This is a genomic window from Lelliottia sp. 489, from assembly GCF_050435885.1.
Classification (GTDB): Bacteria; Pseudomonadota; Gammaproteobacteria; order Enterobacterales; family Enterobacteriaceae; genus Enterobacter; species Enterobacter nimipressuralis.
Genome location: NZ_JBNDLC010000004.1, coordinates 115,343 through 173,013 on the forward strand (window position 1 = coordinate 115,343; position 57,671 = coordinate 173,013).

Genomic DNA, 57,671 nt, shown 5'->3' on the forward strand with positions numbered 1-57,671 from the left:
ATCACTTTGGTGGCAATTTTTGCCAGCCATTTGTTGGTCAGCCCGGCGATACCGTTCTGCTCATGGAGCACAACTGGGATCCCAAGCGACCAGGCCGCCAGCCCACCCGGGCCGGAAACATATCCGCCCATACCCAGCACCGCATCAGGCTTAAAGCGCTTCATGATTGCGCGCGCCTGACGCCAGGCGTTGAAGATACGCACCGGAGCCAGCAGCTGCGCTTTGATGCCTTTGCCACGTAAGCCTGAAATCCGAATAAAGTCGATCTCGATACCGTGCTTCGGCACCAGATCGGCTTCCATGCGATCGGCGGTTCCCAGCCAGCGCACTTGCCAGCCTTGATCCATTAAATGGTGCGCAACCGCAAGCCCCGGGAAAACATGTCCGCCGGTACCGCCTGCCATCACCATTAACCGCTTCGGTTGATTCATCGTGAACCTCGTGTAAACGCCTGGGCTTTTTCCAGACGCGTCTCATAATCTATGCGTAACAAGAACATAATCGCCGTCGACATAATCAACAGACTCGAACCACCGTAACTGATCAACGGCAACGTCAGGCCCTTCGTCGGCAGCATACCTGCTGCGGCGCCAACGTTGACCAATGCCTGGAAGCTAAACCAGATACCAATTGAGCAGGCCAGGAAACCTGAGAAACGGTGATCGATTTCCAGCGCTTTTCGGCCAATCGACATAGCACGGAAAGCGACGAAGAATACCATTAAAAGTGCCAGTACCACACCGATATAACCCAGTTCTTCCCCAATAATGGAGAAGATGAAGTCCGTATGCGCCTCGGGCAGATACTCCAGTTTTTGAACTGAATTGCCTAAACCCTGGCCCCACACTTCGCCGCGACCAAAGGCCATCAGAGACTGAGTCAGCTGATAACCGCTGCCAAACGGATCTTCCCAGGGGTTCCAGAAAGAGGTCACACGGCGGATACGATACGGCTCGGCAAGGATCAGCAGGACCACGGCCGAGATGCCCATGCCGATAATCGCAATGAACTGCCACAGCTTGGCACCCGCCAGGAACAGCATCGCCAGCGTGGTGACGAACAGCACCACCACCGTACCGAGGTCCGGCTGCGCCAGCAGAAGCACTGCGAGAACCAGAATCACACCCATCGGTTTTAAGAAGCCGCGCAGGTTATTTCGCACTTCATCAACCTTGCGCACAAGGTAGTTAGCGAGATAACAAAATAGCGACAGCTTGGTGAATTCCGCAGGCTGAATACGCAGCGGGCCAAAGGCGATCCAGCGCGATGCACCGTTAACGGAGCTACCCACCACCAGCACGATCAACAGCATAATAATGGAGGCGATCAGCATCGCGGTACTGTGGCGCTGCCAGAACTCCATCGGCAGACGCAGCGTAATCAGCGCCAGGCAGAATGCCAGGATGATGTACAAACCGTCACGCTTGGCGAACAGGAAAGGATCGTTCGCCAGACGCTGCCCAACGGGCATCGAAGCCGAGGTCACCATGATGAAGCCCACAGCCGCCAGACCCAGCGTAAACCACAGGAGCGCACGGTCGTACATGACCAGGCTATCGGAATCTTTCGTCCGCGAGCCCATCACCCAGCCTTTCAGCGCCGCAAACAGCCAGCCCAGGATTCGGGACCCCGGCATGCGCGGCATTCTCAGGCGAGGGAGAGATAAACGCATCAGCCTAACTCCCTCGCGAGGCGGGTAAACAGATCACCACGCTGTTCGAAATTCTTAAACTGGTCGAGGCTGGCACATGCCGGAGAGAGTAGCACCATATCACCCGGTTTAACCTGAGGCGCGATGAGGCGGATAGCCTGTTCCATCGTTTCAGTTTGTTCAGCAATTTCCGGGCGCAGCTCCGCCAGCTCAGCGCCGTCACGGCCAAAGCAGTACAGGCGGATGTTATCGCTCATCAGATACGGTTTCAGGGACGAGAAATCCGCCGATTTTCCATCGCCCCCCAGCAACAGATACAGCGTGCCATCGACGCGTAATCCTTTCAGTGCGGCTTCGGTGCTGCCCACGTTGGTTGCTTTTGAGTCGTTAATCCAGCGCACGCCGTTGTGCTCCAGCGCCAGCTGGAAGCGGTGCGCCAGACCGGTAAAGGTTGTCAGCGCTTTGAGGCTGGAGGCACGCGGTAAACCTGCGGCATCGGCCAGCGCCAGCGCCGCGAGCGCATTGGTGTAGTTGTGCTGCCCGGAAAGAGTCATCTCTTTCACGTTCAATACTTTTTCGCCCTTCACACGCAGCCAGGTTTCGCCCTGCTGGTGATTCAGGTGGTAGTCACCCATATTCACGCCAAAGCTGATGCAACGTTCGTCTGCACCACGCACCGGCATGGTCAGCGCATCGTCTGCGTTCACCACACAGACTTTCGCATTTTCATAGACGCGCAGTTTGGCCGCGCGGTACTGCTGCAGGCCAAACGGATAGCGATCCATATGATCTTCAGTCACGTTCAGGATCGTGGCTGCCACGGCCTGCAGACTAGAGGTGGTTTCCAGCTGGAAGCTGGACAGTTCAAGCACATACAGCTCGCGAGCCGGATCGAGCAGCATCAGCGCAGGCAGGCCAATATTGCCGCCGACGCCGACGTTAACGCCCGCCGCTTTCGCCATATCGCCGACCAGCGTCGTAACCGTACTTTTGCCGTTAGAGCCGGTAATCGCCACAATCGGCGCCTGGGCTTCACGGCAAAACAGTTCAATATCGCCGACAATTTCAACGCCCGCATCTGCTGCCGCGCTTAATGACGGATGCGCCAACGCCATCCCAGGGCTGGCGACAATCAGATCGGCATCGAGCAGCCAGGTATCATTCAGACCACCAAGGTGGCGTTCAACCTGTTCTGGCAGCTTGTCCAGACCAGGCGGAGAAACACGCGTATCCATCACACGCGGCGTAACGCCGCGCCCGAGGAAAAAGTCCACGCAGGAAAGGCCCGTTAGGCCTAACCCGATGATAACGACTTTTTTACCCTGGTAATCTGCCATGATTAACGTACCTTCAGCGTCGCCAGGCCAATCAGGACCAGCATCAGCGAAATAATCCAGAAGCGCACAATCACGCGCGGTTCCGGCCAGCCTTTCAGTTCATAGTGGTGGTGAATCGGCGCCATACGGAAGATGCGCTGACCGCGCAGCTTGAAGGAGCCGACCTGCAAAATTACCGAGAGGGTTTCAACCACAAACACGCCGCCCATAATCACCAGCAGGAACTCCTGACGCAGCAGTACGGCGATAATGCCGAGCGCGCCGCCCAGGGCCAGCGAACCGACGTCGCCCATAAAAACCTGCGCCGGATAGGTGTTGAACCATAAGAAACCGAGGCCCGCGCCGACAATTGCCGTGCAGACAATCACCAACTCACCGGCGTGGCGCAGATAAGGAATGTGCAGGTAGCTGGCAAAGTTCATGTTACCGCTCGCCCATGCCACCAGCGCAAAACCACCGGCGACAAACACGGTTGGCATAATCGCCAGGCCATCGAGACCGTCGGTCAGGTTAACGGCGTTACCCGTTCCGACAATCACGAAGTAGGCCAGCAGGATGTAGAACAGGCCCAGCTGCGGCATCACATCTTTAAAGAACGGCACCACCAGCTCGGTCGCCGGCGTGTCTTTCCCTGCCAGATAGAGCGCAAACGCCACGCCGAGGGCAATGACCGACATCCAGAAGTATTTCCAGCGAGCAATCAGGCCTTTGGTGTCTTTGCGCACCACTTTGCGATAGTCATCGACAAAACCGATAATGCCGTAGCCGATAAGAACGGTCAGCACGCACCAGACGTAAGGGTTTGACGGATAAGCCCACAGCAGAACAGAAACGACAATAGCGGTGAGGATCATGATCCCACCCATAGTCGGCGTGCCGCGTTTGCTGAAGTGTGATTCCGGACCGTCGTTACGCACGACCTGGCCAAAGGAGAGTTTTTGCAGACGGGCGATCATGCGCGGGCCCATCCACAAAGAGATGAACAGCGCGGTCAGCAGGCTGACGATGGCGCGAAACGTCAGATAGGAAAAGACGTTAAAGCCTGAATAATATTTGACCAAATGTTCGGCCAGCCAAACTAACATGTTCCGTTCTCCTGTAATGCGTGCACGACCTCTTCCATGGCGGCACTACGTGAACCTTTCACTAAAACCGTCACAATTTGGTGTTCTTTAACAAGCGTTTTAAGGCGCTCAATCAGCGCTGTTTTTTCTGCGAAATGCTCACCGACACCGCTCGCCTGGCTAATTGCCTGGCTCAGCGTCCCTGCGCTCAACACCCGATCGATGCCAGACGCTTTCGCCGCTTCACCGACCTGGATGTGACAGGCTTCGCTCTCAACACCAAGCTCAGCCATGTCGCCCACCACCATCACGCGGTAGCCGGGCATTTCTGCCAACACCTGCACAGCGGCAGTCATGGAACCGACGTTAGCGTTGTAGGAGTCATCCAGCAGCAGTTTGTTTTCTGCGAGCTGAACCGGGAACAGACGCCCCGGCACCGCTTTCAGATTCGCAAGACCCGCTTTAATCGCCTCATGCGTGGCACCCACCGCCATCGACAGCGCGGCAGCCGCCAGTGCGTTGGCGATGTTGTGGCGTCCAGGCAGTGGCAGTAAAACGTCCACGCCACCTGTCGGGGTCTGCAGCGTAAATTCAGTCCCGTGAGAGGTCACGTGGATGTTGGTCGCGGTGAAATCGCTGTTGGCCGCATTTGGCGAGAAACGCCAGGTTTTGCGAGAACCAATCACGCTTTTCCAGTTCAGCCAGTCGTTGTTATCTGCATTCATAATGGCGATGCCGTCTTTCGGCAGACCGGTGTAGATCTCACCTTTGGCTTTTGCCACGCCTTCCAGCGAGCCGAAGCCTTCAAGATGTGCGGCGGCGAGGTTATTCACTAACGCCGCTTCAGGACGCGTCAGGCCGACGGTCCAGGCAATTTCGCCCTGGTGGTTGGCGCCTAATTCGATCACGGCGTAATCGTATTCTTTCGTCAGACGCAGGAGCGTCATCGGTACGCCGATATCATTGTTCAGATTGCCTGCGGTGTAGAGCGTGTTGCCGCACTGGCTCAGAATGGCCGCCGTCATCTCTTTTACGGAGGTTTTACCGGAAGAGCCGGTCAGTGCCACAACGCGTGCCGGAACCTGCTGACGCACCCAGGCAGCCAGCTCGCCAAACGCCAGACGGGTGTCTTTCACTACAATCTGCGGCAGGTCGATATCCAGCTTACGGCTGACCAGCAGCGCGCCGGCCCCGTTTTCTTTCGCCTGATCGGCAAAATCATGGGCGTCGAAGCGCTCGCCTTTCAGCGCCACAAACAGACAGCCCGCAGTGATTTTGCGGGTGTCGGTAGTTACGGCATCAATAGTCAGATCCTGGCCAAGTAGCTCGCCCTTGAGTAAAGAAGCGGCCTGGCTTAGCGTTAAGCTAATCATGCCACCACTCCCAGCAGGCGTGCCGCTGTGACGCGATCCGAGTAATCCAGCCGACGTGCGCCGACGATCTGATAATCTTCGTGGCCTTTACCGGCCAGCAGCACAACGTCGTTCTCTTTAGCCTGCATGATGGTATTCGTCACCGCTTCAGCACGGCCTTCCATCACACGTGCACGCCCGGCATCGAGCATACCCGCGAGAATATCGTTGATAATCGCGCGCGGCTCTTCGGTGCGCGGGTTGTCATCTGTTACCACCGGAATATCCGCGAACTGCTCGGCAATCGCCCCCATCAGTGGGCGCTTACCTTTGTCTCGATCGCCGCCACAGCCAAACACGCACCACAGTTTACCGGTGCAGTGCAGACGGGCCGCCTGCAGCGCTTTTTCCAGCGCATCCGGGGTGTGAGCGTAATCGACGACAACCGTGGGTTTGCCCGGTGCGCTAAACACTTCCATGCGGCCACAAACGGGTTGCAGACGCGCGGCGGTTTTCAGCAGATCGGCCAGCGGATAACCCAGCGCCAGCAGCGTCGCCAGCGCCAGCAGCAGATTGCTGACGTTAAACGCGCCCATCAGGCGGCTTTCGATTTCGCCTTCGCCCCAGGTGGAGTCAAAGCGAATCGTTGCGCCGCTATCGTGATACTTCACGTCCGTCGCTTTCAGCCAGCGGCCATGACAGTTCGGATTAATGTGGTCTTCCATCGACACAGCCACCGCATCCGGCAGCTTAGCCAGCCAGCGGCGGCCCACTTCATCGTCAGCGTTAACAATTGCCTGACCGCAGTGGTGCGTGGAATAAAGCAGCCATTTCGCGGCTTCGTAGCTTTCCATGTCGCCGTGATAATCAAGGTGATCGCGGCTCAGGTTGGTAAAGACCGATGCCGCAAATTTCAGGGCGGCCACGCGGTGCTGGACCAGACCGTGAGAAGAGACTTCCATCGCAGCGAAGGTCGCGCCCTGCCCTGCCAGACCGGCAAGCACATGCTGCACGTCTACCGCAGAACCGGTGGTGTTTTCCGTCGGGTTCACTTTTCCCAACAGACCGTTGCCGACGGTACCCATCACTGCACTGGTTTCACCCAGCAGCTCGGCCCACTGCGCCATCAGCTGCGTGGTGGTGGTTTTACCGTTGGTGCCCGTGACGCCAACCAGACGCAGCCGATCGGACGGCTCATCATAAAAACGTCCTGCAAGGGCCGAGAGACGCTCGTTTAACTGGCTGAGATAGATGACCGGTACGCCGTGCATTTCACGGACTTCGCCGTCGGTTGCCTCATCTTTTGCCTCAGCAATAATGGCAGCTACACCTTGCGCTATCGCCTGCGGGATATACCGACGCCCGTCCGCCTGATGACCGACTACTGCTACAAAAAGATCGCCCGACGCAGCCATACGGCTGTCGAGTACCATCTCCCGCAGTTCTCGCGCGGGCAGCGTTTGCACCCACGGAGCAAGAAGGTCGCGCAAATTACGATCTGCCACCTGTTCCCTCGCCTTGATTAGTTACAAATTCATTTTTATCGCCCGTGGCCAGCGCATCAGGCTCGATGTTCATGGTGCGTAACACACCGCCCATGATGGCACCGAACACTGGCGCGGAGACGGCGCCGCCGTAGTATTTACCCGCCTGTGGATCGTTAATGACGACCACCAGCGCAAAACGCGGATTGCTGGCAGGCGCGACGCCTGCGGTGTAAGCAATGTATTTGTTGATGTAGCGGCCGTCCGGCCCCACTTTTTTCGCGGTACCGGTTTTAATCGCGATGCGATAGCCTTTGATGGCGGCTTTTACGCCACCGCCGCCTGGCAGGGCGACGCTCTCCATCATGTGCACGACGGTACGCACGGTGGCTTCCGGGAAGATACGCTCGCCGGGAACCGGTGGATCAACTTTGGTAATCGACAGCGGGCGATAGACCCCGTAGCTGCCAATCGTTGCGTAGACTCGCGCTAACTGTAACGGCGTTACCATTAGCCCGTAGCCGAAAGAGAAGGTGGCCCTCTCTATGTCAGACCACCGTTGTTTTTGAGGATATAAGCCACTGCGTTCTCCGACCAACCCCAAATTGGTCGCCTTTCCTAGCCCAAAACGTGAGTAAGTCTCTACTAACGCTGAGGACGGCATCGCTAACGCCAGCTTTGAAACACCGACGTTACTCGACTTCTGCAAAACCCCGGTCAGGGTCAATTCGCTGTAACGCGCCACGTCTTTGATTTCGTGACCGTTAATTCGGTAAGGGATCGTATTCAGAACGGTATTTTCGTTGACGATGCCACGCTGAAGCGCAGTCATCACCACCATCGGTTTGACGGTCGAACCAGGCTCGAAGACGTCAGTGATGGTACGGTTACGCATCACATCTTTTTGCGTCCCCGTCAGGTTATTTGGGTTATAGGACGGGCTATTGGCCATCGCCAGCACTTCACCGGTGCTGACATCCACCAGCACAGCGCTGCCGGATTCGGCTTTGTTGAACGCCACGGCGTTGTTCAGCTCGCGGTAAACCAGCGCCTGCAGACGTTCATCGATACTCAGGGCCAGGTTGTGCGCGGCCTGGCTGTCGGTTGAGGAGATATCCTCAATCACGCGGCCATAGCGGTCTTTACGCACCACGCGCTCACCCGGCTGACCCGTCAGCCATTTATCAAAGCTCTTTTCGACCCCTTCGATCCCCTGGCTATCAACGTTGGTGAAGCCAATGAGGTGAGCGGTCACTTCTCCTGACGGGTAATAACGGCGTGATTCTTCACGCAGATGGATGCCCGGCAGTTTCAGTTTCTTGATGTAATCGGCCATATCAGGGTTCACCTGACGCGCCAGATAGATAAAGCGCCCTTTAGGGTTTGCGTTAACGCGGGCCGCCATCTGATCGAGCGGCATTTTCAACGCATCGGCCAGCGCCTTCCAGCGGTTATCGAGGGTCACGCCCCCGGCGTCATGCAGCTCTTTCGGATCGGCCCAGATCGCTTTCACCGGCACACTCACCGCCAGCGGGCGACCGGAACGGTCAGTGATCAGCCCGCGCGAAGTGGAGACCTCCTGCACGCGTAGGGATCGCATGTCGCCCTGACGCACCAGCATGTCCGGTGCAATAATTTGCAACCACGCCGCACGGCCCAGCAGGAACACCAGCGCCAGTAAAATACAGCCACAAAGCAACGCAAAACGCCAACTCACAAAGTTGGCCTGTTCTTCCTGACGTTTCGGTTTTTGCGTTTTCGCCGCTGCTCTCATGCGTCGCGTGTTCCCTTATTTTTGTACTACGATATTTTCCTGCGAAGGATCAACATGCTGCAGCTGCAGCTTTTCCGTTGCGATCCGTTCAACCCGGCTGTGATCGCCGAGCGCGTTTTCTTCAAGAATCAGGTTTCGCCATTCGATATCCAGCGCATCGCGTTCCAGCACCATCTGCTCGCGTTGCGCGGTCAATAAACGGGTATGGTGCGCGGTGGTCACCACCGTCACAGCCGTCACAATGATGCAAATGAACAGGCAGAGTGGCAGCTTCCCAAACCGCAAGAGATCGTCGCCGATCACGCCAGGCAAGGCATGGCGCTCGTTGCTTCCTAACGATCCTTTAACCTTGCTTAAGGTCTCTGTCACTCTGCTGATCATGCGTTCGTCCTCTCTGCAATGCGCAGCACTGAACTACGGGCACGTGGATTCTCTGCCACCTCTTCTTCGCCCGGCATCAACTTGCCTACTACTCGCAACTGACGGCCACCCAGCTTCCTGAGTTGCTCTTCCGTCATCGGCAGTCCAGCGGGCACCTGAGGACCGCGGCTTTGTTCACGCATAAAGCGCTTCACAATACGGTCTTCCAGCGAGTGGAAGCTGATGATGGATAGCCGCCCACCTGGGGCCAGCACGCCGAGCGAGCTTTTTAGCGCCTGCTCTATCTCCTCCAGTTCACTGTTTACCCAGATGCGCACCGCCTGGAAGGTGCGGGTCGCGGGATGTTTGAATTTGTCTTTGACCGGCGTTGCCGCGGTCACAACTTCTGCCAGCTCTTTGGTACGCGTCATCGGCTCGATGCGGTTACGCTCCACGATGCCGCGCGCGATACGCTTGCCGAAACGCTCTTCGCCGAAGGTTTTGATCACCCAGGCGATGTCAGCTTCGTCAGCCGTTTGCAGCCATTCTGCCGCAGACTGACCGCGAGTCGGGTCCATACGCATATCCAGCGGCCCGTCACGCATAAAGGAAAAACCGCGTTCTGCATCATCAAGCTGTGGTGAAGAGACGCCAAGATCAAGAAGAATACCGTCGATCTTGCCCGTCAGGCCGCGCTCGGCGACATAGTCCGCCAGCGCAGAGAAAGGTCCATGGACGATGGAAAAGCGTGGATCATCGATGGTCTTCGCCACGGCAATTGCCTGCGGATCGCGATCGATTGCCAGTAAGCGGCCTTCCGCTCCCAATTGGGAGAGGATCAGACGCGAGTGACCACCGCGACCAAAGGTTCCATCGATATAGATGCCATCAGGACGAATATTCAGGCCGTTAACAGCCTCATCCAGTAGCACCGTTGTATGTTTATAATTTTCCATCATATTTATAGAGACAAGTCCTGCAATCGATCCGACAACACTGCGGAATCAGACTGCTCAGCGTCGATATCTTCCTTGACCTGTTGATACCAGGTCGTTTCATCCCACAGTTCAAACTTGTTGAACTGCCCGACCAGCATCACTTCTTTTGTCAGACCCGCATGCTGGCGCAACACAGGCGCTATCAATAATCGCCCTGCGTTATCCATCTGACATTCACTGGCATGTCCCAATAACAACCGCTGTACGCGGCGTTCCTGCGGATTCATGCTCGACAGTCGCGACAGCTTTTGCTCAATAATTTCCCATTCGGGCAAGGTGTAAAGCAGCAGGCAGGGGTGGTTGATGTCAATGGTGCAAACCATTTGACCAGACGCGTTTTCGATCAGCTGATCGCGATATCGGGTTGGTACCGATAAACGCCCTTTGCTGTCGAGATTGACCAACGCCGCCCCACGGAACATGCCAGCCTCACCCCTTATCACCACTTTAACCCACAAATTCCCACATAAAGGAGTTTACGGAGCGAAGGAAAAGCTTGTCAAGCCAGGACTACCGCGATACAGGACGGAAAGCCCCCTATTTACGGACATAACCCAACTTGATTAATTACTGCACAACTGGCGAGGCAAAATTAACGTCATGAATATTTGTAAGAAAAAAAACAGATATGCATTCGAATGTTAAAAATCACTCCATACCACCACAGGCAAATATAAAGTGTCAGTTTGCGACGCGGGCGGCATTTTAAGACATTACGCACGGGGATAACAGCGCCAGATTCACCGGAGAAGCGTGAATACACAAGACCTGGCACGCAGGTGGGCATCAAAGAAGAAAAAATGGCTGATAATTCAGCATGAGAGGAGGCTTTGTAACAAAACAATACAAAAAAGAGTGCTTACTGTTGCCGAAATAACCTTAAAAAGGCTCCGATGAAAGCAATATGAATTAATAAGAATAGCAGGCTATGGATCTTAGAGAATTATCCTAATTTTAGTCCGGATATTATTTGCCGTGATAATGAGAAACAATCAGGGCAGTTGACCTGCCCTAAAATGATAATTAACGACGATTCAATACACCGCGTCGATAGAGATTACGTTTGATACGCGTTAGCCCCGGTTTTGGCTTGCGCGGTTCATCCAGACTCGCCAGAACAATCTCCAGTACGCGCTCAGCCACGTCACGATGACGCTGGGCTACGGCCAGCACCGGACACTGCAGGAAATCGAGCAGTTCGTTATCCCCAAATGTCGCAATAGCCAGCTCAGAAGGGAGTTTCCCTTCGCGGCGTAGCGTCACGTCCATCACGCCCTGTAACAGCGCGAAAGAGGTGGTGAACAGCGCCTGCGGCATCGGGTGCGTCTCCAGCCATTTCTCAAACAGCTGCGCCGCGGCTTCGCGCTCGTAGCTGTTAGCGTAGAGGTAGTGCACTTCACGCGGATCGTCTTTCCAGGCAGTACGGAACCCCTGCTCTCGCAGGAAGCTGACGGACAGCTCCGGCAGCGCGCCAAGGTAGAGCACGGTTTCTGCCGGGAAGGTACGCAGCTCGGCGGCCAGCATCTCGGCATCATCCTGATCGGCGCCCACGACGCTGGTGAAGTGCTCGCGATCCAGCGCACGATCCAGCGCGACGATCGGGAACGAGCCATTCGCCCAGCGTTGATAGAAAGGGTGCTCTGGTGGCAGAGAGGTGGAAACAATGATCGCGTCGACCTGGCGCTGAAGCAGATGCTCAATGCAGCGCATCTCGTTATCGGGCTGATCTTCCGAGCAGGCGATCAGCAGCTGATAGCCGCGCTGGCGCGCCTGACGTTCGAGATAGTTCGCAATACGGGTGTAGCTGGTGTTTTCCAGATCCGGAATAACCAGACCAATAGATCGGGTGCGCCCGGCACGTAGCCCGGCCGCAACAGCATTCGGATGGTAGTTATGCTCACGAACCACCGCCATGACTTTTTCAACGGTTTTGTCGCTAACACGGTACTGCTTTGCTTTACCGTTAATCACATAGCTCGCCGTAGTTCGTGACACGCCGGCTAGCCGGGCGATTTCATCCAGTTTCACAATTGCCCCTTAAACGAAATAAAAGAGTCCATGGCCTTGTCAGGTTTATGGTTATATCTTTTAACATCTAAACGCAGAATAGAAGTTGCGGCAACCGCTTTTCTCTCCCTTAGGGTCCGTTTAGGCAAAAAAAAACCCGGCTTTGCAGACCGGGTCGAAAGAGGCGAACTTTTTTGACGACTAACGCATAATTTTATCGCCGCGAGACAAGCCCACGACACCCGAGCGCGCCACCTCAACAATTTTGGCGACATCACGCACGGAGGCCAGAAACGCATCGAGTTTATCGCTGGTTCCGGCAAGCTGAACAGTATAGATAGAAGGCGTTACGTCGATGATCTGCCCACGGAAGATATCCGCGTTGCGTTTGACCTCTTCGCGTCCATATCCGCTGGCCTGAATTTTGACCAACATCACTTCGCGCTCAACGTACGCCCCCTGCCCTAATTCACTCACTCGCAGCACATCCACTAATTTATGCAGCTGCTTTTCAATTTGCTCAAGGACTTTCGCATCACCCACGGTCTGAATAGTCATCCGCGACAGCGTCGGATCGTCCGTCGGTGCCACGGTCAGGCTTTCAATGTTGTAACCGCGCTGGGCGAAAAGCCCAATGACGCGCGATAACGCGCCCGATTCGTTTTCCAGAAGAACAGATAATATCCGGCGCATCAGGTTCTCTCCGTTTTGCTCAACCACATTTCATCCATACCGCCCCCGCGAATATGCATCGGGTAGACGTGCTCCGTCCCATCGACGATCACATCCACAAAGACCAGGCGGTTGTTCCTGACGTGCTCCAGCGCTTCGCCGAGCTTCGCTTCCAGTTCATTCGGATCGCTGACACGCATGCCGACGTGGCCATAGGCCTCCGCCACGCGCACAAAGTCCGGCAGCGATTTCATGTACGACTGGGAGTGACGACCGGAATAGATCATGTCCTGCCACTGCTTCACCATGCCCAGGTAGCCGTTATTCAGATTCAGGACCAGCACCGGGAGATCGTACTGCAACGCGGTAGAAAGCTCCTGAATGTTCATCTGGATACTGCCATCGCCGGTCACGCACACGACGATCTCATCCGGGAGCGCCAGTTTGACGCCCAATGCAGCAGGCAGACCAAACCCCATGGTGCCCAGACCGCCGGAGTTAATCCAGTGGCGCGGTTTATCAAACGGGTAGTAGAGGGCGGCAAACATCTGATGCTGGCCCACATCCGAGGTGACGTAGGCATCCCCTTTTGTCAGTCGCCATATCGTTTCGATCACCGCCTGCGGCTTAATGTGTTCGCTTTGCGTGTCATATTTCAGACATTGACGTCCGCGCCACTGCTCAATCTGCTGCCACCAGTCGCGAATATCATCCAGCGGCTGCACGGCAGGCTCTTGCGCCAGCAGATCCAGCATCTGTTCCAGCACCTGCAGCGCATCGCCGACAATCGGCACATCGGCAGGAACCGTTTTGGAAATAGAGGTCGGGTCGATATCAATGTGCAGCACCGTCGCATTCGGACAGTACTTCGCCAGATTGTTGGTGGTGCGATCGTCAAAGCGCACGCCGACGGCAAAAATCACATCGGAGTTGTGCATGGTCATATTGGCTTCATAGGTGCCATGCATACCCAACATACCCAGCGCCTGACGATGTGTGGCCGGAAAAGCACCCAGCCCCATCAACGATGAAGCCACAGGCAAGTTTAATTTTTCGATTAATTCGCGCAGCTGCGTGTGACAGTGGGCATTCACAGCACCACCGCCGACATAGACCACCGGTTTTTTCGCCGCAATCAGCGTTTGCAGCGCGCGTTTGATTTGGCCTTTATGCCCCTGGGTCGTTGGATTATAGGAGCGCATGCTCACGGAATCGGGCCAGACGTAAGGCAGTTTATTGGCCGGATTCAAAATATCTTTTGGTAGATCGACCACCACCGGACCAGGACGCCCGCTGGCCGCCAGCCAGAAGGCTTTTTTCAGCACCCCTGGAATGTCTTCCGTTTGTTTGACCAGGAAGCTGTGCTTCACCACCGGGCGGGAGATCCCCACCATGTCGCACTCCTGAAAGGCGTCGTAACCAATCAGCGAAGTGGCAACCTGTCCGGATAAAATGACCAGTGGGATGGAATCCATGTAGGCGGTGGCAATGCCGGTAATGGCGTTGGTTGCCCCAGGCCCTGAGGTGACGAGCACCACGCCCACCTCTCCGGTGGCACGTGCCAGACCATCAGCCATATGCACAGCGGCTTGCTCATGACGCACCAGCACATGATCGATACCGCCGACGGTGTGTAACGCATCGTAAATATCGAGGACCGCGCCTCCGGGATAACCGAATACTTGCTTGACGCCCTGATCGATAAGTGACCGGACGACCATTTCGGCGCCAGACAACATCTCCATGGTTTGCCTCCAGGCTTCTTGTTATAGACGAACAGAGGAATTCATTTCCTCGCCGTCTTGCTTTCCAGGGTTTCCCCTGTCTTTCATTTTTGCAGAGTGACCTTCACCTTAACCGCTCCCCATGAGGCAGGCAATCAGCAAACGGAGGCACGAAAAGAGGCGTAAAAGCAGAATGCACAGGCATTATGACAAGATATGGTGAATTCCACTGGAATACACTTTTGTGATGATGGTTCATCGCTTAAATAGGCGGGGAATCAGTAATTCATCTATTTTTGCATGGAAAAAAGCGAAAGGAAAAATTCAATTCAGAATAAAATACTACGCATTAAAAAAATAACAGGATAAACCGGATGCATTGCACCGATTTATCCTGATGTGGATTAGCGCCGACAAACACTGACTAACAGCTCTTCCATCCACTGATGGCCTTTATCTCGCCCGGCCGCTTCGTGCCACGAAAGATAACACGTTCGGCTATTGAGCTTCAGCGGCAGCGATAATATTTGCAGATTAAGCTGGGCAGAGAATTCTTCCGCCAGCCAGCGCGGAGCAATAGCAACAAGTTGAGTCTGCGAAACAATATTTAATACGCTCACCATGGCCATCCCCTGATACGCCACGCAGGCTTGTTTATCCGGTGTGTCATACCACGGCTGGCTAAATGACGCATATCTGTCGAGTGCCACAACCGCGTGCTGCTCATTATAAACATCATTTTCCAGTAATGGCCCGTTGATGCGCGGGTGAGATTTACTGGCGACTAACACCATTTCATCGTTAAACAGCGGTACACAAGAAAACTCCGGACGGCGAAACTCTTCGTAACCCAGAACAAATTCCGTTTCCTGATAACGTAACTGATGTTCAGTATTGTGGTTTAAGGAGGACTTAAATATAAGATGAATATTTGGGGCTATTTCTTCCACTTTATTATAGATAACGGAGGTCAGATAATTATCCAGCGGACTGCACACGCAGAGATGAAAAACACGCTCGCTGCTTAAAGGTTCGAAACCGGACCCCGGCAGCTCATTCTGCACCAGTTGCAACGCCTGGCGAACAGACGCAAAAAGCTGATAAGCCCTTGCCGTAGGCTGGATGCCACGGCCATATCGCACGAATAGCTCGTCGTTAAACATTATCTTCAGCCTGGCGACGGCATTACTCACTGCAGGCTGGGACATTCCCAACGCCTGTGCGGCTCTGGTAATATTTTGTTCCTGCATAACAGCATCAAAAACGGTTAATAAGTTAAGATCCACCGTACGTAGCTGAGGCCTGTTTGCTTCAATGGCGTGAGGCCGTTCATTTGTTTTTTCTAACATATCTAACTCCACTGTCACGCTAAACTCCCTTTGACTTGGCGCAATAATAACTTTTAAAAATATTATTTATCATGCAGATAAAACCAGACAAAGAGAAAAGTTTAAAATTCGGAATATATAAACACTCACGCCAAATAACAGGTGCAGGTATACACAAGCTCAAGCGTTAAAAATTTAAAAGTAATAACTAAAACATTAGGAATGGAATGAAACCATAAATCCAATGAATAAACAACAAGCCTACAGGTAAACAATTATTTAAGTTTTCTTAAACTAATCCATCCTATCAACGATTGTCCGTTAACATGTCATTATCATTGCTTGATCTTCATTCACCATTACCGCAACCAGACAGAATCCAACCTAATGATTTCAATGGATTTAATAACCACGCCCTTTAAATTTCAGAAAATAATTAATTGAAACCAATTATATTAAATTTATTCCGGAAACGGTTTTAAAGTCCAAAATTAGACAATTTAAATAACGCCCTTGGGAAAACCTAGCACAATACGCTAAAGAACCAGGACCACAGGTATCATGGATCGCGGGCGTTTTTCGCCGCAGGGGTTGACTTGATTCCGCATATCCAGTACCACTAAAAGCATAACGCATTCATCTGGAGCCTGATTCATGATTCGTACCGTTCGTTTCCTCAGCCTACTACTACTAAACGCATCCACTGTGCGCGGTAGGCTGGCGGGCGAAATTCAACGTTGAATCGTCTCCGGTAAACAAAAAACCCGCGCCATTGCGCGGGTTTTTTTATGCTCGTAGCAAGGCGCCCCAGGACAGACAAGGACCAAACCCATGAGCCAGCAAGTCGTTATTTTCGATACAACTTTACGTGACGGTGAACAGGCGTTACAGGCAAGCCTGAGTGTGAAAGAGAAACTGCAGATTGCGCTGGCCCTGGAACGTATGGGTGTCGACGTAATGGAAGTGGGCTTCCCGGTCTCTTCACCGGGTGATTTTGAATCCGTCCAGACCATTGCGCGCACCATCAAAAACAGCCGCGTGTGTGGTCTGGCCCGCTGTGTCGAGAAAGATATCGACGTGGCCGCCGAATCCTTGAAAGTGGCTGAAGCCTTCCGAATTCACACCTTTATCGCCACCTCCCCGATGCACATCGCAACCAAACTGCGTAGCACCCTGGATGAAGTGATCGAACGCGCGGTATACATGGTGAAACGCGCCCGTAACTACACTGACGACGTCGAATTCTCCTGTGAAGATGCTGGCCGCACGCCGATTGCCGATCTGGCCCGCGTAGTAGAAGCCGCGATTAACGCGGGTGCCACTACTATCAACATCCCGGACACCGTCGGCTACACCATGCCGTTCGAGTTCTCCAACATCATCACCGGGCTGTATGAACACGTGCCAAACATTGATAAAGCCATTATTTCTGTCCATACCCACGACGATTTGGGCCTGGCCGTGGGCAACGCCATTGCCGCAGTCCACGCCGGGGCTCGCCAGGTGGAAGGCGCCATGAACGGCATCGGCGAACGTGCCGGTAACTGTTCACTGGAAGAGGTGATCATGGCGATCAAAGTGCGCAAAGACATCATGAATGTGCAGACCCGCATTAATCACAACGAAATCTGGCGCACCAGCCAGACCGTCAGCCAGATTTGCAACATGCCTATCCCGGCGAACAAAGCGATTGTCGGCACCGGCGCCTTCGCCCACTCCTCCGGTATTCATCAGGACGGTGTGCTGAAGAACCGCGAAAACTACGAAATCATGACCCCGGAATCCATCGGTCTGAATCAGGTGCAGTTGAATCTCACCTCCCGCTCTGGCCGTGCGGCGGTGAAACACCGCATGGAAGAGATGGGTTACAAGGAAAGCGACTACAACATGGATCACCTGTACGACGCGTTCCTGAAACTGGCCGATAAAAAAGGCCAGGTCTTTGACTACGACCTGGAAGCATTAGCCTTCATTAATAAACAGCAGGAAGAGCCAGAGCACTTCCGTCTGGACTACTTCAGCGTGCAGTCCGGCTCCAGCGATATCGCGACCGCCTCGGTCAAACTGGCCTGCGGCGATGAAGTTAAAGCCGAAGCCGCCAACGGTAACGGCCCGGTAGATGCGATTTATCAGGCGATCAACCGCATCACCGACTACAACATCGAGCTGGTCAAATACGATTTGAGCGCCAAAGGTCACGGCAAAGATGCGCTGGGTCAGGTCGATATTGTTGTCACTTATAACGGCCGTCGTTTCCACGGCGTTGGCCTGGCGACAGATATCGTCGAATCCTCAGCCAAAGCCATGGTGCACGTCCTGAACAACATCTGGCGCGCCGCAGAAGTCGAGAAAGAGTTACAACGCAAAGCTCAGAATAAAGAGAACAATAAGGAAACCGTGTAATGTCGAAGAATTACCATATTGCTGTGTTGCCGGGCGATGGCATTGGCCCGGAAGTGATGACACAAGCCCTGAAAGTCCTGGAAGCAATCCGCGCCCGTTTCGCGATGAAAATCACCACCAGCCACTACGATGTGGGCGGTATTGCGATTGATAACCACGGCACACCACTGCCGAAAGCCACCGTTGAAGGCTGCGAAAACGCCGATGCGGTCCTGTTTGGCTCCGTCGGCGGCCCGAAATGGGAACATCTGCCACCCGCAGAGCAACCTGAGCGCGGCGCGCTGCTGCCGCTGCGTAAGCATTTCAAACTGTTCAGCAACCTGCGTCCGGCGAAGCTGTATCAGGGGCTGGAAGAGTTTTGCCCGCTGCGTGCCGATATTGCCGCCAACGGCTTCGACATTCTGTGCGTGCGTGAATTAACCGGCGGGATCTACTTCGGCCAGCCGAAGGGCCGCGAAGGCAGCGGTCAACACGAGAAAGCATTCGATACCGAGGTTTATCACCGTTTTGAAATCGAACGTATTGCCCGCATCGCTTTCGAATCTGCGCGCAAACGTCGTCACAAAGTGACCTCTATTGATAAAGCCAACGTCCTGCAATCCTCGATTCTGTGGCGCGAAATCGTCAACGAAATCGCCAAAGAGTACCCGGACGTTGAGCTGGCGCACATGTACATCGACAACGCCACCATGCAGCTGATCAAAGACCCGTCGCAGTTCGACGTGCTGCTGTGTTCCAACCTGTTCGGCGATATTTTGTCCGATGAATGCGCGATGATCACCGGCTCCATGGGCATGCTGCCCTCCGCCAGCCTGAACGAAGAGGGCTTTGGCCTGTACGAGCCTGCGGGCGGTTCCGCGCCGGATATCGCCGGTAAAAATATCGCTAACCCGATTGCACAGATCCTCTCCCTGGCCCTGCTGCTGCGCTACAGCCTGGACGCGAACGACGCGGCCGATGCAATCGAAAGCGCCATTAACCGCGCATTAGAAGAAGGTATCCGCACGGGCGATTTAGCGCGCGGCGCGGCGGCCGTCAGTACCGATGAAATGGGCGATATCATTGCCCGCTATGTCGCTGAAGGGGTGTAATCATGGCGAAGACGTTATACGAAAAATTGTTTGATGCGCACGTAGTCTACTCGGCACCAAACGAAACCCCGCTGCTGTACATTGACCGTCATCTGGTGCACGAAGTGACGTCACCGCAGGCCTTTGACGGTCTGCGCGCGCACAATCGTCCCGTTCGCCAGCCGGGTAAAACCTTCGCCACGATGGATCACAACGTGTCGACTCAGACCAAAGACATCAACGCGTCGGGCGAGATGGCGCGTATCCAGATGCAGGAGCTGATTAAGAACTGCAACGCCTTCGGCGTTGAGCTGTACGATTTGAACCACCCGTATCAGGGCATCGTCCACGTAATGGGTCCTGAGCAGGGCATCACCCTGCCGGGAATGACCATCGTCTGCGGCGACTCCCACACCGCCACGCATGGCGCGTTCGGTGCGCTGGCGTTTGGTATAGGAACCTCCGAAGTCGAGCACGTTCTGGCGACGCAAACCTTGAAACAGGGCCGCGCGAAAACCATGAAAATCGAAGTTAACGGTCAGGCGGCAGCAGGTATCACCGCGAAAGACATCGTGCTGGCGATTATCGGTAAAACCGGCAGCGCAGGCGGAACCGGTCACGTGGTGGAGTTTTGCGGCGATGCTATCCGTGCATTGAGCATGGAAGGCCGTATGACCCTGTGCAACATGGCGATCGAGATGGGTGCTAAAGCCGGTCTGGTCGCACCGGACGAGACCACGTTCAACTATGTGAAAGGCCGTCTGCACGCGCCGAAAGGCAAAGATTTTGACGAGGCGGTGGAATACTGGAAAACCCTGCAAACCGACGACGGCGCGACATTCGATACCGTTGTCACCCTGCAGGCAGAAGATATCGCACCGCAGGTCACCTGGGGCACCAACCCAGGCCAGGTGATTTCCGTTAACGACAACATTCCCGATCCGGCCTCGTTTGCCGATCCGGTGGAACGCGCAAGCGCCGAAAAAGCGCTGGCGTACATGGGCCTGAAACCGGGCATTCCGCTGACCGACGTGGCAATCGACAAAGTGTTTATCGGCTCCTGCACCAACTCTCGCATCGAAGATTTGCGTGCAGCAGCAGAAATTGCCAAAGGCCGTAAAGTCGCGCCCGGCGTGCAGGCGCTGGTCGTGCCAGGCTCTGGCCCGGTAAAAGCCCAGGCTGAAGCTGAAGGGCTGGACAAGATCTTTATCGAAGCCGGTTTTGAGTGGCGCTTACCGGGCTGCTCCATGTGTCTGGCCATGAACAACGACCGTCTGAACCCGGGCGAGCGCTGCGCCTCCACCAGCAACCGTAACTTTGAAGGCCGTCAGGGCCGCGGTGGACGTACCCATCTGGTCAGCCCGGCAATGGCAGCGGCTGCCGCAGTGACCGGCCATTTTGCTGATATTCGTGGTTTGAAATAAGGAGACAATCATGGCAGAGAAATTTACCCAACATACGGGTCTGGTTGTCCCGCTGGATGCGGCTAACGTTGATACGGACGCCATCATTCCCAAGCAGTTCTTACAGAAAGTGACCCGCACAGGCTTTGGCGCGCACCTGTTCAACGACTGGCGTTTTCTCGACGATCAGGGCCAGCAGCCGAATCCCGAGTTCGTTCTGAACTTCCCGGAATTTAAAGGCGCATCGATCCTGTTAGCCCGCGAAAACTTTGGCTGTGGCTCATCCCGCGAACACGCCCCGTGGGCGCTGACGGACTACGGTTTTAAAGTGGTGATCGCCCCGAGCTTTGCCGACATCTTTTACGGCAACAGCTTCAACAACCAGCTGCTGCCGGTGACGCTGACCGACGAACAGGTCGATGAGCTGTTCGCGCTGGTGAAGGCGAATCCGGGCATTTCGTTCGAAGTGGATCTGGAAGCGCAGGTGGTGAAAGCGGGTGACAAAACTTACAGCTTTAAAATCGACGACTTCCGCCGTCACTGCATGATCAACGGCCTCGACAGCATTGGTTTGACCCTGCAGCACGAAGCCTCCATTGCAGCCTACGAAAACAAACAACCGGCGTTTATGCGCTAACGAAAAAGGCCCGCGCAAGCGGGCCTTTTTGTTTAACTCTCTTTGACGCGAAGCGTCAGCGCCAGCGTCACCAGCGAGATCCCCGCAATCACCCAATACACGGCAAAGTGACCATAGCTTTGCGCCAGCGCCCCCTGAATCACCCCCGCCAGAATCACCCCGGTCGAAATACTGTTGGTGAATAACGTCGTGGCTGAGCCCGCCCGTCCGGGCATCAGATCCTGGAACCACAGCATCCCAATCCCGGCGACAATGCCGATAAAAATGGCGTTAAACAGCTGCAACGCCAGCAGCGCTTCGCGACTGTGAAACAGGATCAATCCCAGGTAAAACAGGACGCCAGCCGCCACCGCAACCACCATCATCCGACGTTTGCCAAAGCGCTTCACGTAGAAGCCCGCGAGGATCATCGCCGGGATTTCCAGCCCGGCGGCGGTGCCCATTAAGATCCCGGCGAGCTTATCCGGCAGCCCCAGATCGCTGCTGATCCACAGGGGCATATCGATGATATACATGGTGTTGCAGGTCCACATCAGCGTCGAGGCAATAAACAGCATGCGCACGTTTTTATTATGCCAGCCGCTCACCTGGGTGACGGGCGTATCCGCCGCCTGCTCCACCCGGGCGACCGACGGCAGCACAAAGGCGATCAGCGCCAGGCTGATGGCAAAAATCCCGGCCGCAATGGAGAACATCACCGTAAAACCGTAATTCAGCGCCAGCATAAAGGCCAGCGGCGGGCCGATCACCCACGCCAGGGAGAGCTGTGCACGCATCACCGAGCTGAACATCACCACTTCCCGCGCCGAGCTGTCCGCGTACTCACGGGCGAGCGCAAAAAGCTGCGGCATGGCGGTATTGGCAAGCGAGGCCAGCAGCACCCCGCAGGTGAGCAGCGTCAGATAGTGGCGGTTGAAGGCAAACAGCAGAGCGTTGCCGATGGCCATCGCGCAACAGAACAGAATTAATTTGCGGCGATCGCCCTGGCTGTCGGATCGTTTTGCCAGCCACAGGCTAACCAGGATCCCGGCAATGGCGTTGACCGTGTAAAACAGGCCCACCCAGAAAGGCTGTGCGCCCACCTCACGACTCAGGAACAGGCTCAGGGTCGGCGCCTGTAGCGCCCCCGCGACGCCCATCATAAAGGCCACCAGCATAAAAGCGGCATACACGCCGTTCAGGCGGCGGCCCATCGTCATCAACCAGAGCATGCGCAGTTCCTTGTCAAAGAGGAGCGAAATGGAGAGGCAGTGTAAACGAAAAAAGCCAGCAAAAACATTTTGCTGGCGGGTGATAAGCACCAATACTCAGTCACACATGGTCGAGGCGAGTCAGCGGTCAGAGGTCAATTTCGTAACGTCCCACTGCATCAGATCTTCAAGCATTTTCAGGCGCTGTTCTGCGCACTGGCGGGCCAGCCAGGACACTCCTTTTGTCGCTGAAAAGTAGTGCTGATAAAACTGACGTGCGGTTGACCTCTTCATATTTACCTCCTCACTTCAACAAGGAGGATTATTGGCTTAATATGAGGATTAATAAATTGCTGATTTTTTGTCAGGAGTTCCCCTTTTATGCCGTCTGGTCGTCTGCAACAACAATTTATCCGCCTCTGGCAGTGCTGCGAAGGCCAGTCAAAAGAGACCACGCTGAACGAGCTGGCGGAACTGCTGAACTGCTCGCGCCGCCACATGCGCACGCTGCTGAACACCATGCAGCAGCAGGGCTGGCTGAACTGGGAGGCGGAAGCAGGGCGCGGAAAGCGTTCGCGCTTAACCTTCCTGTATACCGGTCTGGCCTTACAACAGCAGCGCGCTGAAGACCTGCTGGAGCAGGACCGCATCGATCAGCTGGTGCAGCTGGTGGGCGATAAAGCCGCCGTCCGCCAGATGCTGGTCTCCCATCTGGGCCGCAGCTTCCGCCAGGGAAAGCACATCTTGCGCGTGCTCTACTACCGTCCGATGAAAAACCTGCTGCCGGGCACGGCGCTACGCCGCTCCGAAACGCACATGGCGCGACAAATCTTTAGCGGCCTGACGCGCATAAATGAGGAAAACGGGGAACTGGAAGCTGACATCGCGCACCACTGGCAGCAACTTTCTCCGCTGCACTGGCGCTTTTTTTTGCGTCCTGGCATCCATTTTCACCATGGCCGCGAGCTGGAGATGAACGATGTGATCGCTTCTCTGCAGCGCGCTCGCGGGCTGCCCCTCTACTCCCATATCGCACACATACACTCTCCCACCGCCTGGACGCTGGATATCGAGCTTTCCGAGCCTGACCAGTGGCTGCCGTGGCTGATGGGTTATGTCCCGTCGATGATTTTGCCTCATGAATGGGAGAGCATGCCCAGTTTCGCCAGCCAGCCCGTCGGCACCGGGCCTTACGCCGTGATGCGTAATAACAGTAACCAGTTGAAAATCCGCGCCTTCGATGACTACTTTGGCTACCGCGCGCTGATTGACGAGGTGAATGTCTGGGTGCTGCCGGACATCAGTGAAGAGTTCAGCCCCGGCCTGACGCTGGAAGGCCCGACCGAAGGCGAAAAAGCCGTCGAAAGTCGCCTCGAAGAGGGCTGCTACTATCTGCTGTTTGACGCCCGCACCCACCGGGGTGCCAGCAGCGAGGTGCGCCAGTGGATAAGCCAGATCCTCGCCCCCGCCAATCTGATCTATCAGGCGGAAGACCAGCACCAGACCTACTGGTTCCCGGCCTACGGGCTGCTGCCTCGCTGGCACCACGCCCGTCCTGGGCGCGGCGAAAAGCCCGCCGGGCTGGAAACCATTACCCTCACCTATTATCGCGAACACGTTGAGCACCGCTTTATTGCGCGCATTATGAGCAAACTGCTGGCCGCGGAAGGCGTGACGCTGGAAATTCAGGAGGTGGATTACGATGAATGGCATCGCGGCGAAGCGGTGAGCGATATCTGGCTCAACAGCGCGAACTTCACTCTGCCGCTCGATTTCTCGCTCTTCTCGCACCTGTATGAGATCCCGCTGATCCAGCACTGCATTGCCCACGACTGGCAGCAGGACGCCGCTCAGTGGCGCGCCGGAGAGATGAATCTGGCGGTCTGGTGCCAGCAGTTGCTGTCCCAGCAGGCGATGGTACCGCTGATCCACCACTGGCTGATGATTCAGGGACAGCGCAGTATGCGCGGCTTACGCATGAATACGCTCGGCTGGTTTGACTTTAAATCCGCCTGGTTTGCGCCACCGGAACCATAACACTTTCGTAATATTCACCAAATCATTACAATACCGCCGTTCTCAACGGGGTGCTGCATCGATGATGTGCGCTGAGATAATACCCGTCGAACCTGATCCGGATAACGCCGGCGAAGGGATTTGAGGCTGTCGCTCAAAATCCTTTGCCACTCAACTTTGAGGTGCAAAGTGTTAAAAAAAGTTCTCCCCCTGCTGGCGCTCTTCGCGCTGCCTGCATTTGCCAAGCCCGTTTTAACGGTCTACACCTACGACTCCTTTGCCGCCGACTGGGGCCCAGGCCCGGTGGTCAAAAAAGCCTTTGAAGCCGACTGTCACTGCGAACTGAAATTCGTGGCGCTGGAAGATGGCGTTTCGCTGCTCAACCGTCTGCGGATGGAGGGTAAAAACAGCAAGGCCGACGTGGTGCTGGGCCTGGATAACAACCTGCTGGAAGCGGCCTCACAAACCAAACTCTTTGCCAAAAGCGGTATCGCCGCCGATGCGGTGAACGTTCCGGGCGGCTGGAAAAACGACACCTTTGTCCCCTTCGATTACGGTTACTTTGCCTTCGTCTACGATAAAAACAAGCTGAAGAATCCGCCGAAAAGCCTGAAAGAGCTGGTCGAGAGCGACCAGAAATGGCGCGTGATTTATCAGGACCCACGCACCAGCACACCGGGCCTTGGCCTGTTGCTGTGGATGCAAAAAGTGTACGGCGACAAAGCGCCGGAAGCCTGGCAAAAACTGGCGGCGAAAACCGTCACCGTCACCAAAGGCTGGAGTGAAGCCTACGGCCTGTTCCTGAAAGGCGAAAGCGATCTGGTCCTGAGCTACACCACCTCGCCGGCCTACCACATTATCGAAGAGAAAAAAGACAACTACGCCGCCGCTAACTTTGCCGAAGGCCACTATCTGCAGGTGGAAGTCGCCGCCCGCACCGCGGCCAGCAAAGAGCCGGAACTGGCCGAGAAGTTCCTGAAATTTATGGTCTCGCCTGCGTTCCAGAACGCCATCCCGACGGGCAACTGGATGTATCCGGTGACCGACGTGAAACTGCCTGCGGGCTTCGATCAGTTGAGCAAACCGCAAACCACGCTGGAATTCACCCCGCAGCAGGTTTCCACTCAACGCGCCGCCTGGATCAGTGAATGGCAACGCGCCGTCAGCCGCTAATTCCCGGCTGGCTGCTCCCTGGGCTGACTGCCGCCACGCTGATGGTGGTGGTGAGCCTGGGGGCTTTTCTTGCCCTGTGGCTGAACGCACCGCAAAGCGATATCGCCGCGCTGTGGCACGATAGCTATCTCTGGCACGTAGTGCGGTTCTCCTTCTGGCAGGCATTTCTCTCAGCCCTGCTCTCGGTCGTCCCGGCGATCTTTTTGGCGCGGGCGCTGTATCGCCGCCGTTTCCCCGGAAGACAAGCGCTGCTGCGCCTGTGCGCGATGACGCTGATCCTGCCCGTACTGGTCGCCGTCTTCGGTATTCTGAGCGTGTATGGGCGCCAGGGGTGGATTGCCACGCTGTTGAATGCGTTTGGCATCGAATGGACATTTTCGCCTTACGGCCTGCAGGGTATTCTGCTGGCCCACGTCTTTTTCAATATGCCCATGGCGACGCGACTGTTCTTACAGGCGCTGGAAAATATCCCTGGCGAACAGCGACAGCTGGCCGCCCAGCTCGGAATGCGCGGATTTGCCTTCTTTCGCTTTGTTGAGTGGCCGTGGCTGCGGCGGCAGATCCCGCCCGTTGCAGCATTAATTTTTATGCTCTGCTTCGCCAGTTTTGCCACGGTGCTGTCGCTGGGCGGCGGCCCGCAGGCCACCACCATTGAGCTGGCGATCTATCAGGCCCTGAGTTACGACTACGATCCGGGTCGTGCGGCGCTGCTGGCGATGATCCAGATGTTCTGCTGCCTGGGGCTGGTCCTGCTCAGCCAGCGACTCAGTAAAGCCATTGCAGTGGGGAGCCATCAGGTAAACGGCTGGCGCGATCCGCAGGACAGCCTGCGCAGCCGCCTGAGCGATCTCCTGCTTATCGTACTTGCGCTGCTGTTACTCCTCCCGCCGCTGCTGGCAGTGGTGGTGGATGGTCTCAATCTGAATCTGATCTCGGTGCTGCAACAGCCGGTGCTGTGGCAGGCGTTGTGGACGTCGCTGCGGATCGCCCTCGGCGCCGGGTTGCTGTGCGTCCTGCTGACCATGATGCTGCTCTGGAGCAGCCGCGAACTTTACGCCCGCCACTCCCGAATCGCCGGGCAAGCGCTGGAGCTGAGCGGGATGTTGATTCTGGCGATGCCGGGCATCGTACTGGCGACCGGGTTCTTTTTGCTGTTTAACAGCACCATCGGATTACCCGAGCACGCCGACGGGATCGTCATTTTCACCAACGCGCTGATGGCGATTCCCTATGCCCTGAAAGTGCTGGAAAACCCGATGCGCGACCTGAGCGCCCGCTACACTCTGCTCTGTCAGTCGCTGGGGATGCGCGGCTGGCAGCGAGTGAGGGTCGTTGAACTCCGCGCCCTGAAACGCCCTCTGGCGCAGGCGCTGGCCTTTGCCAGCGTGCTGTCGATTGGCGATTTCGGCGTAGTGGCGCTGTTTGGTAATGACGATTTCCGCACGCTACCGTTCTGGCTGTATCAGCAAATCGGCTCGTATCGCAGTCAGGATGGTGCCGTGACGGCCCTGCTCCTGCTGCTGCTGTGCTTTACCCTCTTCACCGTTATCGAAAAACTTCCGGGGCACGATGCTAAAACTGACTGATGTAACCTGGCTTTATCAGCACCTGCCAATGCGCTTTACGCTCTGTGTCGAACGCGGAGAGATGATTGCCATTCTCGGCCCAAGCGGTGCCGGGAAAAGCACGCTGCTCAATCTGATTGCCGGTTTCCTGCCCCCGGCGCGTGGCGAGATGTTGATCGACGGGCAAACGCACACCCATACGCCGCCGTCCCAGCGCCCAGTGTCGATGCTGTTCCAGGAAAATAATCTGTTTACCCATCTGACGGTGCGACAGAATATCGGCCTTGGAATGGACCCCGGCCTCAAGCTGACGGCGCTTCAGCGTGAGAAACTCGAAGCGATTGCCCAGCAGATGGGGCTGAATGAATTTCTCGAACGTTTGCCTGGCGAGCTTTCTGGCGGGCAGCGTCAGCGCGTCGCGCTGGCTCGCTGTCTGGTGCGGGAACAGCCAATTTTGCTCCTCGACGAGCCGTTCTCGGCCCTCGACCCAGCCCTGCGTCAGGAGATGCTGTTGCTGGTAAAAGAGGTGTGCCAGCAGAAAAATCTCACCATGCTGATGGTCTCGCACAGCGTGGAAGACGCCGCCAGAATCGCGGCGCGCTCCGTCGTGATTGCCGACGGGCGAATCGCCTGGGATGGGGAAACGCAGGAGCTGATAAGCGGGAAGGCAAGTGCCTCAGCGTTGTTGGGAATAATGCAACCGCAGTAAGCCCGGCAAACAATGCGCCACCGGGCAATCTCAGGCCTGGTGGCGGCTGAAAATCGCCTATCGGCTCACCACCTTCAACAAAATCTCGCCATACACCGGCATCAGCGGATGACGAATCAACGCCACCAGCGCCACCACGGCTACCCCGAGCGTCAAAGGTGCCAGCCACAACAGGCGGCCACGCGGCAGATACTGGGTGAGGCGATCCGTACCGGCTTTCGCACTGCGCCACAGGCGCCAGCACAGCCACACCGCGACCCACAGCAGCAGTGCGGTGGCTAACAGCAGCCATTTAAAATGGCCGCTTTGCGCATCGGCGGGGATATCAATCGCCGCACCGGCCAGAATGCCCGGCAGGAAATAGAACGGCGGCCAGAAGACGCAGCCAATGATATTGGGCAGAATAAATTTTGAAACGGGCAGATCCAGCATCCCGGCAACCATCGGCACCAGCGGACGCGTCGGGCCGACAAAACGCCCGACCAGAATGGTAAACATACTGTGCTGATGGAGGGCATGCTCGGTTTTGTCGAGCAGCGCTTTGTTCTTTTTCATGAACGACCAGCGGTGCAACGGCTTTTTGAAGCGCCAGCCTAACCAGAAAGAGATCCAGTCGCCCAGCAGACAGCCAACGATACCGGCCAACCACGCCTGCCAGAAGTTCACCTCGCCGCTGCCAATCAGCGCACCGAGGCCCGCCATCATGACAGTGCCAGGTAAAATCAGCCCCACCAGCGCCAGCGATTCCAGAAAGGCGACCAGCGCGACAGCGATCAGCGAGTAGGCCACGGACTGCGTAATAAAATGTTCCAGCAATGCCTGCATAACGATTCCGGTCAGATAACAGAGCAGGGATTCTGCGAAGTGCTTCCTGCCTCGTCAAGACAACAATTGTCTGAATAGTTTACCGGGTGCCGCCAGACTTCACCTGTTTGTTTCGTTTTATTTACGTTTTACTCACATCCGGCGCGGAATTCGCTCGGGCTGGCGCCGGTGCATTTCTTGAAGACGCGGGAAAAATAGAGCTGATCCTCAAAGCCGACGTTACGCCCCACGGTGGCAATCGGCATACGCGTGGTGCTGAGAAGCAGTTTGGCCTGACTGATGCGCTGATCCTCGCGCCAGCTCAGAACGCTCACCCCCAACTGCTGACGGAAGAGGTGCGACAGGCGCGACGGCGACAGGCAGACGTGCTGCGCGACCCCCGCGATATCAAACTGGCTGTCCGACAGATGATCGCTGATGTACTGGCAGGCGTCGCGCACGCGATTGTCCAGCGGCGGATTAAGGGAGGCGTTAATCGCCTCCATGCGCCGCAGCAACAACTGTTCGAGCAGATTAATCGCCAGCAGCTCGGCGTAACGCCCGCCAGCCTGGGCTTCGATGATCTGGGCAAAAAGCTCGCGGAACTGCGCCTGATGCGCTTCGTCGGGCCGGTAAAAACCGGTGTGGGCGAAAATCGACGGCCAGGCCAGCCACTCCTGCCAGTAAGCGCGCGGGCGGAAATAGACCCACTGGTGATACCACTCTTTTGCATCGGGGTGGCGGCCGTAGTGGTGAATTTCTCCCGGCGGGAACAGCAAAATATCGCCAGGGCGACAGACAAATTGCCGATCGTTATTTTTGATCACCCCCTCACCGCGCACAGTGATATTCAGGATATAGCCTTTCATGCCCAGCGGGCGGTCGACGAAAAAGTCGAGGTAACCCTCGGCTTCGATAGGGGTCAGCCCCGCCACCAGATGGGCGTTGAAGGAGTACCCCGGCAACAGGGGATCGTTTTGTGTTTCGGCCATAAACAGGTCACTCCCGACGGTCAATAAGGAAACAAATTGTCCATATCTATAAAAGCGGTATAAAAACGGGTCGTTAAGAGAATCACATCGCCTGCCCTCTCTTTTAACTCCGCTTTGTCTCGGCCTTTACCCCAGATTCATCCACGATCTCGTGCAAATCAGCAGTAACAAAAGTGTCTATAACTGCGGCAGAAATGTCCACATTGAATATTTGCACAACGTCACACTTTCCACCTCAACAGCAATTTAATCCATAAGATTAGCGGATCCTGCCTGACGATTTTCTCCCTCAATCTCTAATGTTGATCCATACCCGTTTTTTGATGGAGCAACATAAATGGCAATTGCGATTGGCCTCGATTTTGGCAGTGACTCAGTACGCGCTCTGGCGGTGGAGTGTCGTACGGGCCAGGAGATAGCGACCAGCGTTGAGTGGTATCCGCGCTGGCAAGAGGGGCGTTATTGCGATGCGCCAAATAATCAGTTCCGCCATCATCCGCGCGATTACATCGAATCGATGGAAGCGGCGATCAAAACCGTTCTGGCCGAATTGAGCGAAGATCAGCGCGCACAGATCGTCGGTATTGGCGTGGACAGCACCGGCTCAACGCCTGCTCCCGTCGATGCCGAAGGCCGCGTGCTGGCGCTGCGCTCTGAGTTTGCCGACAACCCGAACGCTATGTTTGTGTTGTGGAAAGACCATACTGCGGTTGAAGAAGCGGAAGCCATCACCCGTTTGTGCCATCAGCCTGGAAAAGCGGACTACTCCCGCTACATTGGCGGCATTTATTCCAGCGAATGGTTCTGGGCCAAGATTTTGCACGTCACCCGTGCCGACCGTGACGTGGCGCAGGCCGCCGTGTCATGGATTGAGCTGTGCGACTGGGTACCGGCCCTGCTGTCGGGCACCACCCGCCCGCAGGATATTCGCCGTGGACGCTGCAGCGCCGGGCATAAATCCCTGTGGCATGAGAGCTGGGGCGGGCTGCCTCCTGCCGCGTTCTTTGATGAACTTGATCCGATTATCAATCAAAGCCTGAAATATCCGCTGTTTACCGACACTTATACCGCCGACATTCCGGTCGGAACCCTGAGCGCAGAGTGGGCGCAGCGTCTGGGCTTGCCGCAAAACGTGGCGATTTCCGGCGGCGCGTTCGACTGCCATATGGGTGCCGTCGGCGCGGGCGCACAGCCTAATACGCTGGTAAAAGTGATTGGCACTTCCACCTGCGACATCCTCACCGCTGATAAAGCCAGCGTAGGCGACCGCGCCGTGAAAGGTATTTGCGGCCAGGTGGACGGTAGCGTGGTCCCTGATTTTATCGGGCTGGAGGCCGGACAATCCGCTTTCGGCGATATCTACGCCTGGTTTGGCCGCGTGCTCGGCTGGCCGCTGGATCAGCTGGCGGAAACGCATCCGGAGCTGAAAGCGCAGATCGCGGCCAGCAAAAAACAGCTTCTCCCGCAACTGACGGAAGCCTGGGCGAAAAACCCGTCCCTCGATCATCTCCCGGTGGTGCTCGACTGGTTCAACGGTCGTCGTACGCCGTTTGCCAATCAGCGTCTTAAAGGCGTGATTACCGATCTCAACCTGGCAACCGATGCCCCTGCGCTGTTTGGCGGTCTGATTGCGGCCACCGCCTTTGGCGCGCGCGCCATCATGGAGTGTTTCACCGAGCAGGGCATCGCCGTGAACGAAGTGATGGCGCTCGGCGGCATCGCGCGTAAAAACCCGGTGATCATGCAGGCCTGCTGCGACGTGCTGAACCGTCCGCTGCAGATCGTCGCCTCCGATCAGTGCTGTGCCCTGGGGGCCGCCATTTTCGCGGCAGTCGCGGCGGGTGTGCACGCAGATATTCCGACCGCTCAACAGCACATGGCGAGCGCCGTCGAGAGCACGCTCCAGCCGCGCCCTCAGCAGGCCCAACGCTTCGAGCAGCTTTATCAGCGCTACCTGCAATGGTCGAAAAGCGCCGAACAACACTATCTCCCTGTCGCCGCCCCGGCCAAAAACACCGCGGAAAAACCGGCAACCCTGACACATTAAGGACACGATAATGAGCATTTTTAACAATTATGAAGTGTGGTTTGTCATTGGCAGCCAGCATTTATACGGCCCGGAAGCGCTGCAACAGGTGACGAAACACGCGGAACATGTGGTTAACGCTCTCAATGCTGAGGCCAAACTGCCGTGCAAACTGGTGCTGAAACCGCTCGGGACTACGCCAGACGAAATCACCCACATCTGCCGCGACGCGAACTACGACGACAAATGCGCCGGGATGGTGGTATGGCTGCACACCTTCTCTCCGGCCAAGATGTGGATCAACGGCCTGACCATCCTCAACAAACCGCTGCTGCAGTTCCATACCCAGTTCAACGCTTCCCTGCCATGGGACAGCATCGATATGGACTTTATGAACCTGAACCAGACCGCGCACGGCGGCCGCGAGTTTGGCTTTATCGGCGCGCGTATGCGTCAGCAGCACGGGGTAGTGACCGGCCACTGGCAGGATCAACACGCGCAGCAGCGCATCGGCTCGTGGATGCGCCAGGCGGTCTCCAAACAGGATACTCGTCATCTGAAAGTGGTGCGTTTTGGCGACAACATGCGCGAAGTCGCAGTGACGGACGGCGATAAAGTCGCTGCACAGATTAAATTTGGTTTCTCCGTTAACACCTGGGCCGTGGGCGATCTGGTGCAGGTGGTGAACGAAATCAGCGACGGCGATATCAGCGCGCTGGTGGACGAATACGAAAGCAGCTACCGCCTGACCGCTGCGGCGCAGATCAACGGCGATAAACGGCAGAACGTCATCGATGCGGCGCGCATTGAACTGGGGATGAAACGCTTCCTGGAACAGGGCGGCTTCCACGCCTTTACCACCACATTTGAAGACCTGCACGGCCTGAAACAACTGCCAGGCCTGGCGGTACAACGTCTGATGCAGCAAGGCTACGGCTTTGCGGGCGAAGGCGACTGGAAAACCGCCGCCCTCCTTCGCATCATGAAGGTGATGTCGACCGGTCTGCAGGGCGGCACCTCATTTATGGAGGATTACACCTACCACTTCGAGAACGGCAACGATCTGGTGCTCGGCTCGCACATGCTGGAAGTGTGTCCATCCATCGCCGTCGAAGAGAAACCGATCCTCGACGTGCAGTACCTGGGGATTGGCGGCAAGGCCGATCCGGCCCGTCTGATCTTCAACACCCGCACCGGCCCGGCGATAAATGCCAGCCTGATCGATCTGGGCGATCGTTTCCGCCTGCTGGTGAACTGCGTGGATGCCGTGGAGACCCCGCATTCATTGCCGAAACTGCCCGTCGCGAACGCCCTGTGGAAAGCGCAGCCGGACCTGCCGACCGCGTCTGAAGCCTGGATCGTGGCCGGTGGCGCGCACCACACGGTCTTCAGCCACTCGCTGGATCTGAACGATATGCGCCAGTTCGCGGAGCTGCACGACATCGAGCTGACCGTCATCGATAACGACACCCGTCTGCCAGCGTTTAAAGACGCACTGCGCTGGAACGAAGTCTATTACGGTTCAAAACGTTAAGCACGTGCCCGGCGGCACGTCGTCTGCCGGGCTTATAAACCCAGGCCGGATAAGCAAAGTGCCATCCGGCAAGGAGAACAGAATGCTTGAAGCATTAAAGCAACAGGTGCTGGAAGCCAACCTGGCCCTGCCGAAACACCATCTCGTCACCCTCACCTGGGGCAACGTCAGCGCTGTCGATCGGGAGAAAGGGGTGTTTGTGATTAAGCCGTCCGGCGTGGATTACAGCGTGATGACCGCCGAGGATATGGTGGTGGTGAGCATCGCAACCGGCGAAGTGGTCGAAGGGAAGAAAAAGCCCTCTTCCGATACGCCAACCCATCGCCTGCTCTATCAGTCGTTCCCGTCGATTGGCGGTATCGTGCATACCCACTCGCGCCACGCCACCATCTGGGCGCAGGCCGGACAATCCATTCCGGCGACGGGCACGACCCATGCCGACTATTTTTACGGCACCATCCCCTGCACCCGTAAAATGACCGATGCGGAAATTGACGGTGAGTATGAGTGGGAAACGGGCAACGTGATCGTCGAAACCTTTGAAAAAGCGGGAATCGATGCGGCGCAAATGCCGGGCGTGCTGGTGCACTCTCACGGGCCATTTGCGTGGGGCAAAAACGCCGAAGATGCGGTGCATAACGCCATCGTGCTGGAAGAGGTCGCCTATATGGGGATCTTCTGCCGCCAGCTGGCGCCACAGCTTCCGGATATGCAGCAAACCCTGCTGGATAAACACTATCTGCGCAAGCACGGTGCGAAGGCGTATTACGGGCAGTAAATCGGGAACAGGGACATTATTGGCCGGATAAGCTCAGCGCCATCCGGCAAAATCACACCTGTATATAAACCCAGCAAAAAATCCGTAACCAGGCTATAATCACGCCTGGTTTTGTTTTTTGGGATGACGGTGTGTGACGCAGGCGCGAGAAGGCTTTTTACTGACCCGACACTGGCGGGATACGCCGCAGGGTACTGAAGTGGAATTCTGGCTGGCGACGGACGAGGGTCCGCTGAACGTCACGCTGCCGCCACAGGAGTCCGTGGCGTTTATCCCGGAACAGCACGTCGAAAAAACGCGCGAGGTGTTACGCGGGGAAAACGGCTGGCGTATTACGCCGCTTGAGCTGAACGATTTCCACCGCCAGCCCGTTTACGGGCTTTACTGCCGCGCCCATCGCCAGCTGATGCGCTTTGAAAAGCTGCTGCGAGAAGCCGGAGTAACGCTGTACGAAGCGGATATTCGCCCGCCGGAACGTTTCCTGATGGAGCGTTTTATTACCGCTCCCGTCTGGGTCGACGGCACGCCGCAGGGCGGCAAACTGCTCAACGCCCGCCTCAAACCCAATCCCCACTACCGACCGCCCCTGAAATGGGTGTCGCTGGATATCGAAACCACGCGCCACGGCGAACTGTATTGCATCGGCCTTGAAGGCTGCGGGCAGCGAATTGTCTATATGCTCGGGCCGCCAAACGGTGATGCGTCAGCCCTCGATTTTGAGCTGGAGTACGTCACCAGCCGCCCACAGTTGATTGAAAAGCTAAACCAGTGGTTTGCCATTCACGATCCTGATGTCCTGATTGGCTGGAATGTGGTGCAGTTTGACCTGCGCGTGCTGCAAAAGCATGCCGAGCGTTACCGTATTCCGCTGATGCTGGGCCGCGGCAACAGCGAGCTGGAGTGGCGCGAGCACGGTTTTAAGAATGGCGTGTTCTTCGCGCAGGCTAACGGGCGGGTGATTATCGACGGTATCGACGCGCTTAAATCCGCCTTCTGGAGTTTCTCCTCGTTTTCGCTGGAAGCCGTCTCTCAGGAGCTGCTCGGCGAAGGGAAATCCATCGACAATCCCTGGGATCGGATGGATGAGATTGACCGGCGCTTCAATGAAGACAAACCGGCGCTGGCCACTTATAACCTGAAGGACTGCGAGCTGGTGACGCGGATTTTCCACAAAACGGAGATCATGCCGTTCCTGCTGGAGCGCGCGACCGTCAACGGCCTGGCGATCGATCGTCACGGCGGTTCCGTCGCTGCGTTCGGCCATCTGTATATTCCACGCATGCACCGCGCGGGCTATGTCGCGCCAAATCTTGGCGAGGTCCCGCCTCAGGCTAGCCCTGGCGGCTATGTGATGGACTCCAGGCCTGGCCTGTATGACTCGGTCCTGGTGCTGGATTATAAAAGCCTCTATCCGTCGATCATTCGCACCTTTCTGATCGATCCCGTCGGCCTGGTCGAGGGGATGGCCCAGCCGGATGAGGCGCACAGCACCGAAGGATTTCTCGGCGCGCGTTTCTCGCGGGAAAAGCACTGCCTGCCTGAAATCGTCGGCCAAATCTGGCACGGGCGTGAGGAGGCCAAGCGTCAGCACAATAAACCGCTTTCTCAGGCGCTGAAGATCATCATGAACGCCTTTTATGGCGTGCTCGGCACCAGCGCCTGTCGGTTCTTCGATCCCCGTCTCGCCTCGTCGATCACCATGCGCGGGCATGAAATCATGCGCCAGACCAAAGCGCTGGTGGAATCCCAGGGCTATGACGTGATTTACGGCGACACGGACTCAACGTTCGTCTGGCTGAAAGGCGCTCACAGCGAAGAGGACGCCGCGCAAATCGGCCAAAATCTGGTGGCGTTCGTCAACGACTGGTGGCGCAATCATTTGCAAAAAGAGCGGTTAACCAGCGCGTTAGAGCTGGAATTTGAAACCCATTTCAGCCGCTTTTTGATGCCGACAATTCGCGGTACCGAGCAGGGCAGCAAGAAGCGTTACGCCGGTTTGATTCAGGAGGGCGAGAGCCAGCGCATGGTGTTTAAAGGGCTGGAAACGGTGCGAACCGACTGGACGCCACTGGCGCAACAGTTCCAGCAAACGCTCTATCTGCGCGTGTTCCGCAACGAGCCGTATCAGGATTATGTCCGCGAGACTATCGCTAGCCTGCTGGCCGGTGAGCTGGACAGCCAGCTGGTCTATCGCAAGCGCCTGCGCCGCCCGCTGGCGGAGTATCAACGCAATATGCCGCCGCATGTTCGCGCCGCGCGGCTGGCCGATGAAGAGAACGTACGTCGCGGCCGCGCGCCGCAGTATCAAAATCGCGGCACCATTAAATACGTCTGGACCACCAGCGGCCCGGAACCGGTGGATTATCAGCACTCGCCTCTGGACTACGATCACTATCTGACGCGACAGCTTATGCCTGTCGCCGATGGAATTTTACCTTTTGTCGACGATGATTTTGCTACACTCATGACAGGGCAACTGGGGCTATTTTGACGCGTGACGAAAACGCCGCCATCCAGTACCATAGCGCCCTTTCCATTCCCGGACCCATTTTTCGATGGCCGTCACTTTGCGACGGTGGTCGAACTATTGCCTGCAATTAAAGATTAGAGCCAAACAACTATGCCTTTTACACTTGGTCAACGCTGGATCAGCGATACAGAAAGCGAGCTTGGATTAGGAACTGTGGTAGCGCTGGATGCGCGCATGGTCACTATCCTTTTCCCGGCCACGGGTGAAAACCGTCTGTATGCACGCAATGACTCCCCTGTTACCCGCGTCATGTTTAACCCGGGTGACACCGTTACCAGCCATGAAGGCTGGCAGCTGAAGATTGAAGACGTAAAAGAAGAGAACGGGATCCTCGCCTACATCGGTACGCGAGTCGACACGGAAGAAACAAATGTCATCCTGCGCGAAGTGCTGCTCGACAGCCGACTGGTCTTCAGCAAGCCGCAGGACCGTCTGTTTGCCGGTCAGATCGACCGCATGGACCGTTTTGCCCTGCGCTATCGCGCGCGTAAATTCCAGAGCGAACAGTACCGCATGCCGTGGAGCGGCCTGCGTGGTCAGCGTACCAGCCTGATCCCGCACCAGCTGAACATCGCCCACGACGTTGGCCGTCGCCATGCGCCACGCGTGCTGCTGGCTGATGAAGTCGGTCTCGGTAAAACCATCGAAGCGGGGATGATCCTGCATCAACAGCTGCTCTCCGGCGCTGCCGAGCGCGTGCTTATCGTGGTGCCTGAAACCCTGCAACACCAGTGGCTGGTCGAGATGTTGCGCCGCTTCAACTTGCGCTTCTCCCTGTTTGACGACGAGCGCTACGCCGAAGCCCAGCACGATGCCGATAATCCGTTCGAAACAGAACAGCTGGTGATCTGCTCTCTGGACTTTGTGCGCCGCAGCAAGCAACGCCTTGAGCATCTGTGCGATGCCGAGTGGGATCTGATGGTCGTCGATGAAGCTCACCACCTGGTCTGGAGCGAAGATGCGCCCAGCCGTGAATATATGGCGATCGAACAGCTGGCCGAACGCGTGCCGGGTATCCTGCTGCTGACCGCTACGCCGGAGCAACTGGGGCTGGAAAGCCACTTTGCGCGTCTGCGCCTGCTCGATCCTAACCGTTTCCACGATTTCTCTGTGTTTGTCGAAGAGCAGCAAAACTACCGCCCGGTTGCCGATGCGGTCGCCCTGCTGCTGGCTGGTAAGCACCTGTCCAACGATGAACTCAACACCCTGAGCGAGCTGATTGGCGAGCAGGATATTGAGCCACTGCTGCACGCCGCCAACAGCGACCGCGACGACGCGGAAACCGCGCGTCAAGAGCTGGTCTCCATGTTGATGGACCGCCACGGCACCAGCCGCGTGCTGTTCCGTAACACCCGTAACGGCGTGAAAGGCTTCCCGAAACGCGAGCTGCACACCATCAAGCTGCCGCTGCCGACACAGTATCAAACCGCGATTAAAGTCTCTGGCATCATGGGGGCGCGCAAAAGTGCTGAAGAGCGCGCGCGCGATATGCTCTATCCGGAACAGATTTATCAGGAATTTGAAGGCGATACCGGCACCTGGTGGAACTTCGATCCACGCGTCGAATGGCTGATGGGCTATCTGACCGCTCACCGCTCGCAGAAAGTGCTGGTGATTTGCGCCAAAGCGGCCACCGCGCTGCAGCTGGAGCAAGTCCTGCGCGAGCGCGAAGGTATCCGCGCTGCCGTGTTCCACGAAGGGATGTCGATCATCGAACGCGACCGCGCGGCGGCCTGGTTCGGTGAAGAGGACAGCGGCGCGCAGGTGCTGCTCTGCTCCGAAATCGGCTCCGAAGGCCGTAACTTCCAGTTCGCCAGCCATCTGGTGATGTTCGATCTGCCGTTTAACCCGGATCTGCTGGAGCAGCGTATTGGCCGTCTGGACCGTATCGGCCAGGCTCATGATATTCAGATCCACGTTCCGTTCCTGGAAAAAACCGCCCAGTCGGTACTGGTGCGTTGGTTCCACGAAGGTCTGGACGCGTTTGAACACACCTGCCCGACCGGGCGCACCATTTACGATCAGGTGCACAGCGATCTGATTGGGTATCTGGCGGCACCGGAAGAGACCGAAGGCTTTGACGATCTAATCAAATCCTGTCGCGAAAAACACGACGCGCTGAAACTGCAGCTGGAGCAAGGGCGTGACCGTCTGCTGGAGATCCACTCCAACGGCGGCGAGAAAGCGCAGCAGCTTGCCGAGAGCATCGAAGAGCAGGACGACGACACCAGCCTGATCAGCTTCGCGATGAACCTGTTTGATATCGTTGGTATCAACCAGGACGATCGCGGCGAGAACATGATTGTGCTGACGCCGTCCGATCATATGCTGGTCCCGGATTTCCCTGGCCTGCCGGAAGATGGCTGCACCATCACCTTCGAGCGTGACGTAGCCCTTTCCCGCGAAGATGCGCAGTTCATCACCTGGGAACACCCGCTTATCCGCAACGGTCTGGATTTGATTCTGTCCGGCGATACCGGCAGCAGCACCATTTCCCTGTTGAAAAACAAAGCGCTGCCCGTTGGGACGCTGCTGCTTGAGCTGATCTACGTGGTTGAGGCGCAAGCGCCGAAACAGCTGCAGCTCAACCGCTTCCTGCCCGCCACCCCGGTGCGTTTGATGCTCGACAAAAACGGCACTAACCTCGCCGCGCAGGTCGAGTTTGAGAGCTTTAACCGCCAGTTGAGTGCCGTTAACCGTCACACGGGCAGCAAACTGGTGAATGCGGTCCAGCAGGATGTGCATGCCATTTTGCAGCAGGGTGAAGCGCAGATTGAGAAAGCCGCGCGCGCACTGATTGATGCGGCTCGCAGCGAAGCTGACGAAAAGCTCTCTGCCGAGCTGTCGCGTCTGGAAGCGTTACGCGCGGTGAATCCAAACATCCGTGACGACGAGCTTGCAGCCATTGAGAGCAACCGTGAGCAGGTGCTGGAAAGCCTGGATCAGGCGAGCTGGCGACTGGATGCGCTGCGTCTGATCGTTGTGACGCATCAGTAAACGGAGCGCGACATGATCATGGAGACCTACAATCCGCCGATGGACCCGTGGCTGGTCATTCTGTATCAGGATGACCACATTATGGTGGTCAACAAGCCCAGCGGCCTGTTGTCCGTGCCGGGACGTATGGAGGAGCACAAAGACAGCGTGATGACGCGCGTACAGCGCGATTATCCGCAGGCAGAATCCGTGCATCGTCTGGATATGGCGACCAGCGGCGTGATTGTGGTGGCTCTGACGAAAGCGGCTGAGCGCGAATTAAAGCGCCAGTTCCGCGATCGTGAACCGAAGAAGCAGTATGTTGCGCGCATCTGGGGACACCCGGAAAAGGCGGAAGGTCTGGTGGATTTACCGCTGATTTGCGACTGGCCGAACCGGCCTAAGCAAAAAGTCTGTTTTGAAACCGGCAAGGCGGCGCAGACCGAGTATGAGGTGCTTGAATACGCTGCGGATAACACCGCGCGTATCCTGCTCAAACCGATTACCGGCCGTTCGCATCAGCTGCGCGTGCATATGCTGGCGCTGGGCCATCCAATTCTGGGGGACCGTTTTTACGCCACCCCGGAAGCGCTCGCAATGGCGCCGCGTCTGCAATTACACGCTCAGATGCTGACGATAACGCATCCGGAATTCGGCAATCTGATGACGTTTAAAGCTCCTGCCGATTTTTAACGTAGTGCCCGGCGGGTGCCGGGCTTACGCTTATTTAAAGCCCTTCTGCTCTTTAATGAGCTCGTACGCTTTCTGAATTTCCTGCGCTTTCTGCTTCGCCATTTCCATCATCTCTGGCGGTAACCCTTTCGCCACCAGTTTATCCGGATGATGTTCGCTCATCAGCTTGCGATAGGCGCGTTTAATGGTGGTCGCATCGTCGGTCGCTTTCACGCCCAGTACGTTACACGCATCTTCCAGCGTCGGGTCGCGCTGCGCCTGCTGCCAGCCACCGCCAGCAGACTGCTGCTGGTGTTGATAGCCGCCACCAAATTGCGCGCCGCCCTGCATCATGCGCAGGAACTGGTCGAACTGCATGCGGGAGATACCCAGCTCTTCGGCAATCACGTACAACACGTCGCGTTCGTTAGGATGCAGTGACCCATCCGCAAACGCCGCCTGAATCTGGATTTCCAGAAACATCCGAATTAAATCAAAGCGTCCGAAACAGATGCTGCGGAACTGGCGCATTTTCTCGCGCAGCGGATAATTATCCGCCTTACCGATACGAAACGCATTTTGTGCCGCCACGCGGGACTCGCCGTGCAGGCTCATGCGATCCATAAATACGCTGGCAATTTGAATGTCTGCTTCGGTGACGCGTCCCTTCGATTTGGTTAAATGCCCCATCACTTCAAAGGTGGTCGCAAAAAAGAGCGCCTGACGCTCGCGCTGGTTAGCAAACCAGGCCATTTTACGACTGCGCGCCTTATCGAACATATGCCCGATAATCAGGCCCAAAACGATGCCCCAAAATCCTGCGCCCATCAACAAAGCGAATGCGACGCCAATAATTTTACCCCAATACTGCATAGACTCCCCGTATGGTCATAGTCCTGATTCGACGCAACTCCATCATCTCAGTGGTCGAGCCACGGTCAATTGAGGGACATCGCCTATAATTTGCATTATCATACTCGTCATTCGATAGCGAGCCTAACACTCTGACTCGTAAACGGGCAGGATTAACGCTGGCACTGCGCAGATGAGTAAGATAGTCTCTGAGCGTTTGTAAGCCGTAGCCACTGATGACGGAACACTAAATATAACGTATGAAAAAACGTATCCCCACCCTCCTGGCCACCATGATCGCCGCCGCTCTGTACAGTCAACAGGGCATGGCTGCCGATCTCGCCTCACAGTGTAAGCTTGGCATCCCAAGCTATGATCGCCCATTGGTGCAGGGTGATACCAATAGCTTGCCCGTCACGATTAATGCCGACCATGCCGGTGGCAATTATCCGGATAACGCGACATTTACGGGCAATGTCGATATTAATCAGGGCAACAGCCGTCTGCGGGCGGACGAAGTCCAGCTGCATCAAAAGCAGCCTGAGGGCGCGGCAGAGCCGGTTCGCACAGTCGATGCTCTGGGCAATGTGCACTATGACGACAATCAGGTCATCCTGAAAGGTCCGAAAGGCTGGGCAAACCTGAATACCAAAGATACCAACGTCTGGGAAGGTGATTACCAGATGGTGGGTCGCCAGGGACGCGGTAAAGCAGACCTGATGAAACAGCGCGGTGAAAACCGCTACACCATTCTGGAGAATGGCTCCTTCACCTCTTGTCTTCCAGGTTCTGACACCTGGAGCGTCGTCGGTAGCGAAGTGATCCACGACCGCGAAGAGCAGGTGGCGGAAATCTGGAATGCGCGCTTTAAACTCGGCCCGGTGCCGGTGTTTTATAGCCCCTACTTGCAGTTGCCGGTCGGCGATAAGCGTCGTTCAGGTTTCCTGATCCCGAACGCCAAGTACAGCACCACGAACTATTTTGAGTTCTACCTGCCGTACTACTGGAACATCGCGCCGAACATGGACGCCACGATTACGCCGCACTACATCCATAAGCGCGGCAATATTCAGTGGCAGAACGAGTTCCGCTATTTGACCAAAGCGGGTACAGGTCTGATGGAGCTGGATTATTTGCCATCGGATAAAGTGTTTAACGATGAGCACCCGACCGAGGGCGATCGCCACCGCTGGTTATACTACTGGCAGCACTCGGGTGTAATGGATCAGGTCTGGCGTTTCAACGTCGACTACACCAAAGTCAGTGATCCCTACTACTTTAACGATTTTGATTCCAAGTACGGTTCAAGTACCGATGGCTACGCGACGCAGAAATTCAGCGTCGGTTACGCGAATCAGAACTTCAACGCCACGGTTTCTACCAAGCAGTTCCAGGTCTTCAGCAACCAAACGCGTAGCACCTACGGCGCTGAGCCACAGCTGGACGTGAACTGGACGCAGAATGACGTCGGTCCGTTTGATACCCGTGTTTATGCTCAGGCCGTGCACTTCGTGAATACCAATTCCGATATGCCGGAAGCAACGCGTGTCCACCTTGAACCGACCATTAATCTGCCACTCTCTAACGACTGGGCTAGCCTCAATACCGAAGCCAAGATGATGGCTACCCACTATCAGCAGAAGAATCTGGACTGGTACAACAATCGCTACAACACCGATCTCGAAGAGTCCGTTAACCGTGTGCTGCCACAGTTTAAAATGGACGGTAAGCTGATTTTCGAACGTGATATGAACCTGGCGAACGGCTATACCCAAACGCTGGAACCGCGCATGCAGTACCTGTATGTGCCGTATCGCGATCAGAGCAAAATCCAGAACTACGACTCCTCTTTCCTCCAGTCCGACTACAGCGGCCTGTTCCGCGATCGTACCTATGGCGGACTTGACCGTATTGCTTCCGCGAACCAGGTGACGACCGGCGTCACGACTCGCGTATATGATGACGCTGCGGTTGAACGTTTTAACGTTTCTGTTGGTCAAATCTACTACTTCACTGAAGCACGTACCGGTGATGACGACATTAACTGGGAGAAAGACAATAAAACGGGTGCCCTGGTGTGGGCCGGTGATACCTACTGGCGCATGACCGATCGTTGGGGTCTGCGCGGTGGCCTGCAGTACGATACCCGTCTGGATAACGTCGCCACCAGCAGCGCAAGCGTTGAGTATCGTCGTGATGAAGACCGGATGGTGCAGTTGACTTACCGTTACGCCAGCCCGGAATATATTCAGGCGACGCTGCCAAACTACGCCAACGTCGAGCAGTATAAAGACGGTATTTCCCAGGTGGGTGGTGCCGCAAGTTGGCCGATCGCCGATCGCTGGTCCATTGTGGGCGCCTACTACTTTGACACGAACACCAGCAAGCCTGCGGATCAGATGGTTGGCTTGCAATACAACTCCTGCTGTTATGCGCTTCGCGTAGGCTACGAGCGCAAACTTAACGGCTGGAATACCGACAATAATCAGAGCAAATACGATAACGTCATTGGCTTCAATGTCGAATTGCGCGGCCTGAGTTCCAACTACGGCCTGGGCACGCAGCAGATGCTGCGCTCGAACATTCTGCCATATCGTAGTTCCTTGTAATGTGCTTGATTTACAACGCCATCCGCTTTGCGGTTAATTGAAATGGAAAAAGTATGAAGAACTGGAAAACGCTGCTGCTCGGTATCGCTATGGTTGCGAACACCAGCTTTGCCGCGCCACAGGTTGTTGATAAAGTCGCCGCCGTGGTGAACAACGGTGTAGTACTTGAAAGCGACGTAAATGGCTTAATGCAATCTGTGAAGCTCAATTCGGGTGAAGCAGGTCAGCAACTTCCAGATGACGCGACGCTGCGTCATCAGATCCTCGAGCGTTTGATCATGGATCAGATCGTGCTGCAGATGGGTCAGAAAATGGGTGTGAAGGTGACCGATCAGCAGCTCGATGAAGCGATCGCCAACATTTCTAAGCAAAACAACATGACCCTCGATCAGATGCGCAGCCGTCTGGCCTACGATGGGATCAGCTATGCGACCTACCGCAACCAGATCCGCAAAGAGATGCTGATCTCTGAAGTGCGCAACAACGAAGTGCGTCGCCGCGTATCGATCCTGCCGCAGGAAGTGGATCAACTGGCGAAGCAGGTGGGCAACCAGAATGATGCCAGCACCGAACTGAACCTGAGCCACATTCTGATTCCATTGCCAGAAAACCCGACTTCCGATCAGGCTGCTGAAGCGGAAAGTCAGGCACGTTCTATCGTGGATCAGGCGCGTAACGGCGGTGACTTCGGCAAACTGGCGATCAGCTACTCCGCTGACCAGCAGGCGCTGAAAGGCGGCCAGATGGGCTGGGGTCGTATTCAGGAGCTGCCGTCTATCTTTGCGCAGGCGCTGAGCACCGCGAAGAAAGGCGATGTCATCGGTCCTATCCGTTCCGGTGTCGGCTTCCATATTCTGAAAGTGAACGATATGCGCGGTCAGAGCCAGAGTATTTCCGTCACGGAAGTGCATGCTCGCCACATCCTGCTTAAGCCGTCACCGATTATGACCGACGACCAGGCGCGCGTGAAACTGGAGCAGATTGCTGCCGATATTAAGAGCGGTAAAACCTCCTTCGCCAATGCGGCGAAAGAGTTCTCTCAGGATCCCGGCTCTGCGAATCAGGGCGGCGATCTGGGCTGGGCGGCTGCGGATATCTACGATCCTGCCTTCCGCGATGCGCTGATGAAGCTGAACAAAGGCCAGATGAGCGCCCCGGTTCACTCCTCCTTCGGCTGGCACTTAATCGAACTGATGGATACCCGCAACGTGGATAAAACCGACGCGGCCCAGAAAGACAGAGCCTACCGTATGCTGTTCAACCGTAAATTCTCTGAAGAAGCGGCGACCTGGATGCAGGAACAACGCGCCAGCGCTTACGTGAAAATACTGAGCAACTAATGAAACAACATCGTGTTGTTATCACTCCCGGCGAACCCGCCGGGATTGGTCCTGACCTCGTCGTCCAGCTTGCACAACAGAGCTGGCCGGTGGAACTGGTCGTCTGTGCTGATGCAACACTGTTAAAAGACCGGGCTGAATGGCTCGGTCTGCCTTTAACGCTCCTGCCTTACGACGCCAGCCAAACGCCTGTTCCTCAGCAGGCGGGTACTTTAACGCTTCTCCCTATTGATCTTCGTGCCCCTGCGCAGCCAGGCCTGCTCAACACCGAAAACGGTCACTACGTTGTCGATACGCTGGCGCGCGCCTGTGATGGTTGCCTGAGCGGTGAATTTGCCGCGCTGATTACCGGTCCGGTACATAAGGGCGTGATTAACGATGCGGGTGTGCCGTTTACTGGCCACACGGAATTCTTTGAAGCGCGCTCCCACAGCGACAACGTGGTCATGATGCTGGCGACGGAGGAACTGCGCGTCGCGCTGGTGACGACCCATTTGCCGCTGAAAGCCATTGCAGAGGCGATCACGCCTGATCTGCTGCGCGACATCATCACCATTTTGCATCACGATTTGCAAACCAAATTCGGTATCAAAGCGCCGCATATTCTGGTTTGTGGGCTGAATCCCCACGCGGGTGAAGGCGGGCATATGGGCACGGAAGAGATCGAAACCATCATTCCGGTGCTGGAAGAGATGCGCGCCAAAGGGATGAATCTCAGCGGGCCGCTGCCGGCTGATACCCTTTTCCAGGCTAAATATCTTGATAGTGCAGATGCTGTGCTCGCGATGTACCACGATCAGGGCCTGCCCGTGCTAAAATACCAGGGATTTGGCCGCGCCGTGAACATCACGCTCGGTTTACCCTTTATTCGAACGTCCGTTGACCACGGTACTGCGCTGGATCTGGCAGGAAAAGGCAAAGCGGATGTCGGCAGTTTTATTACGGCGCTTAATCTCGCCATCAAAATGATTGTTAATACTCAATGAATACTAGAGTCCATCAGGGCCACTTAGCCCGCAAACGCTTCGGGCAAAACTTCCTTAACGATCAATTCGTTATCGAAAGCATCGTTTCCGCCATTAATCCACAAAAAGGCCAGGCGATGGTCGAAATCGGTCCGGGCCTTGCCGCGCTGACCGAGCCCGTGGGTGAACGCCTCGACGAAATGACGGTTATCGAGCTGGACCGCGATCTGGCGGCCCGTCTGCAAACGCATCCGTTCCTCGGTCCTAAGCTGACGATTTACCAGCAGGACGCCATGACCATGAACTTCGCCGAGCTGTCCGAGAAGCTGGGCCAGCCGCTGCGCGTGTTCGGCAACCTGCCGTATAACATCTCTACGCCGCTGATGTTCCATCTGTTTAGCTATACTGATGCCATTGCAGACATGCACTTCATGCTGCAAAAAGAGGTCGTCAACCGACTGGTTGCAGGGCCGAACAGTAAAGCGTATGGTCGATTGAGCGTAATGGCGCAATACTATTGCCAGATTATCCCGGTACTCGAAGTGCCACCGACCGCCTTTACCCCGGCGCCAAAAGTGGAATCTGCGGTAGTGCGTCTGGTCCCCCATGCCGTGATGCCGTACCCGGTCAAAGAGCTGCGCGTACTGAGCCGCATCACCACGGAGGCCTTTAACCAGCGCCGTAAAACGATTCGCAACAGCCTGGGTAACTCGTTTACCGTTGAGGTGTTGACCGAATTAGGTATCGATCCGGCAATGCGTGCGGAAAATATTTCCGTTGAGCAGTACTGTAAGTTGGCTAATTACATCAGCGACAACGCACCGCCAAAGGAGAGCTAAGCCATGATTGATTCGCCCCGCGTATGTGTTCAGGTGCAAAGCGTTTACGTCGAGTCTCAGTCCACACCGGACGACGAGCGTTTTGTTTTTGCTTACACCGTAACCATTCGCAATCTGGGGCGGATGCCTGTGCAACTGCTCGGGCGCTACTGGCTTATCACCAACGGCAATGGCCGTGAAATTGAAGTCCAGGGCGAAGGTGTGGTGGGAGAACAACCTCACATCGCCCCTGGCGAAGAGTATCAGTACACCAGCGGTGCCGTCATAGAGACACCGATGGGCACCATGCAAGGCCATTATGAAATGGTCGATCCAGACGGCAATACCTTCCGTATTGCCGTGCCTGTTTTCCGTCTCGCCGTTCCTACATTCATTCACTAAAAAAATGTCTACATATCTCATTGGCGACGTTCACGGTTGCTACGATGAACTGATCGCATTGCTAAAACAGGTCGATTTTACGCCTGGACAAGACACCCTCTGGTTGACGGGCGATTTAGTGGCGCGCGGCCCTGGGTCGCTGGATGTCTTACGCTTCGTCAAATCGCTGGGCGACAGCGTGCGTGTGGTGCTGGGCAATCACGATCTGCATCTGCTGGCGGTGTTTGCCGGAATCAGCCGCAACAAGCCTAAAGACCGCATCACGCCGCTGCTTGAAGCACCCGATGCCGACGAGCTGCTCAACTGGCTGCGTCGTCAGCCTTTGCTGCAGGTCGACGAAGAGAAAAAACTGGTTATGGCCCATGCCGGGATCACCCCGCAGTGGGATCTGCAGACCGCCAAAGAGTGCGCGCGCGACGTCGAAGCGGTGCTGGCGAGCGACTCCTATCCGTTCTTCCTCGACGCGATGTATGGCGATATGCCGAACAACTGGAGCCCGGAGTTAAGCGGTCTGGCGCGCCTGCGCTTCGTGACCAATGCCTTTACCCGCATGCGCTACTGCTTCCCGAACGGTCAGCTGGATATGTACTGCAAAGACACGCCGGAAAACGCCCCTGCACCGCTAAAACCCTGGTTTGCCATTCCTGGTCCGGTGACGGATGAGTACAGCGTTGTGTTTGGCCACTGGGCATCGCTGGAAGGCAAAGGCACGCCGGAGAACATTTACGGGCTGGATACGGGATGTTGCTGGGGCGGAGATTTAACCTGCCTGCGCTGGGAAGATAAGCACTATTTTGTGCAGCCGTCGAACCGGCATCTGGAGTTAGGGGATGGCGAGGCGGTTGCCTCCTGATATTAATGCCGGATAGTGGCGGCTTTGCCTTATCCGGTTTATGTTCAGTCGTAAAACCCCGGTCAGCGAAGCGCCACCGGGGAATAAGACTTAACGACGTTCTAAAACTTCGAAGCAGTAGCTGTGCGAGTTCTGCGCATCAGCGTCGTGGAATTCGCTGAAGACAGATTCCCACTCGTCAGGATCGTAGTCAGGGAAATGCGTATCCCCTTCCACTTCTGCGTCAATGTGGGTCAGGTAGAGCTTCTGTGCTTTTGGCAGGAACTGCTCGTAAACACGTCCCCCACCAATCACCATAATCTCTTCTGCGTCACCACAGGCGGCAATCGCGTCGTCGACGGATTTTACCCATTCAACGCGATCGTCCGTGCCCGGCTGGCTACTGATAACGATGTTTTTACGACCCGGTAGCGGGCGACCGATTGACTCCCAGGTCAGGCGGCCCATCACTACCGGCTTGTTTAGCGTGGTGCGTTTAAACCATGCCAGATCGGCAGGCAGGTTCCACGGCATGGCGTTTTCCATACCGATAACGCGGTCTACCGCCAGCGCTGCAATCAGACTGATCATTGAAAATTTCCCGGATGCAAAAAATTGCCGCCACTATACGGAAAGCTTAATCTTTCGTCGACTGGCGGCAGAGTAAAGAACGGGAAATATTTCAATATTGCTGGCAACTCCTCTTCACGCGACAGGTTTACTCTCTGGCTCATCCTTCGGATCGCCAGTATGTTTACCCTCTTCCGTGCCTTGCCAGCCGTGACGCTGGGTCAACGACAGATGATTACGGTCTTCGTTGATGATCTCTGTCAGCATCGCGCTGGTGCGTTTCACGGCGGCGGCGCGGGACGTCGAATCATCATCGGCCATCTCAACCATCTCTTCGACCATATCGGTGTTAAAACGACGGAACAGATCGGCACGCTCACGCGCCTCATAGGCGCCAAGCCCCAAACCTTCCAGCGCCATACGCCCGGATTTCAGCGCCCCTTCGAATGTTTCACGCTCTGGCGCGTCCACCCCTGCCTGACGCAGCTTGATGTAATGGTCCACGTCGCGCGCCCGGGAGATGATTTTCAGGTTAGGGAAATGCTCCATGGCCAGTTCAGCTAACTGCAGGCTGGCCTGCGGATCGTCAATCGCATTGATCAGCACTTCGGCTTTCGCCGCTCCGGCGGACTCCAGCAGATCGACACGTGTCGCATCGCCGTAGAAGACCTTCATACCGAATTTACGCAGGGTTTCGATATGGTCGGGATCGTGATCCAGAATGACCATTTTCACGCCGCTGGAGAGCAGCAAACGGCCGGCGATCTGCCCGAAGCGGCCAAACCCGGCGATGATCACCCGCGGCTGCTCTTCGTCAATCTCATCGGCTTCGCGATCCTGCCCGCTGCCTGATTGTTCAAGACGCGTCAGGAGCACCAGCAGAATCGGCGTGGCGGCCATCGACAGCGCCACCGCCAGCGTCAGCGCTTTCGCCCACTCCGTATCCAGCACGTTCGCCATCTGCGCCGCGCCAAACACCACGAAGGCGAACTCGCTCCCCTGCCCCAGCAGCACGGCAAACCAGCGGCGCTGTTTATTCGGCACATTCAGCGGACGGGCGATCAGCCACAACATCCCCATTTTGATCACCAGGAAACCGGCCAGCAGAATGAAAATGCGCAGCGGGTGCGTCACCAGCGTCCCAAAGTCGATAGACATCCCGACGCCGATGAAAAACAGCCCCAGCAGCAGGCCCTTGAAGGGCTCGATATCGCTTTCAAGCGCATGTCGGTATTCGGAGCTGGCCAGCAGCACGCCCGCCAGGAAAGCGCCCATCGCCATCGACAGACCGGCCTCCTCAAGCAGCAAACCAAAGCCGAAGACCAGAAACAGCGCCACGGCGCTGAACACTTCGCGCAGGCCGGAGCGAGCCACAAAGCGCAGCAGCGGACGGGTCACATAGCGCCCTAACAAAATCACCAGCGCCAGCGCGCCCGCCACCTTCAGCGCCGACAGGGCAAAAGCCCCCAGCGTGGTGGACGAGCCGCTCGCTGCCAGCAGTGGGATCATCGCCACCAGAGGAATGGCGGCAATATCCTGGAACAGTAAAACGGAAAACGTGCTGCGCCCCATCTGGGAAACCGTCAGGTTACGCTCATTCATCGCCTGCATGGCAATCGCCGTCGAGGAGAGCGCAAGGGTCATCCCGATAAGCTCGGCTACCTTCCAGTCCATCCCGAGCAGCATACAGAAGCCGCCCAATAGTGCGCCGCAGGCGACCATCTGCAGTGCGCCGCCGCCGAATACCGAGGCGCGCAGTTTCCACAGACGCTGTGGATCGAGTTCCAGACCAATGACAAATAGCATCAGCACCACGCCGATTTCAGCGAAGTGCAAAATGGACTCAGCGTCCGTAACCAGCCCCAGCCCCCATGGGCCGATGGCGCAACCGGCAATTAAATAGCCGAGAACCGATCCCAGCCCCAGACGCACGGCAACCGGTACAATCAGCGCAGCGGCCCCCAGGTAGATCAGCGCCTGTATTAGCGTGTGGCTATCCATGGTGGTGCTCCTGCCAGTCGAGTAAACGTTGTTTATAGTGACGCGCCTGCGCCTGTAGTGTTTCGTCGTCACAGACAAAGGTACAGTGCATGGCGAAAGGCGGCAGCCACTGCAATCCGCAGTAGATTGCCGTCGCCTGCAGCGGCTGAGACAGCACCTCAAACCCTGGATGTTCGCCGATTTCGAAATGGCTTTCACCGCCGCCAGTGGTAACGGCCCACATCAGGCTTTTACCTTTTAGCGCGTGGCCGTTGTGCCCGTACGCCCAGCCGTGGGAGAAGACTTTGTCGATCCACAGTTTGAGCAGCGGCGGCGTGCTGTACCACTGCATGGGATGCTGCCAGACGATAAGATCCGCGCGGGAGATGGCCTCCTGTTCGGCGGCGATATCGATGTTAAAGTCGGGATAGAGTTGATAGAGGGAGCGTATCTCAACGCCGTCGATTTCCCTGGCTTGTTCAAGCATCCGCTTATTCGCGTGCGAGTGCTGCGGATAAGGATGCGCATAAATTATCAGAATCATTCGGAGCTCTTAACGAGAGGAACATCTGATCAAGCATATCCCATTGGCGGTAAAACAAAAACGAGATACATAAGCCCGGTTAATATGACAGGGGCGTCACCGCATTCCGTGATGATGCTGGCGGCAAATCGGACACAGCGACGCCTGCGGGTGCCAGGCATAAAATGGGCGGGAGCACGCCGGGCATGAGGTCTCAAACAGAGCGTGAACGACAGGATCCGCTCTCCCCGTCGCAGGCGCGATGGAAATGGCATCGACAGGACAGACCGCCTCGCACGCTTTACATCCGTGACACTGCCGGGCATCGAGGGTAAAGGAACCCGCCTTGAGCAAGACGGCTTTTGGGGAACAGACCCGGCTGCACGCCGCGCAGGCCACACACGTTTCAGTGTCGAGGTGCAGCGTAAACTGATGATACTGCGGAAATGCCTTTGAAAGCGGCTCCACCGCGATCGCAACGCCCCTCTCCAGACCAGACAAACGGCGGCGGCCACGATTGAGGGACGCGTGCTGCGGCGGATAAATTTGCCAGGGTGGCTCATCCAGCTCGCGCAGTTTTAAATTGAGCGCCGCGATAGCAACGCCCCAGTGAGGATGTTCATCCAGATCGATTTCGACGCCACGAATGTGATGCTGGACATGCCACAGCAACAGTTCATTGATATCCGGTGCAATGGATGTGAAAGGTGCGATTAAGCGTTGCGCGCTGAGGTGTCTTCGGGGCGGCTCCAGGTGCGCAATGGCCTCCACGGGGCAGACAAACAGACAGCGCCCACAGCCCAGGCAAAGATCTTGGTTCAGCGCCGCGCTCTCTCCGGTGATACTCAGCGCACCTGCGGGACAGGTGTCAACGCAGGCACGGCAGGTTGCACGTCGAAGCGAACGGCGTAAACATGACTCGCCCACCGCAGGAGGCGGGGGGGAGTCAGCGAAAGCAAAACGAAACATCAGTGAATGCTAAAGAACGCAAAGCGCAGCAGGACTTCAGCTACCAGCAGTAACACGCCCCCCACATACAGCCACACCTGGCGACGGCCAAGTGCGCCATATGCAAAGGCCAGCATGCCGACGACAGAAAGGCTCCAGCCCCATAAACGCAGCTGTGCGGTTGCCTGAAACGCCTCCAGCGGCTGATGCGGGAACGTCAGCGCGTCAGTCAGTCCGGCTCCGGCCAGCCACGATAGGTAAGGCATTTGCGTGAGCAACCGAACCAGAACGGCGGCCACGATCAGCCCCATCATCCAGCGTGTCAGGGAGCTATTGCGTATAGGCAGCACCGCACTCGCCACCACCGCACCGACAATGACGACCGAGCCATAGAACATGACCAGGGTGTTGGCATGCATCCAGGTGATCACCGAGGTATGCATGTAGATTTGGCTCATGCAAAACACATCAACCAGCCCTACCAGCAGCGCCAACGGCATCAGCACTTTCCACAGCGCACCGTTCATTAGCGAGGCCAAAAAACCCAACCCCGCGACGGCCAGGAACAGGCTGGCAAACACGATTTCCCGGCTTAACCACGAAGTGCTGAAATGGCGCAGCGCATTGAAGGCGTTAAGCGGATACCCCAGATGGAATACCGATGCCAGCAGGCCAAGTCCGGCCATCACGCAGACGATAAAGACCGGCATACGCGTGCGTTCCGTTGGCATTCGTGCGGAATAACTCTGCGTTGTGCCAGCGCACAGGTTTAAGCTCACAAACAGCGTCAGCCCGACGGCCCCCTGCAGCAGCAGGGTAAACATTAATAGCGGCCACTCATGCATGAGGCTTCTCCTTTTTCTCCGCACCCTGATGCGCTTTGATCACCAGGTTTGGCTGCGTGATCGCCGAATCAGGCAATCCCTTCACATCGCAAAGGTCGCCATATTTTTTGCGTAATTCCTCAATCGGGCCAAACTGAATTGCCCCCAGCGGGCAGGTCGCAACGCAGATCGGCTGCTCGCCCTTCGCCTGCAGATCCACACAAAAATCGCACTTCGACATTTGTCCGGTCTGCTCATTCAGCTGCGGCGCGCCGTAAGGGCAGGACCATGCGCAGTATCCGCAGCCCACGCATTTATCCGTGTTCACCCTGACAATCCCGTCGCCAGGCCGTTTGTGCATGGCGGTGGTTGGGCAATTTTTCGTACAGACAGGAGCTGCGCAATGATTGCAGGAGATGGAGAGCGTGTACGCGAAGACATTATTCTGCATGCCTCCCTGCCCCGTAGGCATAAACCCGCCGCCAGTCACTTCGTAAACCCGACGAAAACGACGCCCCACGTCCAGATTATTTTTATCTTTGCACGCGACCTGGCAGGCCTTGCAGCCGGAACAGCGTGAAGAATCGATAAAGAACCCGAGCTGCTTATCGCTCACGGGCGCAAAGTCCTTAAACTGACTCATGCTTCGCTACCTCCACCAGCATGGTTTGATGAGAATTCCCTTTCGCCAGCGCCGTAATTCGCGACGAGCTAAGTACGTTGGCACATCCGCCATGATCGATCCCTTGCGCATCGGGCTGCCACCAGGCACCAGCCTGCATAGCGACGACGCCTGGGATAATACGCGGCGTCACTTCCGCCTCTACCAGGCTCACGCCGCGTGCGTTATGAATGCGCACCTTGTCGCCTTGCACGATCCCGCGCGACTCAGCATCCCGTGGGTTAATCCACAGTTTTTGTGTCTGCACCTCCTGCAGCCAGGGGTTAGCGTACTGAGTTGAGTTCGCCCGGTTTTTGCCTTTCCAGGTAATGAGCTGCAAGGGGAACTGCTTCGCTAAAGGATCTTCCGGCCCTTCGTGCGCGGGCACATAGTGGGAAAGCGCCGGAATTTCCGGGTGCTGCATGTCATACAACCGCTTCGAAAAAATTTCGATCTTGCCGGACGGCGTCGGGAAAGGATGGTTATCCGGATCGCGGATGTTCTCCTCAAAGGCCACCCATGGGGCGCTCTTAAACAGATGACGGCGCTGGACCTGCAGTTGTTCAAAGGTCGGAAGATGTTCATCCGGCATCGACAGCCGGGTGTTTTCCCAGATGTGCTCGATCCACTGTTTTTCATCCCGGCCCTGACTGAACTCCGCTTCCACGCCAAGTTTTGCCGCTACTTCGCGCTGCCACTCATAGTCGCTACGGCGCTCAAACTCCGGATCGATGAGCTTTTCTGATAGCACCAGATAATTTGCCGTCCCCCAGGTTTCACCGATATTCCAGCGCTCCATAAAGCTGGTTTCTGGCAAAAGCAGGTCGGCATATTTCGCGCTGGGGCTCATGTAGAGATCGCTGACGACGATAAACTCGATTTTCGATTCGTCCTCAAGCATTTTCACCGTCTGGTTAACGTCCGGGTTTTGGTTCGCCAGATAGTTACCTGCCAGCGAGAACAGGATGCGGATGTTGCTGCTGAGTTTCTCGGCCCCTTTCAGGCCATCGTCCGGGCTGACTTTACTGGCATCTTCCGCCGCCTGGACCCAGTTCATGATCGAGATACTCTCTTTAACAGGGTTCTCCAGCGTTTCGGTGCCGGTGGTGAATTTTCGGTTGGCACATCCGCCGTAGCCTGCGGCCCAGCCGCCCATCACGCCGACATTGCCGGTCAGCGTGGCTAGCAGCGTGGAGCCTCTGGCGGTACGTTCACCGCAGTTATGTCGTTGCGGCCCCCAGCCCTGAATCAGCGCCGCCGGTTTGGTGGTGGCGTAATCGCGCGCCAGCTGGCGAATCGTCTGCGCAGGAACGTGGGTGATTTTCTCGGCCCATTCGGGGGTCTTCACCACGCCGTCTTTTTTCCCCATCAGATAGGCCATCAGCGACTCATTCGCCGGAACGCCCTCTGGCATCGAATCCTCGTCAAAGCCGAGCGTGTGACGGGCGATAAAGTTTTTGTCGTGCAGATCCTCGCTAATGATGACGTACATCATCGCATCCATCAGCGCATTGTCGGTCGTCGGCAGCAGCGGGATCCACTCATCCGCCAGGGACGACGTGGTGTCAGAATAACGTGGATCAACCACGATGAAGCGGGTGCCGTTTTGCTTCATCTGCTGGAAATAGTGGTTGGTGTGACCAAAAATCGTCTCGGTAGGGTTGTGCCCCCAGAGGATCACCAGCGGGGTGTCTTTCAGGGTATCAAGAGAGTTTCCGCTGGCCGCGATGCCGTATGTGTACGGCGTGGCCGCCACGGTATTTCCGAGGCTGACGGAGTGGTAGTACGAGAGATACCCGCCGGTCAGATTCAGCAGGCGTTTCATCATCCCGTCGCCGGAAAATGCCCCGCCGCTGGTGGCGGTATTGTTATGCATAAACCGCGACGCCGGGCCATATTTCGCCGTGATCCGCGTGAGGTTATCCGCAATCATCGTCGTGGCTTCATCCCAGGAGATGCGCTCGAACTTCCCTTCTCCGCGCTTGCCCACGCGCTTCATCGGGTATTTGAGACGATCGGGATGATAGACGAATTTACGGTATCCACGGCCACGCACGCAGGCGCGCATAATCGGCATATCAGGATCGAGTTCATTATCGGGGCGAGTGGTGATTCGTGTGACAACGCCCTCTGAAACATGAGCGCGAATATCACATTTTCCGCCGCAGTCGAAGGTGCTGCAGGTTGCGACCACTTTTTCCATCGACGGTGAGTCCGGTACGACGGCAGTCGTGTCTGCAACATCAGCGGATCGTGCAGTGCGGGATACAAAAGGAAGGGTCAGGAGTAAAGAACCCGATTTGAGGACGTAACGCCGTGAAATTTCTAAACCTTGCTTATCTGGTGCTTTTTGATGTTCTTCCATAATCACTCTCCATTTTTCAGAGCGTGATTCTCGCTTACCTCCTAAGGATTACGGTTGATATTCGTCAAGGATTAGATACAGCGGCGAAGCGCCGCTGTAAGAAAAAAAATGAATGAGAATTAGTTATCTAATTCACTCATGTTCTTAACCTGATCGCGGTTAATTTGCTCGGTTTTACCGGTTTGTGCATTTTTATAGGAAACCAGACCGGTGTCGTCATCGACCTGTGGTTTACCGTCGGTGACGATGGTTCTGCCATCTGTGGTTTCCACTGCCTGGTTAGATGAACAACCAGCAACGGTGAAGAGAGCTGCGGCAGCAAAAATTGAGGTGGCCAGAAGTTTATTTCGCATGGTGTTCTCCCTGCTTTTCAGTTGAATTTAATTATCGACCTAACCATTTTAGGCTAACTGACTGAAGAGAGATGGAAAACCAGAAGACTCTGAAGTGGAACGAAGAGGCGTTTGTTGTAGGCGGGTAAGCGAAACGCCACCCGCCAGAGGCTTGCGCGAACAAAAACGTGCCGGGTGGCAGCTTCGCCTTACCCGGCCTGCAATACTGTTACTTGTTAATCTGCGCGTGCATTTCCTGCACCGAAATCACTTTCTCGGTGGCATCCGCGTTCAGCGCCATGGCTGTCGCGAAACCGCCGTTCAGGGTGGTGTCGTAATGCACTTTGTACTGCAGCGCGCTGCGGCGAATCAGCTTGGAGTCTTCAATCGCCTGACGACCTGCGGTGGTGTTGATGATGTAGGTGTACTCGCCATTCTTGATACGGTCCTGAATGTGCGGACGACCTTCATGCACCTTGTTGACCAGACGCGGGTTGATACCAGCTTCACCCAGCACGATAGCCGTACCGTGGGTGGCATCCAGTTCAAAGCCCTGTTTCAGCAGTTTCGCTGCCAGGTCTACTACACGTTCTTTATCCCCTTCACGCACGGAGAGCAGCGCGCGGCCCTGCTTTCTCATGGTTGAGCTGCTGCCCAGCTGCGCTTTAGCGAAGGCTTCTGCGAAGGTGCGGCCTACGCCCATGACTTCACCGGTGGAGCGCATTTCTGGCCCTAACAGCGGGTCAACGCCCGGGAATTTGTTGAACGGCAGCACCACCTCTTTCACCGAGTAGTACGGTGGGATGATCTCTTTGGTGACGCCCTGCTGGGTCAGCGTCTGGCCCGCCATCACGCGCGCCGCCACTTTCGCCAGCGGGATACCGGTGGCTTTGGAGACGAACGGTACGGTACGCGCCGCACGCGGGTTAACTTCAATCAGATAGACTTCGTTATCTTTCACCGCGAACTGGACGTTCATCAAACCGCGTACCTGCAGCTCGAAGGCCAGCTTCTGCACCTGCTGGCGCATGACATCCTGAATTTCCTGACTCAGGGTGTAGGCTGGCAGAGAACATGCGGAGTCACCGGAGTGTACGCCTGCCTGTTCGATGTGCTCCATGATGCCACCAATCAGCACCATTTCGCCGTCGCAGATGGCATCCACGTCCACTTCTACCGCGTCGTCGAGGAAGCGGTCGAGCAGCACTGGCGCATCGTTAGAGACGCTCACTGCCGTCTGGAAGTAGCGACGCAGGTCGGCTTCGTCGTAGACGATTTCCATCGCACGGCCGCCCAGCACGTAGGACGGGCGCACCACCAGCGGATAACCAATCTCTTTCGCTTTCTCAACAGCCATCTCAATCGCAGTGACGGTGGCGTTGGCCGGTTGTTTCAGCTTCAGACGGTCAACCGCCTGCTGG

Annotated in this window: 49 protein-coding genes and 1 riboswitch (2 of these 50 running past the window's edge); of the genes, 21 read left to right on the forward strand and 28 right to left on the reverse strand. The window is 56.3% G+C overall.

The window, feature by feature from the left end:
• From murG to leuO, 14 genes are all read right to left on the reverse strand, one after another.
• Positions 1 to 431, reverse strand: partial view of an undecaprenyldiphospho-muramoylpentapeptide beta-N-acetylglucosaminyltransferase gene (gene murG, locus ABIE11_RS14235; protein WP_429184747.1) — the 5' end (the start) only. Its footprint begins 634 nt before the window's first position; the window shows 431 of its 1,065 coding nt (coding positions 1-431); the start codon lies at positions 429 to 431; the stop codon falls past the left edge of the window.
• Positions 428 to 1,672: a cell division protein FtsW gene (ftsW, locus tag ABIE11_RS14240; protein WP_102104595.1), complete on the reverse strand. Its 1,245-nt coding sequence runs from the start codon at positions 1,670 to 1,672 to the stop codon at positions 428 to 430. The genes murG and ftsW overlap by 4 nt, the downstream gene beginning before the upstream one ends.
• Positions 1,672 to 2,988: a UDP-N-acetylmuramoyl-L-alanine--D-glutamate ligase gene (gene murD, locus ABIE11_RS14245; protein WP_100777625.1), complete on the reverse strand. Its 1,317-nt coding sequence runs from the start codon at positions 2,986 to 2,988 to the stop codon at positions 1,672 to 1,674. Before murD ends, ftsW begins: the two co-directional genes overlap by 1 nt.
• 2 nt (positions 2,989 to 2,990) lie before the next feature.
• A complete protein-coding gene (mraY, locus tag ABIE11_RS14250; protein ID WP_095280770.1) occupies positions 2,991 to 4,073 on the reverse strand; it encodes a phospho-N-acetylmuramoyl-pentapeptide-transferase in 1,083 nt (360 codons plus the stop codon).
• Positions 4,067 to 5,425, reverse strand: coding sequence for a UDP-N-acetylmuramoyl-tripeptide--D-alanyl-D-alanine ligase (murF, locus tag ABIE11_RS14255; protein ID WP_107702260.1), 1,359 nt, complete (start codon positions 5,423 to 5,425; stop codon positions 4,067 to 4,069). The genes mraY and murF overlap by 7 nt, the downstream gene beginning before the upstream one ends.
• Complete coding sequence (murE, locus tag ABIE11_RS14260) at positions 5,422 to 6,909, reverse strand: UDP-N-acetylmuramoyl-L-alanyl-D-glutamate--2,6-diaminopimelate ligase (RefSeq protein ID WP_100777627.1); 1,488 nt, start codon at positions 6,907 to 6,909, stop codon at positions 5,422 to 5,424. Before murE ends, murF begins: the two co-directional genes overlap by 4 nt.
• On the reverse strand, positions 6,896 to 8,662 hold the full coding sequence (locus ABIE11_RS14265; RefSeq protein ID WP_100777628.1) for a peptidoglycan glycosyltransferase FtsI: 1,767 nt from the start codon (positions 8,660 to 8,662) through the stop codon (positions 6,896 to 6,898). Before ABIE11_RS14265 ends, murE begins: the two co-directional genes overlap by 14 nt.
• Before the next feature lie 15 nt (positions 8,663 to 8,677).
• Positions 8,678 to 9,043 (reverse strand): cell division protein FtsL, encoded by a 366-nt coding sequence (gene ftsL, locus ABIE11_RS14270; RefSeq protein ID WP_014068894.1) that lies wholly within the window; start codon positions 9,041 to 9,043, stop codon positions 8,678 to 8,680.
• The gene (gene rsmH, locus ABIE11_RS14275; protein WP_100777629.1) at positions 9,040 to 9,981 is read right to left on the reverse strand and encodes a 16S rRNA (cytosine(1402)-N(4))-methyltransferase RsmH; all 942 of its coding nucleotides are present in this window, start codon (positions 9,979 to 9,981) and stop codon (positions 9,040 to 9,042) included. The genes ftsL and rsmH overlap by 4 nt, the downstream gene beginning before the upstream one ends.
• A gap of 2 nt (positions 9,982 to 9,983) precedes the next feature.
• On the reverse strand, positions 9,984 to 10,442 hold the full coding sequence (mraZ, locus tag ABIE11_RS14280; protein ID WP_107702261.1) for a division/cell wall cluster transcriptional repressor MraZ: 459 nt from the start codon (positions 10,440 to 10,442) through the stop codon (positions 9,984 to 9,986).
• A gap of 601 nt (positions 10,443 to 11,043) precedes the next feature.
• Positions 11,044 to 12,048, reverse strand: coding sequence for a catabolite repressor/activator (cra, locus tag ABIE11_RS14285; RefSeq protein ID WP_100777631.1), 1,005 nt, complete (start codon positions 12,046 to 12,048; stop codon positions 11,044 to 11,046).
• A gap of 180 nt (positions 12,049 to 12,228) precedes the next feature.
• Complete coding sequence (gene ilvN, locus ABIE11_RS14290; RefSeq protein WP_100777632.1) at positions 12,229 to 12,720, reverse strand: acetolactate synthase small subunit; 492 nt, start codon at positions 12,718 to 12,720, stop codon at positions 12,229 to 12,231.
• On the reverse strand, positions 12,720 to 14,444 hold the full coding sequence (ilvI, locus tag ABIE11_RS14295; RefSeq protein ID WP_107702262.1) for an acetolactate synthase 3 large subunit: 1,725 nt from the start codon (positions 14,442 to 14,444) through the stop codon (positions 12,720 to 12,722). The genes ilvN and ilvI overlap by 1 nt, the downstream gene beginning before the upstream one ends.
• A gap of 383 nt (positions 14,445 to 14,827) precedes the next feature.
• The gene (leuO, locus tag ABIE11_RS14300) at positions 14,828 to 15,772 is read right to left on the reverse strand and encodes a transcriptional regulator LeuO (protein WP_102104592.1); all 945 of its coding nucleotides are present in this window, start codon (positions 15,770 to 15,772) and stop codon (positions 14,828 to 14,830) included.
• Positions 15,773 to 16,405: 633 nt separating this feature from the next.
• Between leuO and leuL the strand changes: the two genes are divergently transcribed.
• The 5 genes from leuL to leuD all read left to right on the forward strand — a co-directional run bounded on the left by leuL (position 16,406) and on the right by leuD (position 21,264).
• Positions 16,406 to 16,492, forward strand: coding sequence for a leu operon leader peptide (leuL, locus tag ABIE11_RS14305; protein WP_100777635.1), 87 nt, complete (start codon positions 16,406 to 16,408; stop codon positions 16,490 to 16,492).
• A gap of 90 nt (positions 16,493 to 16,582) precedes the next feature.
• On the forward strand, positions 16,583 to 18,154 hold the full coding sequence (gene leuA, locus ABIE11_RS14310; protein WP_100777636.1) for a 2-isopropylmalate synthase: 1,572 nt from the start codon (positions 16,583 to 16,585) through the stop codon (positions 18,152 to 18,154).
• Positions 18,154 to 19,245 (forward strand): 3-isopropylmalate dehydrogenase, encoded by a 1,092-nt coding sequence (gene leuB, locus ABIE11_RS14315; protein WP_100777637.1) that lies wholly within the window; start codon positions 18,154 to 18,156, stop codon positions 19,243 to 19,245. The genes leuA and leuB overlap by 1 nt, the downstream gene beginning before the upstream one ends.
• Positions 19,246 to 19,247: 2 nt before the next feature.
• Positions 19,248 to 20,648, forward strand: a complete 1,401-nt coding sequence (gene leuC / locus ABIE11_RS14320; protein ID WP_107702263.1) for a 3-isopropylmalate dehydratase large subunit — start codon at positions 19,248 to 19,250, stop codon at positions 20,646 to 20,648.
• 10 nt (positions 20,649 to 20,658) lie between these two features.
• Positions 20,659 to 21,264 (forward strand): 3-isopropylmalate dehydratase small subunit, encoded by a 606-nt coding sequence (leuD, locus tag ABIE11_RS14325; RefSeq protein WP_102104590.1) that lies wholly within the window; start codon positions 20,659 to 20,661, stop codon positions 21,262 to 21,264.
• 32 nt (positions 21,265 to 21,296) lie between these two features.
• Here the strand turns inward: leuD and ABIE11_RS14330 are convergent, their stop codons facing one another.
• Both ABIE11_RS14330 and sgrT read right to left on the reverse strand, forming a co-directional pair.
• On the reverse strand, positions 21,297 to 22,475 hold the full coding sequence (locus tag ABIE11_RS14330) for a sugar efflux transporter (protein WP_102104589.1): 1,179 nt from the start codon (positions 22,473 to 22,475) through the stop codon (positions 21,297 to 21,299).
• Positions 22,476 to 22,595: 120 nt separating this feature from the next.
• Complete coding sequence (gene sgrT / locus ABIE11_RS14335; RefSeq protein WP_429184748.1) at positions 22,596 to 22,748, reverse strand: glucose uptake inhibitor SgrT; 153 nt, start codon at positions 22,746 to 22,748, stop codon at positions 22,596 to 22,598.
• Between the two features lie 87 nt (positions 22,749 to 22,835).
• Here sgrT and sgrR point away from each other — a divergent pair, with 87 nt between their 5' ends.
• The 4 genes from sgrR (at position 22,836) to thiQ (ending at position 27,917) form a co-directional block, all read left to right on the forward strand.
• Positions 22,836 to 24,491, forward strand: coding sequence for an HTH-type transcriptional regulator SgrR (sgrR, locus tag ABIE11_RS14340; RefSeq protein ID WP_429184749.1), 1,656 nt, complete (start codon positions 22,836 to 22,838; stop codon positions 24,489 to 24,491).
• Positions 24,492 to 24,527: 36 nt separating this feature from the next.
• A riboswitch (TPP riboswitch) is annotated at positions 24,528 to 24,628 on the forward strand.
• Between the two features lie 31 nt (positions 24,629 to 24,659).
• Positions 24,660 to 25,643: a thiamine ABC transporter substrate binding subunit gene (thiB, locus tag ABIE11_RS14345; protein WP_319424018.1), complete on the forward strand. Its 984-nt coding sequence runs from the start codon at positions 24,660 to 24,662 to the stop codon at positions 25,641 to 25,643.
• Positions 25,619 to 27,229 (forward strand): thiamine/thiamine pyrophosphate ABC transporter permease ThiP, encoded by a 1,611-nt coding sequence (thiP, locus tag ABIE11_RS14350; protein ID WP_429184750.1) that lies wholly within the window; start codon positions 25,619 to 25,621, stop codon positions 27,227 to 27,229. Before thiB ends, thiP begins: the two co-directional genes overlap by 25 nt.
• Positions 27,213 to 27,917: a thiamine ABC transporter ATP-binding protein ThiQ gene (gene thiQ, locus ABIE11_RS14355; RefSeq protein ID WP_129035435.1), complete on the forward strand. Its 705-nt coding sequence runs from the start codon at positions 27,213 to 27,215 to the stop codon at positions 27,915 to 27,917. The genes thiP and thiQ overlap by 17 nt, the downstream gene beginning before the upstream one ends.
• 57 nt (positions 27,918 to 27,974) lie before the next feature.
• Here thiQ and ABIE11_RS14360 read toward each other — a convergent pair whose 3' ends face one another.
• On the reverse strand, positions 27,975 to 28,742 hold the full coding sequence (locus ABIE11_RS14360; RefSeq protein WP_429184751.1) for a DedA family protein: 768 nt from the start codon (positions 28,740 to 28,742) through the stop codon (positions 27,975 to 27,977).
• Between the two features lie 128 nt (positions 28,743 to 28,870).
• Positions 28,871 to 29,713, reverse strand: coding sequence for an arabinose operon transcriptional regulator AraC (gene araC, locus ABIE11_RS14365; protein WP_100777662.1), 843 nt, complete (start codon positions 29,711 to 29,713; stop codon positions 28,871 to 28,873).
• Between the two features lie 337 nt (positions 29,714 to 30,050).
• Here araC and araB point away from each other — a divergent pair, with 337 nt between their 5' ends.
• From araB to rluA, 6 genes are all read left to right on the forward strand, one after another.
• Positions 30,051 to 31,760 (forward strand): ribulokinase, encoded by a 1,710-nt coding sequence (gene araB, locus ABIE11_RS14370; protein WP_429184752.1) that lies wholly within the window; start codon positions 30,051 to 30,053, stop codon positions 31,758 to 31,760.
• A 10-nt stretch (positions 31,761 to 31,770) separates the two neighbouring features.
• Positions 31,771 to 33,273: an L-arabinose isomerase gene (gene araA / locus ABIE11_RS14375; RefSeq protein ID WP_100777664.1), complete on the forward strand. Its 1,503-nt coding sequence runs from the start codon at positions 31,771 to 31,773 to the stop codon at positions 33,271 to 33,273.
• Positions 33,274 to 33,355: 82 nt separating this feature from the next.
• Positions 33,356 to 34,051: an L-ribulose-5-phosphate 4-epimerase gene (gene araD, locus ABIE11_RS14380; RefSeq protein WP_409256080.1), complete on the forward strand. Its 696-nt coding sequence runs from the start codon at positions 33,356 to 33,358 to the stop codon at positions 34,049 to 34,051.
• A gap of 133 nt (positions 34,052 to 34,184) precedes the next feature.
• Positions 34,185 to 36,542 (forward strand): DNA polymerase II, encoded by a 2,358-nt coding sequence (polB, locus tag ABIE11_RS14385; protein WP_429184753.1) that lies wholly within the window; start codon positions 34,185 to 34,187, stop codon positions 36,540 to 36,542.
• A 129-nt stretch (positions 36,543 to 36,671) separates the two neighbouring features.
• Entirely contained in the window at positions 36,672 to 39,578 is a 2,907-nt protein-coding gene (rapA, locus tag ABIE11_RS14390; protein WP_107702271.1) for an RNA polymerase-associated protein RapA, read from the forward strand.
• Positions 39,579 to 39,590: 12 nt separating this feature from the next.
• Positions 39,591 to 40,250: a bifunctional tRNA pseudouridine(32) synthase/23S rRNA pseudouridine(746) synthase RluA gene (gene rluA, locus ABIE11_RS14395; protein WP_429184754.1), complete on the forward strand. Its 660-nt coding sequence runs from the start codon at positions 39,591 to 39,593 to the stop codon at positions 40,248 to 40,250.
• A gap of 30 nt (positions 40,251 to 40,280) precedes the next feature.
• Here rluA and djlA read toward each other — a convergent pair whose 3' ends face one another.
• Positions 40,281 to 41,102, reverse strand: coding sequence for a co-chaperone DjlA (djlA, locus tag ABIE11_RS14400; protein ID WP_429184755.1), 822 nt, complete (start codon positions 41,100 to 41,102; stop codon positions 40,281 to 40,283).
• A 239-nt stretch (positions 41,103 to 41,341) separates the two neighbouring features.
• Between djlA and lptD the strand changes: the two genes are divergently transcribed.
• Genes lptD through apaH form a run of 6 tightly spaced genes read left to right on the forward strand, consistent with a single transcriptional unit; the run spans position 41,342 to position 48,068 of the window.
• Positions 41,342 to 43,690, forward strand: a complete 2,349-nt coding sequence (gene lptD / locus ABIE11_RS14405; RefSeq protein ID WP_429184756.1) for an LPS assembly protein LptD — start codon at positions 41,342 to 41,344, stop codon at positions 43,688 to 43,690.
• A 53-nt stretch (positions 43,691 to 43,743) separates the two neighbouring features.
• A complete protein-coding gene (gene surA / locus ABIE11_RS14410) occupies positions 43,744 to 45,030 on the forward strand; it encodes a peptidylprolyl isomerase SurA (RefSeq protein WP_100777671.1) in 1,287 nt (428 codons plus the stop codon).
• Positions 45,030 to 46,016: a 4-hydroxythreonine-4-phosphate dehydrogenase PdxA gene (gene pdxA / locus ABIE11_RS14415; protein WP_312155690.1), complete on the forward strand. Its 987-nt coding sequence runs from the start codon at positions 45,030 to 45,032 to the stop codon at positions 46,014 to 46,016. Before surA ends, pdxA begins: the two co-directional genes overlap by 1 nt.
• A complete protein-coding gene (rsmA, locus tag ABIE11_RS14420) occupies positions 46,013 to 46,834 on the forward strand; it encodes a 16S rRNA (adenine(1518)-N(6)/adenine(1519)-N(6))-dimethyltransferase RsmA (RefSeq protein ID WP_100777673.1) in 822 nt (273 codons plus the stop codon). Before pdxA ends, rsmA begins: the two co-directional genes overlap by 4 nt.
• A gap of 3 nt (positions 46,835 to 46,837) precedes the next feature.
• Positions 46,838 to 47,215, forward strand: a complete 378-nt coding sequence (gene apaG / locus ABIE11_RS14425; protein WP_100777674.1) for a Co2+/Mg2+ efflux protein ApaG — start codon at positions 46,838 to 46,840, stop codon at positions 47,213 to 47,215.
• A 4-nt stretch (positions 47,216 to 47,219) separates the two neighbouring features.
• Positions 47,220 to 48,068 carry a bis(5'-nucleosyl)-tetraphosphatase (symmetrical) ApaH gene (apaH, locus tag ABIE11_RS14430; RefSeq protein WP_100777675.1) on the forward strand — a complete coding sequence of 283 codons (849 nt, stop codon included), beginning with the start codon at positions 47,220 to 47,222 and terminating at the stop codon, positions 48,066 to 48,068.
• Positions 48,069 to 48,158: 90 nt separating this feature from the next.
• Here apaH and folA read toward each other — a convergent pair whose 3' ends face one another.
• The 9 genes from folA to carB form a co-directional block, all read right to left on the reverse strand.
• Positions 48,159 to 48,638 carry a type 3 dihydrofolate reductase gene (gene folA, locus ABIE11_RS14435; protein ID WP_100777676.1) on the reverse strand — a complete coding sequence of 160 codons (480 nt, stop codon included), beginning with the start codon at positions 48,636 to 48,638 and terminating at the stop codon, positions 48,159 to 48,161.
• A 114-nt stretch (positions 48,639 to 48,752) separates the two neighbouring features.
• Entirely contained in the window at positions 48,753 to 50,618 is a 1,866-nt protein-coding gene (gene kefC, locus ABIE11_RS14440) for a glutathione-regulated potassium-efflux system protein KefC (RefSeq protein ID WP_429184757.1), read from the reverse strand.
• Positions 50,611 to 51,141 carry a glutathione-regulated potassium-efflux system oxidoreductase KefF gene (kefF, locus tag ABIE11_RS14445; protein WP_100777679.1) on the reverse strand — a complete coding sequence of 177 codons (531 nt, stop codon included), beginning with the start codon at positions 51,139 to 51,141 and terminating at the stop codon, positions 50,611 to 50,613. Before kefF ends, kefC begins: the two co-directional genes overlap by 8 nt.
• A gap of 96 nt (positions 51,142 to 51,237) precedes the next feature.
• On the reverse strand, positions 51,238 to 52,089 hold the full coding sequence (locus ABIE11_RS14450) for a 4Fe-4S binding protein (RefSeq protein WP_429184758.1): 852 nt from the start codon (positions 52,087 to 52,089) through the stop codon (positions 51,238 to 51,240).
• A complete protein-coding gene (locus ABIE11_RS14455) occupies positions 52,089 to 52,913 on the reverse strand; it encodes a dimethyl sulfoxide reductase anchor subunit family protein (protein WP_429184759.1) in 825 nt (274 codons plus the stop codon). The genes ABIE11_RS14450 and ABIE11_RS14455 overlap by 1 nt, the downstream gene beginning before the upstream one ends.
• Positions 52,906 to 53,535 (reverse strand): DMSO/selenate family reductase complex B subunit, encoded by a 630-nt coding sequence (locus ABIE11_RS14460; RefSeq protein WP_314521834.1) that lies wholly within the window; start codon positions 53,533 to 53,535, stop codon positions 52,906 to 52,908. The genes ABIE11_RS14455 and ABIE11_RS14460 overlap by 8 nt, the downstream gene beginning before the upstream one ends.
• Positions 53,522 to 55,918, reverse strand: a complete 2,397-nt coding sequence (locus tag ABIE11_RS14465; RefSeq protein WP_429184760.1) for a DMSO/selenate family reductase complex A subunit — start codon at positions 55,916 to 55,918, stop codon at positions 53,522 to 53,524. Before ABIE11_RS14465 ends, ABIE11_RS14460 begins: the two co-directional genes overlap by 14 nt.
• 119 nt (positions 55,919 to 56,037) lie before the next feature.
• The gene (locus ABIE11_RS14470; RefSeq protein WP_100777684.1) at positions 56,038 to 56,271 is read right to left on the reverse strand and encodes a YgdI/YgdR family lipoprotein; all 234 of its coding nucleotides are present in this window, start codon (positions 56,269 to 56,271) and stop codon (positions 56,038 to 56,040) included.
• 208 nt (positions 56,272 to 56,479) lie between these two features.
• Positions 56,480 to 57,671, reverse strand: the final stretch of a protein-coding gene (carB, locus tag ABIE11_RS14475) for a carbamoyl-phosphate synthase large subunit (RefSeq protein ID WP_100777685.1). Its footprint extends 2,033 nt past the window's final position; only the last 1,192 of its 3,225 coding nucleotides appear in the window; its start codon lies off the right edge, out of view; it ends in the stop codon at positions 56,480 to 56,482.

Bases quoted from the DNA above. Each gene is read 5' to 3' on its own strand.
- leuD (WP_102104590.1), top strand. From the start codon at position 20,659: ATGGCAGAGAAATTTACCCAACATACGGGTCTGGTTGTCCCGCTGGAT.
- mraZ (WP_107702261.1), bottom strand. From the start codon at position 10,442: ATGTTCCGTGGGGCGGCGTTGGTCAATCTCGACAGCAAAGGGCGTTTA.
- sgrR (WP_429184749.1), top strand. From the start codon at position 22,836: ATGCCGTCTGGTCGTCTGCAACAACAATTTATCCGCCTCTGGCAGTGC.
- ABIE11_RS14465 (WP_429184760.1), bottom strand. From the start codon at position 55,918: ATGGAAGAACATCAAAAAGCACCAGATAAGCAAGGTTTAGAAATTTCA.
- sgrT (WP_429184748.1), bottom strand. From the start codon at position 22,748: ATGAAGAGGTCAACCGCACGTCAGTTTTATCAGCACTACTTTTCAGCG.
- ABIE11_RS14265 (WP_100777628.1), bottom strand. From the start codon at position 8,662: ATGAGAGCAGCGGCGAAAACGCAAAAACCGAAACGTCAGGAAGAACAG.
- ABIE11_RS14470 (WP_100777684.1), bottom strand. From the start codon at position 56,271: ATGCGAAATAAACTTCTGGCCACCTCAATTTTTGCTGCCGCAGCTCTC.
- lptD (WP_429184756.1), top strand. From the start codon at position 41,342: ATGAAAAAACGTATCCCCACCCTCCTGGCCACCATGATCGCCGCCGCT.
- pdxA (WP_312155690.1), top strand. From the start codon at position 45,030: ATGAAACAACATCGTGTTGTTATCACTCCCGGCGAACCCGCCGGGATT.
- ABIE11_RS14330 (WP_102104589.1), bottom strand. From the start codon at position 22,475: ATGCTCTGGTTGATGACGATGGGCCGCCGCCTGAACGGCGTGTATGCC.
- djlA (WP_429184755.1), bottom strand. From the start codon at position 41,102: ATGCAGTATTGGGGTAAAATTATTGGCGTCGCATTCGCTTTGTTGATG.
- ABIE11_RS14455 (WP_429184759.1), bottom strand. From the start codon at position 52,913: ATGCATGAGTGGCCGCTATTAATGTTTACCCTGCTGCTGCAGGGGGCC.
- apaG (WP_100777674.1), top strand. From the start codon at position 46,838: ATGATTGATTCGCCCCGCGTATGTGTTCAGGTGCAAAGCGTTTACGTC.
- ilvN (WP_100777632.1), bottom strand. From the start codon at position 12,720: ATGCGCCGGATATTATCTGTTCTTCTGGAAAACGAATCGGGCGCGTTA.
- ftsL (WP_014068894.1), bottom strand. From the start codon at position 9,043: ATGATCAGCAGAGTGACAGAGACCTTAAGCAAGGTTAAAGGATCGTTA.
- kefC (WP_429184757.1), bottom strand. From the start codon at position 50,618: ATGGATAGCCACACGCTAATACAGGCGCTGATCTACCTGGGGGCCGCT.
- araB (WP_429184752.1), top strand. From the start codon at position 30,051: ATGGCAATTGCGATTGGCCTCGATTTTGGCAGTGACTCAGTACGCGCT.
- ABIE11_RS14360 (WP_429184751.1), bottom strand. From the start codon at position 28,742: ATGCAGGCATTGCTGGAACATTTTATTACGCAGTCCGTGGCCTACTCG.
- leuC (WP_107702263.1), top strand. From the start codon at position 19,248: ATGGCGAAGACGTTATACGAAAAATTGTTTGATGCGCACGTAGTCTAC.
- ABIE11_RS14450 (WP_429184758.1), bottom strand. From the start codon at position 52,089: ATGTTTCGTTTTGCTTTCGCTGACTCCCCCCCGCCTCCTGCGGTGGGC.
- leuB (WP_100777637.1), top strand. From the start codon at position 18,154: ATGTCGAAGAATTACCATATTGCTGTGTTGCCGGGCGATGGCATTGGC.
- mraY (WP_095280770.1), bottom strand. From the start codon at position 4,073: ATGTTAGTTTGGCTGGCCGAACATTTGGTCAAATATTATTCAGGCTTT.
- rsmA (WP_100777673.1), top strand. From the start codon at position 46,013: ATGAATACTAGAGTCCATCAGGGCCACTTAGCCCGCAAACGCTTCGGG.
- araC (WP_100777662.1), bottom strand. From the start codon at position 29,713: ATGGCCGAAACACAAAACGATCCCCTGTTGCCGGGGTACTCCTTCAAC.
- kefF (WP_100777679.1), bottom strand. From the start codon at position 51,141: ATGATTCTGATAATTTATGCGCATCCTTATCCGCAGCACTCGCACGCG.
- ilvI (WP_107702262.1), bottom strand. From the start codon at position 14,444: ATGGAGATGTTGTCTGGCGCCGAAATGGTCGTCCGGTCACTTATCGAT.
- murD (WP_100777625.1), bottom strand. From the start codon at position 2,988: ATGGCAGATTACCAGGGTAAAAAAGTCGTTATCATCGGGTTAGGCCTA.
- folA (WP_100777676.1), bottom strand. From the start codon at position 48,638: ATGATCAGTCTGATTGCAGCGCTGGCGGTAGACCGCGTTATCGGTATG.
- rapA (WP_107702271.1), top strand. From the start codon at position 36,672: ATGCCTTTTACACTTGGTCAACGCTGGATCAGCGATACAGAAAGCGAG.
- thiP (WP_429184750.1), top strand. From the start codon at position 25,619: ATGGCAACGCGCCGTCAGCCGCTAATTCCCGGCTGGCTGCTCCCTGGG.
- araD (WP_409256080.1), top strand. From the start codon at position 33,356: ATGCTTGAAGCATTAAAGCAACAGGTGCTGGAAGCCAACCTGGCCCTG.
- rsmH (WP_100777629.1), bottom strand. From the start codon at position 9,981: ATGATGGAAAATTATAAACATACAACGGTGCTACTGGATGAGGCTGTT.
- araA (WP_100777664.1), top strand. From the start codon at position 31,771: ATGAGCATTTTTAACAATTATGAAGTGTGGTTTGTCATTGGCAGCCAG.
- leuO (WP_102104592.1), bottom strand. From the start codon at position 15,772: ATGTTAGAAAAAACAAATGAACGGCCTCACGCCATTGAAGCAAACAGG.
- surA (WP_100777671.1), top strand. From the start codon at position 43,744: ATGAAGAACTGGAAAACGCTGCTGCTCGGTATCGCTATGGTTGCGAAC.
- ABIE11_RS14460 (WP_314521834.1), bottom strand. From the start codon at position 53,535: ATGAGTCAGTTTAAGGACTTTGCGCCCGTGAGCGATAAGCAGCTCGGG.
- leuA (WP_100777636.1), top strand. From the start codon at position 16,583: ATGAGCCAGCAAGTCGTTATTTTCGATACAACTTTACGTGACGGTGAA.
- thiQ (WP_129035435.1), top strand. From the start codon at position 27,213: ATGCTAAAACTGACTGATGTAACCTGGCTTTATCAGCACCTGCCAATG.
- ftsW (WP_102104595.1), bottom strand. From the start codon at position 1,672: ATGCGTTTATCTCTCCCTCGCCTGAGAATGCCGCGCATGCCGGGGTCC.
- rluA (WP_429184754.1), top strand. From the start codon at position 39,591: ATGATCATGGAGACCTACAATCCGCCGATGGACCCGTGGCTGGTCATT.
- leuL (WP_100777635.1), top strand. From the start codon at position 16,406: ATGATTCGTACCGTTCGTTTCCTCAGCCTACTACTACTAAACGCATCC.
- apaH (WP_100777675.1), top strand. From the start codon at position 47,220: ATGTCTACATATCTCATTGGCGACGTTCACGGTTGCTACGATGAACTG.
- murF (WP_107702260.1), bottom strand. From the start codon at position 5,425: ATGATTAGCTTAACGCTAAGCCAGGCCGCTTCTTTACTCAAGGGCGAG.